We start from the raw sequence: 57,160 nt of genomic DNA, 5'->3' as shown, positions 1-57,160 counted from the left end.
CCCCTCCGCGGGGCCGCTCTTGCCTCCGACGATGGCGAATACGGCGCCATCGCGCGGACGCCGATACAACGCGATGCCCATCGGCGCCCGGGAGACATCGCCGTCGAATAGCGCGATGCCGCCCCCGTCGATGGGCGTCATGTCCGGCAGCCGGAAGATGCGCAGCGCCATCGTCCCGCGTTCGGCGGTGACGGCGATGTCGATCAGCGCGCCGTTCAACGCCACGCCAGTGATGACATCGACGTTGTTCGGGCGCTTGAGCGGACGACGGGTGCGGGCGCTGTCGATACGCCCGTCGAGGGTGAACACATAGAGGCCGCCCGTGCTGTCCCCCTTATCCGTGCCGATCACCAGCGAACGGGAGGGATTCACCGTGTCGATCCAAATGGCCGGGTCGTCCGAGTCGTTGAGCACGGCGGCGGTGACGACCACAGGCCTCAGCGTGTCGCCGACGGTCGAGACCGTGCTGGATGCGGCGGAGGGCGGGGGCGACTCGCTGCTTCGGCAGGCGCTCAGCACGCAGCCGAGCAGCAGCAACGCGACCTGCGAGAGACGCTTCACACGAATGGATCAGAGGGGCGTACGCATCGACCAAATGCCGGCTGCAAGTCCTGATGAATTTCCGGTGGTCTTGCGACTAACCGATAACGGAATTGTCACGGATGTGTATTGTCTGCTTTCGTGGCATGACTTTCCAGATGGCGTAATGCGCGTAGTTTTCGCCCATGACTCCCCCTGCTCATTCCCGCGCCGTCGCGCTGATTACCGGTGCCTCGCGTGGCATCGGACACGCGATTGCCCTCCGGCTCGCGCCGACGCATGACCTCATCCTCGTGGCGCGCGATGCGTCGCGACTGGCGGTGGTCGCCCAGGAGTGCGAGTCGCTCGGGGCGTCCGTGCAGTGCGTTGCGGTCGACGTCCAGAACGCGCTGCTGACCGCGCAGCGACTGACCGGTCTGCATGTGGACGTGCTGGTGAACAATGCCGGCGTCGCCGTCATGAAGCCGTTCCTCGAGATGACCGCCGAGGAATGGCATCGGCAGGTGGACGTGAACGTGAACGCCCTCTACCATGTGACGCGCGCGGTGTTGCCGGGAATGGTGGCGCGCGGCCGTGGGCACGTCTGCATCATCGGCAGCACGGCGGGGCGCAACACGTTCGTGGGTGGCACGTGCTACGCGGGGACCAAGCATTTCGTGATGGGCTTCGCTGAATCCCTGATGCTCGAAGTGCGTGATGCCGGGGTCGGCGTGTCGGTGATCACGCCGGGCTCGGTCGATACCGATCTCTTTCCGGCGGGCACCAATCGCACGTGGATGCTGGAGCCGAAGAACGTGGCCGACGCCGTCGGCTTCGCGGTCGAGGCGCCGGCACACATGCTCGTGCATCGGCTCGAGGTGCGTCCGCTCTCGCCGAAGCGTCCCCGGACATCGTGAGGTGAGCGACGCGCGTGAGCTGTTGGCGGTGCGCGAGATCGCGCACGCGTTCCTGCTGGCTGATCGGCCCGGCGATGTGCAGCAGTTCGCGCTGGATCGGGTGACGCCGATACTCGGGGCCGCGTTCTCGCTGGTGATGGAACTCGGGGACGACGGCGAGTTACTGCGGCCGGTGGCGCAGCACGAATGGCCCGCGAAGCATCGGCACTGGATCGGTGCGCTCCGTGTGCGGGTGGGCGATGGACCGAGTGGTTTGGCGGTCGCCGAGCGACGCCTGGTCGAGGTGCCCGATCTGTTCGCCGATGCCTCGCTGGGCGCGTGGCACGAGGTGGCCGAGGAGCTCGGGTTCCGTTCGATCATCGCGGCGCCGATGGAGACCGCGGATGGGCCGATCGGCGCGATCGCCTTCTACTTCGCCGACGCCACACCTGTCCGTGATGAGCAGCGCGCGCTGGTGCGGGTGGTGGCCGATCAGCTGGCGGCGGCGACCGACAAGTCGCGGCGCACCGATGCGTTGCGGCGCGCGAACGCGGCTCTGGCCGAGGCGAATGCGCAGCTCGAGCGGCAGGCGGCGGCGTGGAGCAGCGCCGAACGGGCGCGCGATCAGATCGTGGACGGGGTGGTGTCGGCGTTGCTCACGCTGACTGGGCCGGATCACGGCGGGGAAGCGTCGATACGGCTCGCTGCGGTCCATGCGCTGGCGGTGGCGGCGCGCGATTACGACATGGTTACGCACGACGACTTTTCCGCGGCCGCGGCGGATGTCGATCCGCGGGAGCCGCTGTTGTCGGCGGTCGCGACTTGGCGGGCGCGGGCCCCGATGGTCCCGATTCATGTGGACGAGCCGGCTGTACTCCTGCCGATGATCCGCGGTGACCTTCATTGGCTGTCCCGTCTTTTGGAACTCGTCGTGGGGTTGGCGGTCCGGTCGGCCTGTATCGAGGGCGGGACGGTGAATACGGAGGTTCGACTGGGGCGCGGCTTCATCGCGCTGCAGGTGGGGTGGCGAGACGCCTCGATGGACGCCGCGACCGCGGTCGAGGGCGACCAACCTCCCTCAGTGACTCCGCGTATACTTCAGGAGACGCCGCGCCGGCCGGCGCACGACCCGTTCGCGGGCGTGCGCGGGGCGGTGACGGCGCTCGATCAGCCGCTGGCCACCGTCCTTGCCGGGCGCCTTGGCGGCCAGATGCGCGTTGAGGAGTCAGCCAGCGGTGCAGAAGGCGCGGGTGGGTGGACGTTGATCTTCCCCGTCGAAGTCGATCGCTGACCCGCCGTCGTTGTCTCTCCTGTTCTCCCGTTCAATCCGGATCGCCCGCATGCATCAGCAGTCGAATCGCCAATTGCAGGACCGTCTCACGTCGTTGCCGGTGGCGGAGGTTCTCGCTCTGGCCGCTCGTTTTTTCACGCGGCGCAGCGGTGTGTATGCAACGTTCGTCGAGAAGCAGGGTCCCTCGCATCTCGTGCTGCGAGGGCAGGGCGGTGAGGAGCTGGTGATCGCGGCGCGTCTCACCGACGCGGGTACCGCCGTCACGGGTTCGACCTACATGTTCGACCAGCAGCTGGCGCGCTTCCTCGACTCACTACCGCCGGCGTTGCCGCTGCCGTTGGCGGACGCGGCGCGCACGGATGCTGTGGCCGCGCTGCCGGAGGCTGTGGCATGACGGCGGGGACTACGCACTTTGTGAATTCGCTCCGCGTGCGACCGGAGATCATCCGCCTCGCGAACGAGCAGGCTCCGGTGTTATGGACGGTGCGCGTTCAGGCCGCTGAGGTGTGGGATGCGGTGCGGGTCGAGGCGACACCGGAAACGCGCGTGCGCGACGTGAAGCAGGCCGCGATGGCGCTGCTGCTGCCAGACGTCGAGCAGATCGACAGCTTTGTGGTGAAGTTGCATGGCGCCGAAGTGACGAACGAATCGCAGTCGCTGCAGTCGGCGGGGGCGCGCGATGCCTCCACGCTGTTCGTGACGGCCCGCCGGCGTCGGCCGGTCCGGTGAGCGAGCGGTCGCCGGAGTCGTTGCTCGCGGCCGTCCATCGGCTGCGGGCCGAGATCGCGAAGCGCATCGTCGGGCAGGATGCGGTGGTGGACGAGATCCTGATGGCGCTGGTGGCGGGTGGACACGCGCTGCTGGTGGGTGTGCCCGGCCTCGCCAAGACGCTGATGATCAAGTCCCTGTCCGATGCGATGCAACTCGAGTTTCGTCGCATTCAGTTCACCCCCGACCTCGTGCCGAGCGACATCACGGGCACCGAGATTCTCGAAGAGAGCGGCGGCGGGTCTCGCGCGTTCCGCTTCGTGCACGGTCCGGTGTTCGCGAACATCGTACTGGCCGACGAGATCAATCGCGCGCCGCCACGTACGCAGGCGGCATTGCTGGAAGCGATGCAGGAGCATAGCGTGACCGCCGCCGGCAAGACGATGAAGCTGCCGGAGCCGTTCTTCGTGCTCGCGACGCAGAATCCGATCGAACAGGAGGGCACGTATCCGCTGCCGGAAGCGCAGTTGGATCGATTCCTGTTCGACATTCGTGTGGGCTATCCCAGCGAAGCGGACGAGATTTCGATTTTGCGCACGACTACCGGCAAGCGTGGTGCACCCATCGACGCGGTGTTCTCGGCGACCGACGCGTTGGCGTTGCAGCGACTGGTGCGCGAGTTGCCATGCAGTGAGCTGGTGCTCACCTATGCGGCGCAGCTCGTCCGGGCCACTCGGCCGCAGGAGACATCGGCGCCGAACATCGTGCGCCAATACGTGCGATGGGGTGCCGGACCGCGCGCCGGGCAAGCGTTGATTCTCGGCGCGAAAGCGGCGGCGCTGCTGGCCGGACGTGCGGCGGTGTCGCCGGCGGATATCCGGCGCGTGGCAATGCCGGTGCTCCGTCATCGTATTCTGCCCAACTTTGCGGCCGAGGCCGACGGCGTGTCGGCGGAACCGATCATCGAGGCGCTGTTGTCGCACGTGGCAGCGCCAGGCAGCGCGCTGCCGGCCTGATTGCGCGGCGTGAGCACTCGGCCGCGATGAGCACGGACTACGGGCCGATGCTCGACGCTCTGCGCGGCGTGCGCTGGCCGGCACGCCGTTCCGTGGCGGCGGCACCGGCGGGCGCGCACCGGTCGCGGCAACGCGGAACGGCGGGTGAGTTTACGGAGTATCGCCTGTACCGACAGGGTGATGATCCGCGGGCCCTCGATTGGAAGCTGCTCGCGCGCAGCGATCGTGCCTTCGTGCGGCTGAGCGACGATCGCGCCCTGCTGCCCACCTGGTTTGTGCTCGATGGCAGTGGCAGCATGGATTTCCCGAAGCAGGGGGGCACGAGCAAATGGCACATGGCGTGCGCCGTCGCGGTGGGATTGGCGGCCGTCGCACACGCGTCGGGTGATCCGGTGGGGGTGTTGGCGCTGCACGCTGGCGGCATGCTGCGCGTGCCGCCCCGCACGCGACGCGGCACGGTCCGCGAGATCGCCCGGTCGCTGGATACGCTGCGGCCCGGTGACAGCCGCGCCGTCGCGCCGGCGCTGATGCAGATCCCCGCGACGGCGCGCTGCGTGCTGGTGACCGACTGCCTCGGAGATCACGACGCGACGCTGCAGTACGCGTCGGTGCTGGCGGCGGGTGGTGCGATGCTGGAGTGCGTGCACATCGTGGCGCGCGACGAGCTCGCGCTTCCCGAGGGGGTGTTCCGCGCGCAGGATCCGGAACAGGCCGCGGTGTGGCGTGTGACCAGCATGGATGTGCGCGCTGGCTATGCGTCGCGTTTCGATGCCTTTCGCGCGCAGGTGCGGGATCGGTGGCGCGCGCTCGGCGCGGGCTACACGGAAGTGGTGACCGACGAGATGCCGGCGCGTGCGGTGCGCGCGGTCGTTGCGGGGCTGGCCCGATGATCGGCTTCGCGCTTCCCTGGGTGTTCGGCGTGGCGTTGGTGGCCGCCCTGACGATCACGGCGCTTCACTTCCTCTCCGTGCGACAGCCTCGCGTGCTGTTGCTGCCCACGGCACGCTTCGTCCCCGAGCGGGACGCGCGTGCCGTGGCACGTCAGGCGAGGCCGAGTGATCTGCCGTTGTTGCTGCTGCGCGTGATCGCCCTGCTGGCGGCGGGTGCCGCGCTGGCCGGGGCGCGATGCGGCGCGCCGGGCACGCGGAGGTCGTCGATCGTCGTGCTCGATGCCGCGCAGCGCGCGGATTCCGCAGCATTGCTCCGCGCCGCGCGCGTGGTACCCACGGGTGACGGTGAGCTGGCCGAACCGGCCACGGTGCTGTGGGTGAACGGCGTGGCGGATGATCCCGGCGTAGCGATTGCGGGCGCGATCCGCGAATCGGCGCGCCAAGCCCAGGCCAATCCTTCGTTGGCAGAGCTTTCGCTCACGGTGGCGTTGCCGGAACGGGTGCGTTCGCGGCGTGGTTGGGACGCGTGGCGCGGCGAGTGGCCCGCTGGGATTCGCGTGGTGCGCGCGGCACCACCGGTGTTGTCGGGAGCTCCTGCACCTTATCCGCCAGCATTCGGCTCGGTGCGCATCGCCGGTACGGCCGGGGCAGGGCGGCAAGATGTCGTGGCCGCGGCGTTCGCATCACGTGGTGCGTTCCCGCGCGGTGGATTGGCAGCGGACACCGCCGACGTGGTCGTTTACCGAACGACACCGGCCGGCCCGGCGCGCGCCACGGTGACGGTCGTGTGGCCAGCCAGCGGCGTGCCGGCCGGTTGGCGTGTCGCGCCGCCAATGGACTCCGTGGGTGCCGTCGCGGCTGTTGGCTTGGCCGTGGTGGGGCCGTGGGTGCGGACGGCGCTGCCGCCGACACTCTCGGATAGCGTGCGGGCGATCGCGTGGTGGAGCGACGGCGTCGCGGCCGCTGTCGAGCGCGCGCGCGGTGCGTCGTGTGTACGCGAGGCGGCCATCGTCGTGGCCGAGGGGAGCGACCTTCTGCTGTCGCCGGCGGCCGATGGATTGCTGCGGGCGTTGCGTGCCCCGTGCGGCGGAATCAGTGTTCCCGCGCCGCGCGAGCCGTCGGAGAGTGCGGGAACGGCGGTGCCGACGGCGTATGCGCCGGCCAGCAGGTTTCGCGACAGCGTGACCGAGACGAACACGACGCGTCCCGTGTGGCTGGCGACGGCGCTGCTGGCCATCGCGTTGGTGGCCTTGCTGGCCGAGTACGTTGTCCGACGGGAGTCGGCGAGTGCGGCGGCGTCATGAGCGAGACGACGCTGCTGTCGATTGTGGCGAACGTTCGCCGTGCGCTGACCCGACTGCTGTACGCACGGGCCGCAGTGCTTGCACTCGGCGTGGCGCTGTCGGCGTGGCTGCTGATCGACGGCGCGCGCGCGGCGCGAGGCGGTGCGCCGATTGCCGCGGGCCCGCGGGCGGGGATGGCCTTCGTGATCGTGCTTGCCGCCGCGATGCTGGTGAGCTGGATGCTGGCCCACCGTCGCGCCCGCGGCATCACGGACGTGCGTGCAGCGCTGTGGATCGAAGAGCGCGATGGTGACGCGCGGCCCGCGAGTTTCGCTTTGGTCACGCTTGTCGAGGCGCTGGTCGGGCGGCGTGGGTTGGCCGCCGATGGGTCGCCGGCCGAGGTATCAGCGCGCACCGTCGCTGAGAGTCCGCTGCTGCTGGCCTCGGCGAGTGCGCTGCTGGCCCGTATCGATGTGTCACACGCACTGCGGCGTGCCGCGCGGAATCAACTGCTCGGGCCGACGCTGTTCGCGGGCGGTGCACTCCTGGTGATGGTGCTCGGTGCCGTGGTGGGCTCGTCGGCCAGCGGTACCGCTGGTGCGATGCTGCGCGCGGTCACCGGTGACACGGCGATGCCGGCACCGATTCCGCCGTTGGGAGCGTGGCAGGTGCGTGTGGATGCGCCGGCGTACACGCGCCGCGCCGCGCAGCAGTGGGGTGACGTGCAGACCGTGGCGGCGATCAGCGGAAGCACGGTGCAGCTGCGTGGCACCGGACCGGTTCCGTCGCGCGTGGTCGAGCGCGTCGTGGGTGTGGCGGCGGATACCCTCGGCTCCGCGCGACGCGAGCGAGCCTTGGCGCCGACGGCGATTGGTGATGGGTGGCAGGTGCGCACGAGAGCGACCGACGGACCGGTCACGCTGCAGCTCCACCGCGGCGGTCGTTCGCGGTTGCTGGTGATCGAAGGGCGCGCGGATTCGATTCCACGCGTGTCGCTGTTGCAGCCGGCACGCGATAGCGTGTTCCGCACGCCCGAGGGCTCGCTCACGCTGGTGGCGTCGGTGCGTGATGACATCGGGCTCGGGCAGGCACGCTTCGAGCTGATCGTGAGTTCCGGCGAGGGCGAGCGGTTCACGGCGCGTACGGTCGCGATGGGTGCGCGCCGCTTCGCGGGCGAGCCGGCCGGTACGATCCGCGCCACGATGGACATCGGTGCGCTCAAGCTGGTCGCGGGTGACATCGTGCATTTGCGGGCGATGGCTCGCGATGCACATCCGTCGTCGGCCCGTGAGTACGGCAGCAGCGAGACGCGCTCGTTTCGCATAGCCCGCGCTGCCGAGTACGACTCGGTGGCGGTGGAACCTGCACCGCCGCCGGAGGTGGACAAGTCACGGCTCAGTCAGCGCATGCTGCTGCTGCTCACGGAGAAGCTCGAGAAGCAGCGGCCGAGGCTGGCCCGCACGACGCTGATGAACGAATCGATTGCGATCGGGCGCGATCAGGCGCGGTTGCGACAGGCGGTCGGTGACGTGGTCTTTCAGCGCTTGAGCGGGGACGTGAGCGGCGAGCATTCGCACTCGGCCGGCGATGGACATGATCACGGCGTCGAGCAGCAGCAGGGGAAGCTGGCGCTGTCGGGAGGCAATGCCGGCGGCGTGCTCGAGGAAGGGGACGACTCGCCGGTGATCGCCATCAACCAGCCGCTGTTGGAGGCGTACAACGCGATGTGGGACGCTGGGCGCGCGCTCGAGCAGGGTGATCCGAGGGCGGCGATTCCCCACATGCGTCTGGCGCTGGCGGCGATCGAACGGGCCCGTTCGGCGGAACGACTGTATCTGCGTGGCAAGCCGCCCACGGTGATCATCGACCTCGCCAAGGTGCGACTTGCCGGGAAGGATACCGGCGCGACGAATCTCCGTCGTGAGCGGGAGGCGCTGCCGCCACAGGCGGCGCGTCGTGCGGTGCGCCTCGTGGTCGCTGCGCAACTGGTACCGCGTGATATGTCGGCGGCGCGAGATTCACTTGTGCTCTTGCGCGTGGAGGCCCTTGGCGATTCGCCGGCGTTTGCGGCGGCGGTCGGTGCGGTACTCGATGCGCTGGCGGGGGGTGGTGATGCGACCGAAGCGTTCCTGCGGGCGCGTCGCGTGCTCGGTGGGGTGGCGCGCACGGAGGCCGGGGTGTGGTCCCGTGGAGTGCCGCTATGAGCGATGACGCGATCCACACGCGTCGCGGTGCGGACGTGACGGAGCCGTTCGTATTCGCCACGGCGCAGTACGAATCGGGCGACTGGGATTCTGCCCCGATGCTCCCGGCCAACGTGATCGATTCCATCGCGCGCTATACGTCGTTGCCGGTGCGGCCGCAGGGCATCACGGTGCCGTTGTCGTCAGAGGCCGTGTTCGCGTATCCGCTGCTGTTTCTCACCGGCCACTTGCCCGTGCGCTTCACGACGCGCGAGGCGGATGTTCTGCGCACGTATCTCCTGCGCGGCGGACTGCTGTTCGTGGACGACCACAATCACGACGTGGATGGCGCCTTTCACAAGACGGTGCGCGAAGAGATCCGTCGGGTGGCGGGCCCACTGGTGCCCCTGCCGAATACCCATGAGTTGTATCGCAGCTTCTTCGTATTCGAGAACGGACCGCCGACCACGTCGCATGAAATGAACGGCTGGGGCGACAATCTCGTGCACGAACAGCTCGATGCAGTGCTGCGGAACGGCCGCATCGCGGTGTTGTACAGCAGCAAGGACTACAGCTCGGAGTGGAGCTTCCATCCAGACAACAAGCGCTTCCTTTCAGTCGACAATACGAAGTTCGCAGTGAACCTCGTGGTCTACGCCCTCACCCGATGACGGCGACGACTCCGAATCGGGCGCGACTTATGCTCGAAGGCGTGCTTCGTGCCGTTGCACTGCTTGCGCTGGCGGTGGCGATGTACCTCTCGATCCGCCCAGCCGCGCGTCGTGACCGGTCGGGCACCGTGATGCGGTGGTCGGTGGCGGACGTCGCCGACAGCAGCGCGACGGCGCTGACCACAGCGCTCGTGCGCGCGGTGGTCGCCGCGAGCGGGGATTCGCCGTCGCGAGCGATTACCGTGGAACTGCCGGCCGTTCCCGCCGCGCGCACGCGCGGGCTGCTGGGCACGATGACGGGTGCGGACATCACGGTGCACTGGATCGATCGCACGCAGGCGTCGGGGCTCGCGTTATCGGCGACGGCGGTGGCCGGTCCGTCGGGCGCGGTGGATGTCCGCGTGGCGGGCGCGATGGCTGGCATCATGGCGGACTCCGGGGCGACACCGATGCCGCTCGTGGTGCGCGATGGCGGCGGTACCCTCGACTCCATCCCGAATGTGCAGCGCGTCGGATGGCGGTTGGCCAGTATGTCGCCGCCCCTCCGGGCCTCGGTGGGCGCATCTGTGGCCCGCGTTGCCGTGGCGACGCCGCCGTTCGCGCGGCGCGTGATGCTGATGGCGCAGCCGGGGTGGGAGTCGAAGTTCACGGCCGCGGCACTCGAGGAAGCAGGGTGGCACGTTGACGGCAGCTACCGTGTGGCGCCGCGTACGGCGGTTACGCTGGGGGCGCCGGCGCGGCTCGACACATCGCGCTACGCGGTGGTGGTGCTGCTGGACAGCATGTCCTTGGACGTGGCTGCGCTCACGCGCTTCGTGCAGCAGGGTGGCGGTCTGGTGCTTGGCGGTGACGCGTTACGCATTCCTGCCCTGGCACCGATCAGCCCCGTACGCGCGACATCGACGCGTGGGGCCGTGGCCGGCGCGCTGCTGACCGCGACGCCATCGCGTGGTCTCGAGGCGTGGGAGCTCGTGGCGAAACGGGGGGCGTTTGTGGTTCGTGCGGACGCATCGGACCATGGGCACGCGGAGCCGGTGCTGGTCGCGCATCGCGTCGAGGCCGGGCGCGTGGTGGCCAGCGCCTATCGGAACAGCTGGCGTTGGCGGATGGAAGGCACCGACGACGGCGCGGCGGAGCATCGCGCGTGGTGGGGCGGCGTGCTGGCACTGGCGGCTGGCGTGCCGCCCGCGGTGGCGGATTCCCTGGCCGACGCCTATCCGGGTGATGCGGCGCCCTATGCCGACCTCGTGGCGCGGAGTGGGAGGGCGGTGCGGGTCGATCGCGCTGGCGTGCCGGATGCGGTGCCCGCCCGCACGGCGTTCGACACCGTGCTGGATCGCCTGCGCTCGTCCTCCGGCCTACTGTTCATGGTGATCGCGCTCGCCCTGCTGGGTGAATGGGCGTCGCGACGGCTGCGCGGCCAGCGATAACACTCCTCCGTCAGGATGCACGACATGAAGCAACCGGTCGCATTCCTCTCGCACTCCGATTGCGGACGGCATGACACGGGGTGGGATCACCCCGAGCATGTCGGACGCCTGCGCGCCATCCCGCGGGCGCTGCGCAACGATCAGGCCTTGTTCGAATCGCTGCAACACTACGAGGGACGTCACGCCACGGAAGACGAGATCGCTCTGGCGCACGACCGCGCCTATATCGCGAAGGTGCGGGACATGGCGCAGTCGGGCGGTGGCCGCCTCGATCCCGACACGGTGGTGAGTGAAGGGTCGTGGGACGCGGCGACGGCGGGCACGGGCTGCGTACTCGACGGCGTGGACATGGCCTTCGACGGCCGCGCGCCACGCAGTTTTTCGGCGGTGCGTCCGCCGGGGCACCACGCCCTGCGTGACCGCGCGATGGGGTTCTGCCTGTTCGGGAATGTGGCGATCGCGGCGCACTATGCCCTCGCCACCACGACATGCGAGCGCGTGTTGATCGTGGACTGGGACGTGCATCACGGCAACGGCACGCAGGCGCTGGTGGAGCACGACCCGCGGATCCACTTCGTGTCCATGCACCAATGGCCGTGGTATCCCGGCACCGGTGCGGCCAGCGATCGTGGTCCGCACGGCACCGTGTGGAACGTGCCGATGGCCCCGTCGCTGCCGTCGTCCCAGTATGTGGCGGCGCTGCTGGGTGCCGTGGATGCCGCCGCCGAGGGATTCATCCCCGATCTGGTCCTGCTGAGCGCAGGCTTCGATTGCCTTGAGGGCGATCCGCTGGGCGCCTTCACCCTCACGCTCGACGATATCGACACCCTGACCCGGGCATTGGTGGAGCGCGCCGAGCGCTGGTGCGACGGTCGGCTGGTCAGTGCCATGGAGGGGGGATACGCGCCGGACCCGGTGGCGCAGGCGGTCCTTGTCCATCTGCGGGCGCTGGCCTGACGGCGCGTGTGTCACCATGATTCGCTGGTGATGATCACCGCCCCCGAGTCTCTCCTCGCGATCGACCAGCCGCACGATCCACCGACGCGGAGCATTTACCGGTCGCCATCGGGTGAGGCGATCCTCGACTGTCACCCCCGTGACATCGCGCAGCTACTGGCCGAGGGTGGCCCGTTGTGGGTCGATATCGACTCCTCGGTGCGCTCGCAGCATGCGTTGTTGGAGAAGATCTTTCATTTCCATCCGCTCGCGATCGAGGACACGCTCAACCCGAGTTCGCGCGTCAAGCTCGAGGAGTACGACGGATTTCTGTTCGTGATCATCCGCGGCGTGGCGCTCGCGTCCGACACCGACGATCCGTACGACCTCGAAACGAAAGAGCTGTACTGCTTTCTCGGGCCGCATTACCTGGTCACCGTGCACGCCGGTCCGATGGCATCGATCGACCGCGTGTCGGAGCAGCTGCGCCGGTCGCCGGAGCTCCTCTCGCGGGGCGTGGAACGCGCGCTGCACGCGATCCTCGATGACACGATCGACAGCTTCTTTCCGATCATGCAGCAGATCGACGAGTTCATCGACGGGCTGGAGGAGCGGGTGTTCGTGGACTTCGACGAAACGGCGTTGCGTGACCTGTTCCATGTGAAGCGGTTGGTGCTGTCGCTGCGTCGCTATCTGCAACCGTCGCGCGAAGTGATGAACGTGCTCACGAATCGTCCGAGCCTTCTGTTGACCGCCGACGTGCAGATCTATTTCCGGGACATCTACGATCACGTGCTGCGTATCAACGATGCGCTCGATACGTATCGCGATCTGCTCAGCAGTACGATGGACGCGTATCTGACGCAGGTGTCGAATCGTCTGGGAGCGACCACCAAGGCCCTGTCGGTGGTGGCCACGATGTCGCTGCCGTTCGTGGTGGTGAGCGGCATGTGGGGGATGAACTTTTCGACGATTCCGTTGTCGGGGTGGCCACACGGGTTCTGGGTGCTGCTGGTCGTGCAGCTCGGGTTGGGTGGCCTGCTACTTTTCTACTTGCGGCGTCGGAGGCTGTTGTGACGCGTCTGCCTGCCGGCGTGCATCCTTCTCTCCCTTTTTCTTCGCCCGATGTTCTGCCCTGAATGCGGGACCTGGAACCGGGCTGCGGCCGCGCGCTGTACGCGCTGTGGCGTGCCGCTGCCGGACGTGGCGGCCCCACCGATCGACATCCCTGACGAGGAGCTGCGCGAGTTGCGTGTGGCCACGGGCAATCGCTACACGGTGATGAAGCGGCTGGGCAGCGGGGGGATGGCGCACGTGTACCTGGCGAAGCACGCCGTGCTGGCGCGACCGCTGGTGCTCAAGGTGTTGCACCGCGCGCTGGCGCAGGAGCCGGAGATGCGTGAGCGCTTCCGGCGCGAGGCCGAAGCCGCGGCGCGCCTGATCCACCCGTTCATCTGTGCGATTGCCGACATGGGCACGGCAGGGGACATCGAGTATCTCGCCATGCCGTATTACGCGGGGGGCTCGCTGGCCGACCTGCTGTCGCGCCGCAAGACGGTGCCAGCGAGCACCGCGGCCTCGATCGCGGTCCAGGTGGCGTGTGCGCTCGACCACGCCCATCGGCATGGTGTGGTGCATCGCGACATCAAGCCGGACAACATCCTGTTCGACGAAGACGGGAATGTGGCGCTCACCGACTTCGGCATCGCGACGGCCCGCTTTCACGGGCGCCTGACCGCCAGCGGTCGCGCGATGGGCACGCCGCATTACATGTCGCCCGAGCAGGCGATGGGCAAGCTGGTGGACGGTCGCAGCGACCTGTACGCCGTGGGCCTGTTGCTGTACGAGATGCTGCTGGGGCGACCGCCGTTCGACGGCGAGGATTCCTACGCGGTGGGATACAAGCACGTGCATGAGATGCCGGTGGCCCCTGATCAGGTGGATACGCGCATCCCCGCCGGCTTGAGCGCGATCACGATGAAGTGCCTGTCGAAGCAGGCCGTCGAGCGCTACGATCGCGGCTTCGAGCTGGCCGACGCGCTCATCGCGTTTTTGGGGCAGGCACCGGGGGCCGAGCTGCGGGCCGCCCGCTCGTCACGGCCGTCGGGACTCACGCCGTTCTGATCTCCACCACCACGATCGTCCGCCACATGCAACTGCACGCCGAAATCCTTACGGTACACACCACGCATCCGTTCATCATCGCGCGCGGCGGTTTCAGCGAGTACCGCGTGGTGTGGGTGCGGCTACGCGACGACGACGGGGCGGAAGGGTGGGGGGAGGCGGCGCCCAGCCGTTTCTACGGGGAGACGGCGGACAGCGTGATGACGGCGTTGACGCACTTCGCGCCGGTGCTGGCGAAGGCGAACAGCTGGTCGATCGACGCCATCGAGCGGGAGCTCGAAAAGACGCTGCGCTGGAACGCGGCGGCGCGCTGTGCGATCAGCTCGGCGCTGCATGATCTGGCCGCCAAGCGGCTCGGTGTCCCACTATGGAAACTGTGGGGGCTCGATGCCGCGGCGGCCCCCCGATCCACCTTTACGATCGGCATCGCGCCTGATGCCGAGACGTTGCGGGCGCGGGTGCGCGATGCGGCGGCGTATCCGATTCTCAAGATCAAGCTGGGCTCGAGCTGGGATCGCGAGGTGTTGCGGATCGTGCGCGAGGAAGCGCCGAACGCCACGCTTCGTGTCGATGCCAATGCGGCGTGGACGCCGAAGCAGGCGTTGGCGATGCTGCAACCCCTGTGCGACGTACAGGTGGACATGCTGGAGCAACCGCTGGCGCCGCATGACATCGACGGGCTGCGCTTCGTGCGCGAGCGCTCACCGATTCCGGTGATCGCCGATGAGTCGTGCCTCGTGGCCTCGGACATCCCCAAGCTCGTTGGCGCAGTGGATGGCATCAACATCAAGCTCGCCAAGTGCGGATCACTGCGTGAGGCGCTGCGCATGATCGCCGTGGCGCGCGCGCACGGCCTGCGCGTGATGTGCGGCTGCATGATCGAGACGACGCTCGGGATTGCCGCGGCCGCGCATTTCTCGCCGCTGCTCGACGATGCCGACCTCGACGGCGCCGCGTTACTCGCCGACGATCCGTTCAGTGGCCCGTCGATCCCCAGCGGTCAGGTCACCCTCAGCGATGCGCCGGGACTCGGCGTGCAGCGCCGCTGACCGCGCCGCTGACCACGCCGGCCGGCGAGTCCCGCTGCATCGAGGTGGCGCTGGCGGCGCCCCTGTTCCGCACGTTCACGTATCGCGTCCCTGAGGGGATCGCCGTGCCGATCGCCCCCGGTACCCGCGTGCTGGTGCCGTTCCGGAACCGTCCGGAAATCGGGATCTGCCTCGGTGCCACCGAGCCGCCCGACGGTGTCACGCTCAAACCGATTCAGGGGGTCGTGGATGACGCGCCGTCGCTGCCGGCGGCCTTGCTGCAGACGGCCCGGTGGATTGCCGACTGGTACGCGGCGCCGCTGGGGCTGACCCTGCGATCGATGCTGCCGACGGCGCTGAGTTCGGCCAAGACACCGGCGCCGAAGTCGCGGACGCAGCGCATGGTACGCCTCGTGATGGATCTGCCGTCGTTGCTGCAGCGGGAGCAGACGTTTGCCCGCGCCAAACAACAGCGCGTCGTGTACGACCTGCTCGAGGCACAGGGGGGCGCGGCGCCGTTGGACGCGCTACGCATCCAGGCTAACTGCAGCGCCGGGGTGCTCACCGCCATGGCGAAGCGCGGCCTCGTGGAGATCCGGGATGACGTACAGCAGCGCGATCCGTTCGCCGATCGCGTCGGGACATTACCGCCGCCGAATCCGAGCGCGGCGCAGCAGGAGGCCGTGCGCGCCATTCTGGCCGGTGATCCGGGGCAGGTCTTTCTGCTGCACGGAGTGACGGGCAGCGGCAAGACGCTGGTGTACATCGAGGTACTCCGCGCGATGCTGCAGCAGCGCGACAAGACGGCGATCGTGCTCGTGCCCGAGATCGCACTGACGTCGCAGACGGTGGATCGGTTCCGCGGGGCGTTCGGCGACGATGTGGCGGTACTGCATTCCGGCTTGAGCGACGGCGAGCGCCTCGATGCATGGCAAGCGTTGCGTCGCGGCGAACGGCGCATCGCCGTCGGCGCCCGGTCGGCGCTGTTCGCGCCGCTCGAGCGTGTGGGCGTCGTGATCGTGGACGAAGAGCACGAGAGCAGCTACAAACAGTCGGAGACCCCGCGCTACCACGCGCGTGAGGCCGCCATCGTGCGCGCCCGCATCGAAGGGGCCGTGGTGGTGCTGGGCAGCGCGACGCCGAGTCTGGAGACGTGGGAGCGGGCCGACCGTGGGCAGGCCATCCGACTCACCTTACCCGATCGCGCCGCCGGGGCGCAGCTCCCGCCGGTGAGCGTGGTGGACATGCGCGTCGAGTTGAAGCAGGCAGTGCAGGCGCGGAATCCCAACGCGCCGTTCGACGAAACGCTGGGCGTGTTCAGTACGTCGCTGCTGGTGGCACTCGAGCAGCGACTGGTGCGCGGTGAGCAGAGCCTGCTGCTGCTGAACCGTCGCGGCTATTCGTCGTTCATGCAGTGCAATGCCTGCGGTGATGTGCCGGTGTGCCCGCATTGCAGCATCTCGCTCACGTACCATCGTGTGCCCGAGGTCCTCGTGTGCCATTACTGCCAGCATCAGCAGCCGGTGCCGGCGGCGTGCCCGCAATGCTCGGCCGACACCATGCGCCGACGCGGCCTCGGGACGCAGCAGGTGGAGCGCGTGCTCTCCGAGCGCTTTCCGGATGCGCGCATTGCGCGAATGGACGTCGATACCACCAGCGGCAAGTGGGCGCACACGCAGATTCTCGATCGCGTGGGGCGTGGCGAGGTGGACATCCTGCTGGGCACGCAGATGATCGCGAAGGGACTCGATTTCCCGAACGTGACGCTGGTAGGCGTGGTCGATGCGGACACGGGGCTCAACCTCCCCGACTTCCGGGCCGCCGAGCGGACGTTTCAGCTGGTGAGTCAGGTGGCCGGGCGCGCCGGACGCGGACCGAAGGGCGGTGATGTGATCATCCAGACGCGTATGCCGAACAGCCATGCCATCCGTCACGCCATCACGCACGACGTGACCGGCTTCGTGCGTGAGGAACTCGGCGCGCGCCGGATGCCGGCGTATCCGCCGTTCGTGAGTATCGCCAACGTGATGGTGAGCGGTCTCGATCAGGGGGCGACGGCGGCGACGGCGGAGGCGGCGGCTAATTGGGTGCAGCGGCTGGTCGAGCGGCAGGGGCTGCGCGACCTCGTGCTCGTGGGGCCCGCGCCGTGCCCCATCGATCGCATCAAGGACCGATGGCGCTGGCATTTTCTGCTGAAGTCCTCGCAGCCGAAGCTGATGACGCGCGTGGCGCGCTACATCGCCGAGCGGTGTCCGGTGCCGAAACTGCATGAGTTGCGGCTTACGGTGGACCGCGACCCCGTGTCGCTGCTGTAGGTGGCTCCGCCATCCCATTACTTTCCGGTATGTCGCTCAACAGCCTCGCGGCGATTCCGCCGTATGTGTTCTACGAACTCGATGCACGCCGGCAGCGGCATCGCGCCGCCGGCAAGTCGCTGATCGATGTCGGCATCGGCAGCCCCGACGGGCCGATCCCCGATGTGGTGATCGAGGCGATGCAGCGGGTCGCGGCCGATCGCGCGTTGAGCGGCTACCCGCAGTTTCGCGCGCATCCCGCGTACATGGCCGCGGTGTCGGGTTACCTCGACACGCGCTTCGGTGTGACCATCGATCCGGCGACCGAGCTGCACGCGCTGGCCGGTTCGAAGGAGGGGATCGCGGAACTCATCCTGTCGCACACGAATCCGGGCGACGTGGTGCTGGTGCCCGAGGTGTATTACCCGGTGTATGCGCGCGCCACGCTGTTGGCGGGCGCGGTGCCCGTGTTCGTGCCCTTCCTACCGGATGGACGTCTCGACCTCGAGGCCGTGGCGCCCGCCGACCTGGCGAAGGCTCGTGTGCTGATCGTGAACTACCCGGGCAACCCCACCACGTCGACGATCACGCTGGACGAGTTCGCACGTCTCGTGTCGTTTGCCGAACAGCAGGCGCTGCTGCTGATCAGCGATCTGGCGTACAGCGAGCTGTCGTTCGACGGCTATCGTGTACCGAGCGTGCTGCAGGTGCCGGGAGCATCACGGGTCGCGGTTGAGATGCACACGTGCAGCAAGAGCTTCAACATGGCCGGGGTGCGCATTGCGTTCGTGGCGGGCAAGCGCGCGGCGATTGCGCAGCTCGATGCGTACCGCTCGAACATCGGCTACGGTGTGAGCACGATTGCGCAGCTGGCCGGCGCGGCGGCGTTTACGCACCACGAGGCGATCGTGCCGCCGATCGTGGCGGAGTACCGCGCGCGTCGCGACGCGATGGTGCAGGCGTTCCAGGCGGGGGGATGGGATGTGCACGCGCCCGCGGCCACGATGTATCTCTGGCTCCCCGTGCCCGCGGGTTGCGACGACTGGGGCTGGGTGGACGCGCTGATGGAGGGGCCGGGAGTGGTCGTGACGCCGGGGATCGCGTTTGGCGAGGCGGGACGCGGGCGTTTTCGCGTGTCGCTGGTGCAGCCGGCTGATGTGTTGACGACCGCGGCGGCGGCGATCACGTCGATCGCCGCCGCCCTGTCGGCCTCCTGAGTCGAGGCCGCCCGTGTGGTGGACGCGGCCGATTTGACGCCGGCGTGGGGCACTGCGCGACGTCGACACGATCGGGGCTGCGTGTGACCGCTGGGTCTCCGGCGCCAGCGAGTACGACTGGGTGGTGCCCATATAGTACAGTGCTGAGATATCGTGCTGTCGTCAGAACGCAATGGGTGCGAAACTGGTTTTCGCCTTGTTCGGCAGTGCCGAGCACGGTGATCTTTCCTCGGTAGCCAGCGTCGACCCGCCCAACGTCGCATCGCCGCCGCGCTCGTCGGCGCCGGCTGCGGGATGCGGGATGCCGGCTACGTGCCGTGCACCGAGGGCGACGCCGGATCCGCCACGGCCACTACTCGAGCCGGTGCGGGCGCGCCGCGATCTGACGGTGCATGTCGCCTTCTCCGTTTCTTCCGATCACCTGATGCCCCTGATGCCCCTTCCCAACGAAACGACAGTCTCAGACGACGCGCCGACGGCGGCTTCTCACGACACGGGGGATGCGGCGTTGGCCGACGCGGACACCGCGGCGGTCGTGGTCGACGATGTCGTCGCGCCCGAGGACGTCGTTGCGGCGGCGGTGGTCGCCCCTGACCGCGCTGACGCGCCGGTGTCCGAGATCACGGAGCGATTCCTCAAGGTGGTCCTCGCCCATGTGCCGCTCGCGCGCATCGAGGAACTGCATCTGTTCTCACCGTTGCGGCAGGGGGGCGTGGAAACGGGCATCGCCGTGATCGCGGCGCGTGTGCCGGTCATGGCGTTCGAGTTGTCGCCCGCCCCCGAACTGCCGTTCGACGACGAGGCGGTTGCGACGGATGAGGCCGTGGGCGACGTCGCCGCTGCTCTCGCCGTCGACGCTGATATCGAGGCTGATGTCGAAGCTGATGTCGATGTCGTCGTTGACGCTGACTTCGATGTCGTCGTTGACGCTGTCGTCGATGCTGTCGTCGATGTCGCCATTGATGCGGACGTCGATGTCGGGGTTGATGCGGACGTCGATGTCCTCGTCGATGCCGACGTCGACGTTGTCATTGATGCGGACGTCGCGGCCGACGTGGCAGATGAGGGGCTCATCGAGACCGCGCCGTTGCCGCGCATCCGCCACACGGTGTACACGGCACGGTATCGGCTCGTGCAGAAGGGGCCCGAGCGTGGCAAGTGGGAAGCCGATGTCGTGGCGGAAGCCGACGCGCCGCTGGTCACGGTCGATCTCGTGGTGCGCGGTGTCCAGCGGCGCGCCGGCGAGGAATCGGAGATCGTGCGCTACTCGGCGCCTCAGCTGGCGCGAGCACTCCGCGTCCCGTACCCCGCGGTCTGATCCGGACGGCGAGCGATTCGGCATGAGCGATTCGGCATGAGCGAGGCGCACGACGCCACGACGAGTGCGGCGGCCATGACAGCCGATCGGGAGGCGTTTCGCGCGTTCCTGCGCGATCACAACCTCCCGGCTACGGCACAGCGTTTGGCGATCGCCGACGTGGTGTTGGGCACCGACCGGCACCTGTCGGCCGAGGATGTGGCGCGCGAGCTGCGCGCCCACGGAGCGACGGCGGGTACGGCGACGGTGTATCGCACCCTCGACGTGCTCGTGCGCAGCGGTCTGGTGGTCGAGCGTGATTTCGGCGAAGGATTCAAGCGCTATGAGGCATCGCGGGGTGTTCCGCACCACGAGCACCTGCTGTGCACGGTGTGTGGCCGGGTCACCGAGTTTCGCGACGAACGATTGGAACGCATGACCACGCTGTTGGCGGAAGCGTATGATTTTTCGCGTCAGCGTCACCGGCTCGTCATTTACGGTCTGTGCGGCAGCTGCCGCCGCGGCCATCCCTCCAGTTCGTCGAGTATACGTCGTGGCTCCTGATTCCCTGACTGTGTTGGTGGCGTTCACCGCGGGGTTGCTGAGCTTTCTCAGCCCGTGTGTGCTTCCCCTGGTGCCGAGTTACATCACGTTCATCACGGGCATGGGGCTCGACGACGTGTCACGCTCCCGACGGGCGGCGTTGACCCACGCGGTGCTGTTCGTGATCGGCTTCTCGTTCATCTTCGTGGCGCTTGGCGCGGGCGCCACGGCGTTCGGGCAGTTGATGCTCGCCTATCGTGTGTGGATCGCCCGCGTGGGCGGGGCCTTGATGGTGCTGATGGGGCTCTGGATGATCGGCCTCCTGAACATCGGCGCGTTGCAGCAGGAACGCCGCGTGCATCTCAGCGACAAGCCTATCGGCTATCTGGGCACGGTCCTGGTGGGCATCGCCTTCGGCGCCGGCTGGACACCGTGTCTTGGTCCGACGCTCGGCGCGATCTTGCTGCTGGCGGCCAACGAGTCACAGCTGGCCAAGGGGATCACGCTCCTCTCGTTCTACTCGCTGGGGCTGGCGGTGCCATTTCTGCTGAGCGCGCTCGCGCTCGAGCACTTCCTCGGGTTCTTCCAGAAGTTCAAGAAGAATCTGGGGCTCGTGAATCGGCTTGCTGGCGTGCTGCTGATCCTGGTGGGTGTGCTGATGTTCACCGGGTGGTTCGAGCGGCTGGCCGCCATTCTGCAACCGCTCACGCCGGCGTTCCTCGTCGAGCGGCTCTAGCCGCTCGTCACGCCGCTTCGATGGCCTCGAGCAGCTGCTGACGCTGCAGCAGCTGCGTGTAGCGTTTCCCGAGACGGACGAGTTCCTCGTGCGTGCCCTGCTCGACGATGCAGCCGTCGTCGAGCACGAGAATATGATCGGCCTCACGCACGGTGCTTACGCGATGCGACGCAATCAGTGCCGTGCGCCCCTGCAACGCGGTCCGCAGCTCGTGGAGGATGGCGGCCTCGGTCTGCGTGTCCACCGCGGAGAGCGCATCGTCGAGCAGCACGACGCGCGGTGACCGGGCCAGGGCACGGGCCAGCGCGGTTCGTTGCTTCTGGCCGCCCGATAGGTTGATGCCACGTTCGCCGAGCCGCGTGTCGAGGCCGTCGGGCAGCGCGGCGATCGTGTCACGTAGCTGCGCGATCGCCGCGGCCTGTTCGAGGCGTTCGCGATCGGGCGCGTCGAGCCCGTAGCCGATGTTCTCGCCCACCGTCTCGCTGAAGAGCAGCGCTTCCTGTGGGACGTAGCCCAGTTCGGCACGGAGTGTGCCGATCGGGAGCTCGCGGATGTCGACGCCGTCGAGCAGCACCTGTCCTTCCTGCGGATCGAAGAAACGCGGGATGAGATCCATAAGGGCGCTCTTGCCGGAGCCGGTGGCGCCGACGATCGCCAGCGTACCACCCGCAGGAATGCGGAAGGACACATCGTGCAGAATCCAGCGCGCGTCGGCCGGGGGAGCGCCGTTGGGCGTCTGCTCATAGTTCGCATCGCGTGCGGCGCCGTCTTCGCTCACGATGACCGGGCGCGGATAGCGGAACGACACGTGCTTGAACTCCACCGTGCGCCCGCCGTGCGGCGCACCAGTGCCGCCGACCGGGAGGGTCGCGGTGCCCGTGTCGCGCACCGCGAGGGGTACCGCGTCGAGCAGTTCGAGTACCCGGGTCATGGATGCGGCGGCGCGCTGAAAGAGGTTGGTGGTCCAACCGAGCGCGATGAGCGGCCAGGTGAGTTGGGCGAGATAGATGCCGAACGCGACGTAGCCGCCGACGGTGACGTCGCCGCGAATGAGCAGCCCTCCACCAACGCCGATCGTGACCGCACCACCCAGGCCGGCCAGCAGGCCGAATCCGGGGTTCATGACCCCGTTCAGCTTGGCGAGGGCCATGTTGGCGGTGAGGTACTCGTCGCCGAGGTGCACGAAACGCGCGGTTTCGGCCTGCTCCTGCCGATAGGCGCGGACCACGCGCACGCCCGAGAGGTTCTCCTGCGCGCGTGTGGTGAGCTGGCTGAATTGCGACTGGACCGCTTCAAAGCGGTCATGCACGCGGCGTCCGAGACGAAGCATGAGTACGGGGAGCCCGATCATGGGCAGCAGCGCGACAGCCGTGAGCAGCGGGCTGATGCGGACCATCATGATCATCGCGAAGAGGGCACCGAAGATGGTGTTCACGAGGTACATCACGGCCGGACCGGCGGCCATGCGAACGGCGCCGAGGTCGTTGGAGAGTCGCGCCATGAGATCCCCGGTGCGCCAGCGGGCGTACCAACTGGCGTCGAGGGTGCTGAGGCGGGCGAAGATGTCGTGGCGGAGGTCGGTTTCGATGCGGCGACTGATCCCATTCAGGAGGAGCCGCATGGTGAAGCGCAGCAGGCCGCTCGCCATGGCCGTGAGCAGCATGAGCCCGCCCAGTCGCACGGTGGCGCCGACTTCGGCACCCGAACGGATCTGGTCCACTCCACGTTGCAGCAGGGACGGAATGACGCTGGCCAGCAAGGCCCCCGCGACCACCGACGAGAGCCCGCACGCAACTTGCCACCGGTACGGGTGGTAGTACGGGAGCAGTCGTCGCAACGCGCGTCCTGTTGGTGTCGGCGAGACTTGGCGTTTATTAGCGTTCATCGTGTGCCGAAAGGCGAACCGCGACGTGTTCGACTGATCTTCCCCTCGCGGGCATGTCCCGCTTCCCTTTGCTCAGGAGTTTCCGTATGCGTGAATCTATTCGTGCGTCACGAGCCACGATGATGCTGGCAGCCCTCTCGCTCGCGGCGCTTGCCGCGTGCGGCGAGAAGGCGCCCGATACGGCCTCCCTGAACGTCGACAGCACACTTGGCCGTGATCTGGCGATGGCCACGGACTCGGCGCAGCCCAAGCTCGCCGACGTGCCGGTGACCCCGCCGCCCGCGCCAGTCGTCGAAGCGCCGGTTCCGGCGCCGGTGCCGGCCCCTGCGCCCAAGCCGGCCGCGCCGCGGCCGCGCCCGCGCCCGACCCCCGTGGCTCCAAAGCCGTCGGCGCCCGAGCCGACGCCCACGCCCGCGCCGACGCCCGCGCCGGCTCCCGTTCCCGTGACGGGCGTGGTGGCATCGGGCACGTCGTTTCGATTTGCCGCGAGCAACAAGGTCTGCAGCAACACGGTGACCGCCGGTGAGAAGTTCACGGCGTCGCTGGAACAGTCGGTGGCGGCGTCGAACGGCGTGGTGATCCCCGACGGCGCGACGGGCACGTTTGAAGTGGTCGACGCGAAGACCGCGAAGAACCCGAACGACCAGACGTCGTTGACGGTGCGGCTGGTGTCGGTGACGTACGGCGGTCGCACGTACCCGCTGGATGCGACGGTGCAGTCGTCGTCGGCGGAGCGGGTGCGCAGCACCACGCGGGGTACGGATGCGCGGAAGGCCGCGGGGGGCGCCATCCTTGGCGCGATCGCCGGCCAGATGATCGGCAAGGATACGAAGGGGACCCTGATCGGTGCCGCCGCCGGTGCAGCGGCCGGCACGGCGGCGGCGGCGGCCACCGCGAACTACGACATGTGCATCAACGCGGGAGCGGCGATCACCGCAACGTTGAACACCGCGGTGACGGTACGACCGGGAGCTACGCCGTAAGGATGACAGCTAGGGGCGCTAAGAGTTTACGGCGCTAAGAGTTTACGGCGCTAAGAGTGAACGGCGCTAAAAGTGAACGGCGCTAAAAGTGAACGGCGCTAAAAGTGAACGGCGCGAAGGTAAGGCGCGCGAGGAGTAAACCGCGCTGCGCACGCCGTTAACTCCTAGCGCTGTTCACTCTTAGCGCCGTTCACTCTTAGCGCCGTTCACTCATAGCGCCGTTCACTTTTAGCGCCGTTCACTCAATGGCGCCGTTCATCCGTCATCCCATCAGTATCCTACCGCGCCCCCGCTTCGTCTCGGCTCCGGCACACCTTCCCATCCCGCCTTCACGCGCATGATCGCGTTGATGTTCACGAGCGCGCGCAGCTTGCGCATGGCGTAGCCCATCTTCGTGAGCGAGTCGAGTACAGCTGGACGAATGCCGCCGTCCTCGTACGTGAGCGAGTCGGGCAGGGCCTGATGGTGCACGCGCGGGGCGCGCATGGCGTCGGCGAGTGTCATGTGATGATCGATCACGTTCAGGATCACTTGCGCGGTACCGGTGATGATCGTGGGGCCACCGGCGGCGCCGACCATCAGGAACACGCGCCCCGTCTTGTCGAGCACGATCGTGGGCGACATCGCGCTGAGCATGCGCTTGCCGGGCTGAATGGCATTCGCTTCGCCCTGCACGAGGCCGTACATGTTGGCCGTCCCGGGTTGCACGGCGAAGTCGTCCATCTCGTCGTTCAGCATGAAACCGGCGCCGCGCACCCACACGCCCGATCCCCACGAGTTGTTCAGCGTGGTCGTTGTGGATACGGCGTTGCCTTTCGCATCGACCACCGCGTAATGCGTCGTGTGTTCCGGTTCGCGCACGGGCTGTCCCATGCGGGGCTCGAGCGACTTCGTAGTGGTGGCGCGCGTGTCATCGATCGTGGCGGCCAGCGTCTTGGCGTAGGCTTTGCTCGTGAGCTGCTCCATGGGCACCTTCACGAACGCCGGGTCACCGAGCTTGCTGTTCCGATCGATGAAGGCCCGCTGGAAGGCACTGCCGACCAGGTGGAACCAGCGCGTGCTGCCGTACGCGGGCACGCTGCTGTACTGCTCGAGCACGTTGAGGGCTTCCGTCATCGTGACACCGCCCGACGACGAGGGCGGCATCGCGAGCAAGCGATAGCCGCGGTACGTACTCGCGATCGGCTTCCGCGACACCGGCGTGTAGGCCTTGAGGTCGGCGCGCGTGATGACGCCGCCACCGCGCGCCTGCTCGGCCACCAGTGAATCGGCGATCCACCCTTCGTAGAACGCGTTCGCGCCGTTGTCGGCGATGGCCTGCAGGGTGCGCGCGAGGTCCGGCTGCACCAGCCGCGCGCCGGCGGGGAGCGCCTTGCCATTCGGGAAGTACGGTGTGACCGGGCTGTTGCGCGAGACCACGGTGGCGGCACGCGACATCGAACCGGCCAACGCGGTGTCGATCACAAACCCGTCGCGCGCGAGCGCAATGGCGGGCTGCATCACGCGCGACAACGGCATCGTGCCATACTGCTTGAGCAGCAGCGTCAGCCCGGCGACGGCGCCGGGCACACCACTCGCCAAGTGGCCTTCGATGCTGCGGTCGGTGACCTTGCCATTGGCATCGACGTACATGTTGCGGGTCGCCGCCAGCGGAGCGACTTCGCGATAGTCGATGGCGGCCGAGCGTCCGTCGGCCATGTGCACGATGGAGTAGCCACCGCCGCCGATGTTGCCCGCCTCCGGCCAGGCGACCGCGAGGGCGAAGCCGAGCGCGACGGCCGCGTCGACGGCGTTGCCGCCGGCCTTCATGATCTCGGCCGCGGCGGCGCTCGCCTCGGGACTATTGCTGACGGCCATCGCCTGCGCAGCGAACGTCGAGGACGCGCCGGTGGGGAGGCGCCAGCCGGCGGGAAACTGCGCGGGTTCACGCGCCGGTTCGGCGCTGCCATCGGTCGGCGGCGTCGTGGTCCGGGCGCAGGCACCCAACAGGCAACAGGAGAGCGTCAGGACGATCGACTTGAACACAGGCATGCGTGATTCGTAGTGAGCGTTGAGGACGAACGGGGTCAGCGATCCGATCCGAAGCCGAGGCGAATGGACGCCCGCGTGGTCCGCACCCGCCACGTGCGGCCGACGCCGTCGGGGAGGTCGGCCTTGGCGTGCCAGCCCATGCCGAACTCCTGCACTAGCGCGATGTGCAGATTGGAGGAGAGGCCATAGCCGAACCCGGCGCCCAGCGTCCCGGAGAGGTCGAACTGCCCCTTCGCGGGCCCGATGGCGATACCGGCTACGCCGGCGCTGTCGGCGCGAAGGCGCATGTCACGGAAGCCGGTGACGCCGCCGGCAGCCTCGAACAGCGTGTGAAAGCCGCCGCCGCCGCTGCTGCGGAACTGGCCCATGAGCGTCCACAGCTGCGTCTGCGCGTCGCAGCCAGTGGCGCACTGGCTCGGCAACGCGGGCGACGTGGGCGGCTTGGCTGCGGTGTAAGTCATCGGGGTCAGCGCGAGGTTGACCACACCGTACCCGGCGGAAACGCCGAGGGTGGTGGCTTCGTCCAGCGCTCGCTCGATCGTGCCGCGCATCTGCCAGAGCGGATCGCTGCCGAACGTCCATTTGGAGCGCGTCGCCCCGTCGCTGATGTCGTTCAGGATCACGGCGGCGGCACCGCCGGAGATCCACCAGCCGGCGTCGGGCTGTCGGGTGGCTGGCCGTCCGCGGATCTGCGCGGTCAGCGTCGTGGCACCCAGGCACATGGCGACCATGGCGGCACCAAGCGCACGCAGGATACCGTGCCGACCATCGGGTTGCGATTCGCGCATGGCGACTCCTAAGTTTGACGAGAGCGACGCAGGCGAGAACTCGCCGTCGCCCGTGCTGCCCGACCCCTCGGCGGCATCCACTGGAACATACCCCGCGCCGCGAGCACAAGACAGCCGATCGCGTGGTGTCCCCCGAACCTGCTCCCGTGCCCGCACCGACACACGATTCACGTGTCACGGAACGTCGCAATCCGCGCACCGTCGATATCGACCTCGCGTCGCCGCTCGCGATTGTGGATCTCCTCAACGCGGAAGACCACGGGGTGGCCGAGGCCGTGGCGACGCAACGCGAGCCGATCGCCGAATCCATCGCGCTGATCGAGGCGGCCTTTCGCCGTGGCGGTCGTCTGTTGTACGTGGGCGCCGGTACGTCGGGGCGGCTCGGGGTGCTCGATGCCAGTGAGTGCCCGCCCACGTTCGGGACCGATCCGGCTATGGTCGTCGGCATCATCGCGGGCGGCGATCGCGCGCTGCGCACGCCGATCGAGGGCGCGGAAGACGATCCGGTGGCTGGCGCGGCCGTCATGGATGCACACGCGGTGCAGTCCGGCGATGTGGTGTGTGGGATCGCGGCCTCGGGGACCACGCCGTTCGTGCGCGGGGCGCTCACGCGCGCGCGGGAACGTGGCGCGCGCACGGTGTTGATCGCGTGTACGGAGCCGCCGGCGGCCATGCGTGCGGTGACGGATATCTGCATCCTGCCGGTGGTCGGACCCGAAGCGCTCACCGGCTCCACGCGACTCAAGGCCGGCACCGCCACCAAGCTCGTGTGCAACCTGCTCACCACCGGTGCGATGATCCGCATCGGTAAGAGCTACGGCAACCTGATGGTCGATCTGCGCGCGACGAATGTGAAATTGCAGGATCGGGCCGAACGCATCGTCATGGAGGTCACCGCATTGTCGCGCGACGAGGCGCGGGCGCTGCTGGTCGAGGCCGACGGTCAGGTCAAGCTGGCGTTGGTGATGCATGCCCTGCATGTCGATGCCGAGACCGCGCGTGTGCAGCTCGAGGCGGGGGAGGGTGTGGTCCGTCGCGTCGTGCCGAACGCACCGCCGCCGGTCGTCTGACGGTGAGCGGCGCCCTCGACGCCCACGGACGTATTCTCGTCGGGCTCATGTCGGGCACGTCGCTTGACGGGATCAGCGCAGCGGTGGCGCAGTTTCGCGACCTGCCGAACGGTCGCGTGCACGGTGAACTGCTGGGGTTCACGCACCGCGCGTATGACCGCGAGGAGCGCGCACGGCTCGAGCAGGCGATGCAGGAGGGCACGGCGCGCGCGTATTGTCGCATGCAGGCCGATGTCGGGGATTGGATGGCCGATGCAGCGCTCGCGGCGATGACCGCTGCCGGTGTGACCGCGCGCGAGGTCGCGGCGGTGGCGTCGCATGGACAGACGCTGTGGCATGAACCCGGGCACAGCACGTGGCAGGTGGGTGACGCGGCCCGCATCGCGGAGCGCACCGGGTGCGACGTGGTGTCGGACTTCCGTGCGCGTGACGTGGCGGCCGGCGGGCAGGGGGCGCCGCTGGTCACGATGGCCGACTGTCTGTTGTTCGCGCATGACACGCAGTGGCGCGCGCTGCAAAACATCGGCGGCATCGGCAACGTGACCGTCGTACCGCCCGCGCCCATGCACGATCGCGGCGGCATGGCATCGGTCCGCGCGTTCGACACCGGCCCCGGTGTGGTGATCATCGACGGGGTGGTCCGGTCGTTGTACGACGGGCTGCCGTACGATCGCGACGGCCTGCTGGCCGCCAATGGCGACGTGCTGGAGTCGGTCGTGGCGGACGCGCTCCGCCATCCGTACTTCGCCGATGCGCCCCCCAAGAGTACGGGGCGCGAGCTGTTTTCCCGGGGCTACATCGCCCGCTTCATCGACGACTGCCGGGCGGCCGGGGCGTCCGCCGCTGACATCGTGGCGACTGCCACCGCGCTGACGGCGCGCTCGGTGGCCGATCAGTATCGCCGGTTCATCCCGGAGCCGGTGCAGGAGGTCGTGCTGTCCGGGGGTGGGGCGCACAATCCGACACTCGTTCGCATGATCGAGGCGGCCGTGGCCCGCGAGAATGGGCCGCGGGTGTGTATCTTTGATGCATTGTATTTCGATGGAGAGGCGAAAGAGGCGGTGGCGTTTGCACTGCTGGGCTTTCTCCACCTGTCGGGCCGCGCCGGCAATGTGCCCAGCGCAACGGGAGCGCGAGGTCCGCGTATCCTTGGTTCGCTCACTCCAGCCGTCCGCTAGTCGCTCATGAGCGAACAGTCCCGTCGTGAACTCGCGCAGCTGCTCATCCCCGTACTCCGTTGGTCGCCGTCGGGCGGCTTTGCCGACATGCGTCCGCTCATCGAGCAGTCGCTCGCCCTCGGCGTCGGTGGCTTTCAGCTCATTGGCGGCGAACAGGATGGCGTGCGGGCGCTCGCCAAGGAACTCCAGATCAAGTCCCGTCATCCGCTGCTGATCACGGCGGATCTGGAACGTGGGGCGGGACAGCAGTTCGCCGGCGCCACCGGGTTGCCGCCGCTCGCGGCCATCACGTCGCTCGATGATATCGAGGCGCTGCGCCGCGCGGCGCGTCTGACGGCCCGGGAGGCGCGCACCATCGGCGTGAATTGGAACCTCGCGCCGGTGTGCGATCTCGATCTGCTCCTCGACAACCCGATCATCGGCACGCGCGCCATGGGCGCCGATGCGCGGAAGGTGGCACAACTCGTGGCCGCGTGGATCGAAGCCTGTCAGGCGGAAGGCGTGCTCGCCTGCGCGAAGCACTTCCCGGGCATGGGGCGCGTAACGCGCGATCCGAATCTCGATGTGCCGGTGGTCGAGACGCCTGCCGATCAGCTCAAGGAGCAGGATATGCAGCCGTTCCGGGCGGCCATCGCCGCCGGTGTGGCGAGCGTGATGACCGCGCACGTCGTGTATCCGGCACTCGACTCGAGTCGGGCGCCGGCGACGCTGTCGCGCGAGATCCTGCAGTGGTTGCTCCGGCAGCAGCTCAAGTTCGACAATCTCATCGTGGCGGACACGATGACGATGGCCGCCGTACTCGAGGGACGCACGGCGGCGGAAACGGCCGTGCTCGCGGTGCGCGCCGGATGTGATGTGCTCATCGGCCCGGGCGATCTGGAAGACGCGCTCATGGCGCTCGAGCGCGCGTACGATGATGGCACGCTGGAGCCCGAGCGCGTGAAGCACTCGGTGCGCCGTCGTCTCAAGTGGGCCCAGTGGGCGTCACCGCCGAACGACTGGCGTCGCCCGAGCGGCGCCGATACCGCGTGGGGTGCGCTGCTGGCCGACAAGGTGCTTCGTGTGGAGTATGGCCCGCTCCCCGTGGTCGGCACGGTCACGGAAATGGCGATCGTCGATGACGATCACGATGCCGATGGCCCGGCGGTGGAGCGCACCGGCATCGCGGAAGCGATGCGTCTTGGCGGCAACGACGCGCGGATCGTCGACGCCCCGACACCGGCGAGCGGCGGCCCCTTCGTGATCGCGCTGTTCGCCGACTACGTGGCCGGCAAGGGACGGACCACGCTGCTCCCGGAGACCGTGGCACGGGTATACACCCTGGTGGCGCAGGCCGACGCGCTGCAGCGCTCGGTGATTCTCATTGGTCTCGGCCATCCGCGCTGGGTCGCACAGCTGGGCATGACCCAGCCCACCGTGCTGGCATGGGGTGGCGATCGCGTGATGCAGCAGGCGGCTGGACGCGGACTGCTGCGCCACCACAAGAAGTAGCGGTCGGCGTTCAGTTCACGAGGTCGAACACGAACCAGGCGACGGCAAGCAGGGCGATGAGGCCCAGCAGCATGAACACCGGTTGCACGGCCCGTCGACGTTCTTCGATCACCGGTTCGGGAGCGCCGAGCCGGGCGCGATCGTCGGGTGCCGGCGCGCGTCCGACCGCCTCCTGCAGCATCGCGCGCGAGGGGACGGGCGTTCCGAACGCCGGCGTCGGGTCACTGCGGAGCGTGGGTCGCGACGCCGGCACCGATTCGCGAACGTCGTCGTTCAGCGTGCCGGCGAGGGGGAACGTGGTGTAGCCGAAGCGGTCGCCATCGCGCGAGGCCCGCAGCGCCTCGCCGTCGAAACGTACGGCGATGACGGTGATGTTGTCGTGGCCACCGCGCTCGTTTGCGCGCTCGACGAGGCGCGTACAGATGGCGCGCATTGTCTGCTCTTCGTTCGATGCGCGCGCGATCTCGTCGGCTCGCACCAAACCCGATAGCCCGTCGCTGCAGAGAATGAGCGTATCGCCGCGACACACCTGCTGATGCGTCAGGTCGATCGTGATCTGCGCGTCTGGGCCGAGCGCCTGCAGAATGATGTTCCGGCGCTCGCTGACCTCCGCTTCTTCCGCGGTGAGTTCGCCCGCTTCCACGAGTCGCTGCATGAGCGACTGATCCTTGGTGAGTTGCTCGATGTGGCCGTCGCGCACGAGGTACGCGCGGCTATCACCGACTTGCACCACGAACAGTCGGTCGTCCAACAGCCCGGCGATCGTAGCGGTGGTGCCCATGCCGCGGTGCTCGGGGTTCTCCCGGGCGTACTGATGAATGCGCGCATTGGCCAACGCGGTGGCGTCGCGCAGCGTTTCGGCAAACGCCAGGGGCGACGGGTCCATGGCCGTCCACGTACCCTGCAGCGCGTCCAGCACGACGCTCCCGGCCATGCTGCTGGCGAGCTCACCGGAGGCGGCGCCGCCCATCCCGTCGGCCACGAGAAACAGCACCCCATGCGGATCGATCGGGATGTCGTGGGAGCCGTCGGCGAAATCGAACGGGGTTCCCGATTCGAGGTCCGCCACGAGGAACGTGTCCTCGTTATGCTCCCGCGTGCGTCCGACGTCCGTGAGCGCGAAGACCCGCGCGACCACACGGTGGTCGCCCGGCGTACGTTGGGTGGGTGAGGCGGGAGCGGTCACAGCATCATGGAGCGGGCCGGTTCGCACAGGGGGGACAGCTGTCCGTACGGACGCGGGCGCCGGGAGTTGCACTCCTCCGCGCCCGGAGTCCGGGTCGGCCCCGACTCCGTCTCCGGCGGCCGATCCGTGAACACGTGATAATGGGGCACGTTGGAGCGCTGGGTCAAATCACCGGCGGAGATTTGGCCGATTTGACCCGCAGCAAGCGCGTCCGGTCCCAGTAACTTTTCAGCGGCCCGGAAACACCGACGGATCTGCGGCTGGACGCCTGTCCCGCCGACCATCAGCTTCGGTTGAATGATGAACAGCTCCGTACCCATGCCAAGGCCTCGTTCGCTGCTGCTACTCGGCGCGGCGCTCGTGTCAGGCGCCTGTGCCCCCCCGACCACGGCAGGAGCGCCGCCGACGCCGATGGTGGTGCCACCGGTGATCGTGGCGGGCTTGCCGCCCGTACCTGCGGTCCGCGGCGCACCGATCGACGTGCGTGTCCGCTACCCGGTCGATAATCAGCTGCTCACCAGCCGGGATTCCAACTTCGTGCTGGGGAGTGTCGGCACGGGCGATGCGTCGCTGGCGATCAATGGACAGACGGTCCCGGTCGCGCCGAACGGTGCATTTCTGGCGTGGCTCCCCAATCCGCCCGCGGGCGCACTGCGCTATGACGTGGTGGTCGCACGCGCTGCCGACACGGTGCGTCGCACGGTCCGCGTGCGCGTGCCGGTGCGGACGCCGTTGCCCGGTGCGGGAACGCTGCGGGTGGACAGCGGCTCGGTGCTGCCGGGGCGTGGTCTCTGGGCCAAGCGCGACGATTACGTGCGGGTCAGTGTGCGGGCGCCGGCGAACGCAGTGGTACTGGTGGAGGGCAGCGACCGCGTGCGGCGGCCACTGATACGCGGGACTGGCCTCGTGGCCGCCCCGAGTGTGGCCCCCTCCACTGCTGTTGTCGATGCGAACGACGATGACCTGTCGGCCGTGTTCGCGACCGATCTTGCCGCGCGCCTGCTGGCCGACAGCGCTCGCCCAGCGCGGTTGTTCGCGATACGCGGCAACGACACGGTGCGGCTGAATGTGCCGCTCGTGCGCGCGTTGCCGGCGGACACCCGCGTGCTGGCGATGCTGCGCAGCCCGTCCACGATAGGCAGCGACACGGACCGTGTGGTGAACGCCCGTACCATCGTGGATGGGACTTACAAGTGGATGTTGTTGAACGGCACGATCGTGGAGGTCACCGGCCGGAGTCAGGGATTCACGCGCATCCGTCTTGACGGGACGCTGGATGTGTGGGTGGACAGCGATGATCTCGTGCTGCTCCCCGACGGGGCCGCGATGCCGCGACGGGTGACCGGCGGGTTCCGCGTCACGCCTAGCGCCGAGTGGGTCGATGTCGCGATCTCGACGGGTGATCGCCCCGCGCATCTGGTGGAGCCGGATGGACGCACGCTGGTGCTCACGTTGTACGGGGTGCAGGCCAACCCCGAGATCTCGCCGATCTTCGGCAACGACACCCTCGTGCGTCGCATGAGCTGGGATCAGGTCACGAGCGATCGGGTGCGCATCACGCTCACGCTCTCGCAGCCGGTGTTCGGCTGGCAGTCGATCTGGGACGAGAGTCGCCGGCAGTTCGTGCTGCGGGTGCGCCGCCCACCGCTGATCGATGCGGCGAATCCGCTGCGCGGTCTCACGATTGCCGTCGATCCGGGACATCCGCCCGCCGGCGCGACGGGACCGACCGGCCTGTACGAAGGGGATGCGGTCTTTCCGGTGGGTGAGCAGGTCGCCCAGCTCTTGCGCGCGCGCGGGGCGAATGTCGTGATGACACGCACCTCGCTCGCGCCGGTCGGTCTCACCGAGCGCGGCGTCACGGCGCGTCGCGCCAGTGCGCACGCGTTCATCTCCGTGCATCTGAACGCACTGCCCGACGGCGTGAATCCGTTCACGGCCAACGGCACGAGCACGCTGTTCTATCACCAAAACAGCGAGCCGCTCGCCCGCCCGGTGCAGGAGGAACTCATGAAGCGCTTCGGCTTGCGCGACCTCGGCGTGCACTACCAGAACCTCGCCGTCGCGCGGCCCACGTGGTATCCGTCGGTGCTGGCCGAGGGGTTGTTCCTCATGCTGCCCGAGCAGGAAGCGGCCATGCGCGACGCGGGCTTCCAGCGGAAATACGCCGAAGGGCTCGTGGTGGGACTCGAGCGGTACTTCCGAATTTTTACGCCCGTGCTGCAGCCGTGATGTGTGTGAGGCGCGTGACCCGCGCGTGGCAACGTACCGGCACGCGGCTCGCGGTCGTGCTCGCCGCCGCGTTCGGCGTGCTGCTGTCGTTCGCCCCGCCGGCCATGGCGCAGGTCGATCCGCGGGGGGCGATGCGTACCATCGCCATGCCGCATTTTCGCGTGCACTTCCGCCCCGACCACGAAGCGTTGGCGCGACGCGCGGCGTTGCTGGCGGAGGTGGCGTATGCGCAGCTGTCGCGCGAGCTCGCACCGCCGTCGGGTCCGGTGGATCTGCTCATTGCCGACAACGTGGACGCCAGCAACGGGTACGCGCAGGTGTTTCCCACGAATCGCGTGGTGATCTATGCCGTTCCACCGGTCGCGCAGCGCGAGTTGCGCTTTCACGACGACTGGCTGCGCATGGTGATCACGCATGAGATGGCGCACATCTTCCAGATCGATCGCGCGCGTGGGGCGTGGATGGTGGGTCGCGCGGTGTTTGGCCGGAATCCCTTGTTCTTTCCCAATGCGCTCACGCCGAGTTGGGTGAAAGAGGGATTGGCGGTGCACTACGAGTCGAAGCTCACGGGCAGTGGCCGCAACGTGAGCACCGACTTTCCGATGGTGGCACGCACGGCCGTTCGCGATGCGTTCGTCCCCGGTCCTCAGCGATGGAGCCTGTCCACGTCTCAGTTTCCCGGCGGACAGACGGCCTATGCGTGGGGATCGCTGGTGATGCAGCGCGCGGCCATGCAGCGCGACGGCGGGATGCAGCGCTTCGTGGACATCACCGCCGCGAACGTGGTGCCGTTTCTGCTGAGCCGGAACAGTCGCCAGGCGTTTGGCCGGTCGTTCGATGGGCTGTTTGCACAGCTGACCGATTCGCTGCGGCGTGTGTCGTGGGCACTGCCCGGCGACAGTGCGTGGCACGCGGTGAGTGCCGACGGGTGGTATGCGACGGCACCGCGATGGGTGGGCACCGACTCGATCGTGTGGAGCGCCAGCACCGGCCGCGAGGTGACGGGGATGTACATCGCGCCGGCTGACCGCGGTGGGGCGAGCGCGCCGCATCGATTGGCGTGGCGCAACACGCTGGACGTGAACGTGCCCGTCCCCGGTGACGGGAGCGGGACGCTGGTGTTCGCCCAGTCGGAGCGCCTGGATCCGTACGTGGTGCGCTCGGATCTGTATCGCTCGCGCCGAGCCTATGGCGGGGCGGATCGCGGTGGTGAAACGCGGCTCACCCAAGGCGCCCGACTCACACAGCCCGATGTACGCGCCGATGGCAGTATCGTGGCCGTGCAGCTGGACGCGGCGCGAACGCGTCTGGTGCGGGTGAGTGCATCGGGCGAGAGTATCGTGCCGATCACGGCGGATGCCACGTGGGAGCGATGGGCCGAGCCACGCTGGTCGCCCGACGGGCAGCGCATTGCGGCGGTGCAGCTGCTCCCCACTGGTGAGCAGCGCGTGGTGGTGTTGGACGTGAATGGCGATCTACAGATCGCCGTGGCCGGGGCCCGCGGCGTGTTTGCGAGCCCGAGCTTCACCCCCGATGGCCGGCGTCTGGTGTGGGTGAGCGATCGCAGCGGACGCTCGCAGCTGGAGACCGCGCCGATCGCCGCACGCGGCGCGCCGATCGACACGATGCGCTGGCGCGAGGAGCGCGACGACGTGCGCGTGGCCTCGTCGGTGAGCGGCGGCATCTTCGAGCCCACGGTGTCGCCCGATGGCACCAGGGTGGCCGCGCTGTTCTATCGGGTCGACGGGTATCACGTATCGTGGGCACCACTCGATACCACCGGCCCGATCGCGCGCTCGGCGTGGTATCCACCCACGAACGTGACCGACGTGTCGGTGCCAACCGCGACCGAGCTGGGCGCCCGCGCAGATTCGGCCGTGGCCACGCGCTACGCGCCGCTGCGCCAGCTGATGCCGCGCTACTGGATGCCGCTGGTTGGTGAAGGACGCGATGGCGGTGCGACGTACGGTGCCTCCAGCAGTGGCGTGGATATTCTCGGACGGCATTCCTGGGCGGCCGGTGCGCTGGTGCAGCCGCAGCTTCGCGAGACGGATGCGTTCGCGTCGTACCGTTACGCCGGTCTCGGCATTCAGCTGCTGGACGTGTCGGCGCAGCAGGAGTGGGACGGTACGTTCCGTGCGACGAGCGACTCGGGGGTCACGCTGGGCTTCATCGCCCGGCGGCGTCGCTTCCTGACGGGCTCCAGCACGTGGCGCGTGCCGCGCGTGCGCCGCTCAATCAGCGGGACGATCGGTGCGCAGTACGAATTGCGTGACTTCACGAGCGACGTAGACTCGGCACTCGGCGCACCGAACTCGCTGTTGCGCACCGGTACGCGGTACGGCTCGTTCTTCGCCAGCGGCAGCGTGAGCACAGCACGTCTCGGCCTACGCGGTATCTCGGTGGAAGAAGGCTTCACGCTGACCGGCAGCACGGCGTACCGCTGGCGCGAGAACGATCCCACCGCGTCGGGTGCGTGGCGCTCGATCGTGGGTGCGCGACAGTACCTGCCGCTGAACCTGCCGGGCTTCTCGCGTCATGTGATCGCGACACGCGCCACGATCGGCGTGGCGCAGCAATCGTCGACCAGCGAGTTCAGCGTGGGGGGCACGAGCGGGCAGTCGGCGGAGCTGCTACCGGGGGTGGCGCTCGGTGATCCGTCGCGCACGTTCTCGTTGCGTGGCGTGGCGCCGGGTACGCAGCGCGGGATTCGCGCGCTGGCGGGTGGGGTGGAGTATCGGGCGCCGCTGGTGATGTTCAAGCGGTTGCCGAGTCCGTTCACGCTGTTCGTGGATCGGCTGTCAATGACGCTGTTCAGCGACGCGGCGCGGGCGTGGTGTCCGGGGGCGTTGGCGCGGTCGGCGAACGTCGTGTGCGAGCGACCGGGTCGGCGCGACGGGTGGCTGGCCTCGGCGGGGGCCGAGGTGGTGGTGGACCTGGCGGTGCAGTACGACGTGCCGTATCGCTTGCGGATCGGTGCCGCGGCCCCGTATGTGGCGCCACGCGATGTGTCGCGTGGTGGTGCGTTCTACGTGACGTTGGGTGGGTACTTCTGAGTACCCCGTACTCCATACCCTCACTGTCTTTATGTCAGCATTCTGGATCCATGAGTCGGCGGTCGTCGTCGGTGATGTGTCACTCGCCGATGACGTGAGCGTGTGGCCCACCGCGGTGATTCGCGGCGATGTGGAACGCATCGTGATCGGGGCGCGCAGCAACGTGCAGGATGGCGCGGTGATTCACGCCGATCCGGGGACGCCGACGATCGTGGGGGAGGATTGCGTGATCGGGCATCGGGCGGTGGTGCATGGCACGATCCTGGAAGACGGCGTGCTGGTGGGGATGGGGGCGATCCTGCTCAACCGCGTGCGGGTGGGGCGGGGGAGCATCATCGCGGCCGGCGCGGTGGTGACGGAGGGCACGCAGGTGCCGCCGGGGTCGCTGGTGGTGGGAGTGCCGGGGAAGGTGGTGCGGCAGTTGAGTGCGGCGCAGCAGGCGGGGACGTTGGACAATGCGGCGCGGTATGTCGCGCTCAAGGAGCTGCACCGGCAGGGGTCACTGTTGCGGCACCACTCGTGACAGCGAGCAACGGCGTGCTTGCGGTGTGACTGCAAGCAAGCGTGCTCTGGCGGACCGTGTGCGAACGTGATGCGGGCGCCGCGGCGCGTGTCGGCGTGCTGTACCGATGCTGCGGTGATCGGTTGGTGGTGCACGTCCACAACCGATTGACGTGTATGCGGTTGTGCGATGCTGTCGGCACTGTCGAGACAGCGTGGCCCTGACAGAACGGTTGTGTCCGCTCCCGATTGACACGGCGCCTGCTCACAAAAGCCGACGTCGGTGGACAACTTCTGGGGTGTCGCAGTTCCGTGATCTGTCTTGCACAACGCGTTCGCCGAGAACGACTTACGGCCCTACTTGTGCGGCTTCACGAACGGAGGCACCATACCCGCCCGCTAAGCCCTCCGCCACGTTCTCGAGGACGTTCTCGAGCGCGTCGTATTTCGGTCATTTTGCACGGCCCCCCGCCAACTGCAGGAGCTTCAACAATGCCCTTCGCTGCTACGCCGCCTGATGGTCTGGTCACGCTGTCCGCGAATGCCCGGACGGTGCTCGACAAGCGCTACTTGGTCAAGGACAAGTCCGGGGCGTCGGTGGAGCGGCCGGAGGACATGTTCTGGCGAGTGGCCACGGTGGTGGCCGAGGCGGATCGCCGGTACGGCGCCAGCGACGGGGCGGTGCAGGCGGTGGCGGAGGAGTTCTACTTCCTGATGACGCAGCGTCGGTTCGAGCCGAACTCGCCGACGCTCATGAACGCCGGCCGTCCGTTGGGCCAGCTCTCCGCCTGCTTCGTACTGCCGGTGGATGACGCACTCAGCAATGGCCAGAGCGGCATCTACGACACGCTGCGCAGCATGGCGCTGATTCATCAGTCGGGGGGCGGCACCGGCTTCTCCTTCTCGCGCCTGCGGAGCAAGGGCGCGATGGTGCGGAGCACGACCGGCGTGGCGTCGGGGCCGGTGTCGTTCATGGAGCTGTACGACGCGAGCACGGACGCGGTGAAGCAGGGCGGGACCCGTCGTGGCGCGAACATGGGCATCCTGCGCGTCGATCATCCCGACGTGCTCGACTTCATCACGAGCAAGGAAGACCTGACCAAGATCACGAACTTCAACATCTCGGTGGGCATCACCACCAAGTTCATGGACGCGGTGAAGGTCGATGGTAGCTACGACCTGTATGATCCGAGCAACGGGACCGTGGTGGGGCAGGCGCGTGCGCGCGACGTGTGGGACAAGATGATCCTCGGCGCGTGGCGCACCGGCGAGCCGGGGGTGTTCTTCATCGACGAGGCGAACCGCTACAACCCGGTGCCGCATCTCGGCGCGTACGAAGCGACGAACCCGTGTGTCACCGGCGATACGCTGGTTGCGACCAGCAACGGCCTGGTGCCGATCGCGTCGCTGGCCGAACGCGATACGGCGATGCCGGTCACGCTCGATGCGCGCTTCAGCGCCGGCCGTGTAGGCCCTGCGGGCGTGCCGTTTGCCAGCGGCGTGAAGCCGGTGTTCCGCGTGGTCACGCGTGAAGGCTACGAGATTCGCGTAACGGCCGATCATCGGTTCATGACCGCGCGTGGTTGGGTCGAGGCGCAGTCGCTAACGGAAGGCGATGCCCTGCACATTCAGAATGTGAAGGGCGGGTTCGGTACCACGGGCACGTCGGAAGAGGGGCGCGTGCTTGGCTGGCTCATTGCGGATGGCCACGTCACCGGCGATTCCGGGCACGGCGCCGTGTTGGGGTTTTGGGGCGATGATCGTGAGGTCGCCACGTCGTTCTCGAACGATGTGAATGACATGCTGGGCCTGAGCGGACGCGCACCGGTTGGCGTGGTTGACATCCCGTCACGCGAGCTGGCGACCGTGAGCAGCACGCGCCTGCGCGCGCTGGTGGCCGAGCGTTTTGGCGTCACCGCCGAGTCGAAGCTCGATTGCGTGCCGGCAGCGGTGTTGGCGGGTACGGAAACGATGCAGCAGGGGTTTCTGCAGGCCTTGTTCACCGCCGATGGACACGTGAGCGGCACGCCGGAGAAGGGCGTGTCCGTGCGGTTGACGTCGATCTCGATCGCCTTGCTGCAGGATGTACAGCGCATGCTGCTCAACTTCGGCATCGCGTCGCGCATCTATCGCACTCGTCATCCTGCGCGCACGGTCACCATCCAGGGAGCTGAGGTGTCGTGCCAGGCCGACCACGATCTCGTAATTTCGCGCGACAACGTGTTGCGCTTCTCCGAGGAGATCGGCTTCCTGACGCGCACCAAGAACAACGCATTGATCGCGCGCGTATCGAGCTACGGCGCGCGCGGACCGTATCGCGAGTCGTTCACGGCGCGTTTTGAGCGCATCGAACCAGCGGGCGAGGAAATGGTTTACGACCTGACCGAGCCGCTCACCCATTCGTTCATCGGCAACGGTTTCGTGGTACACAACTGTGGCGAGCAGCCGCTGCTGGCGTACGACGTGTGCAACCTGGGCTCGGTGAACGTCGGCTATTACGTGGTGAACGGCCAGGTCGACTGGGAGGCGATGCGTCGCGATATCGCGCTCAGCACGCACTTCCTCGACAACATCATCGACGTCAACAAGTATCCGCTGCCGGAGATCGACGCGCTCTCCAAGCGCATCCGCCGCATCGGGCTGGGCGTGATGGGCTTCGCCGACATGCTGGTGCGCCTGGGCATTCCGTACGACAGTGCGGAAGGCGTGGAGATGGGGCGCCGGGTCATGGAGTTCCTCGACGTGGAAGGGAAGAAGGAGAGCGAGCGGCTGGCCAAGGAGCGCGGTGCCTTCCCCGAGTGGGCACGCTCCATCTGGGGCCCCGACGACACGTGCGCGCGCGACGAGCAGGGCCAGCGGATCCGCCCCATGCAGCTGCTGCGTAACTGCAACGTGACCACGGTGGCGCCCACCGGCACGATCTCCATCATCGCCGGCTGCTCCAGCGGACTCGAGCCGCTGTTCGCCGTGGCGTTCATGCGCAATCAGGCCGGCGTGATGATGCCCGACGTGAACGAAGACTTCGTGGCGATCGCGAAGGCCGAGGGGTGGTACAGCGACGAACTCATGGAGCGCATCGCGAAGACGGGCACCGTGAAGCACGCCGACGTGCCGCTCAAGTGGCAGGCGGTGTTCAACACGGCCAACAACATCGCGCCCGTGTACCACATCAAAATGCAGGCGGCGTTCCAGCAGCATTGCGACTCGGCGATCTCGAAGACCACCAACTTCGGCTACGCCGCCACGCAGGACGACGTGCGCGCGATCTACGAGATGGCGTACGACATGAAGTGCAAGGGCGTCACCGTGTACCGCGACGGTTCGCGTGACAACCAGGTGCTCAGCACCGGTGCCACGCAGGACGCGGCCGCCAAGCGCGACGATGCCAAGGCGGCCGGCACCCCGGAAGCGCCGAAGGCTGACAAGGCCACCACCGACGCCGCGGCGGCGCTCAAGCGCGAACTGGGCGAGCTGCAGGGGACGATGGCCGAGTTGCAGAACGAACTCGAGCGCACCAAGAAGGCGCTGTTCAGCGCGGAAGCCGAGAATGCGAGCCGTCGCGGCAAGCGCTCGCGCCCGGACGTCATGCGCGGCACCACTATCCGCAAGGAAACGCCGCTCGGCGTGATGTTCGTGAACATCACCGAAGACGAGAAGGGCCAGCCGTTCGAAGTGTTCCTCAACCTCGGCAAGGCCGGCGGCTCGGCGATGGCCGACGCCGAAGCGATCGGTCGGTTGGTGTCGCTCGCGTTGCGCAGCGGCATCTCGCTGCAGGAAATCCATCGTCAGCTGCGCGGCATCTCCAGCGACCGCGCGGTGGGCCTCGGGCCGAACAAGGTGCTCTCGCTGCCCGACGCGGTGGGGATCGCGCTGGAACAGTGGTGGCGTGACAAGCAGGGCGTGCAGACGGACCTGTTGGCCGGCGGTGCGCCGGTCAGTGCACCGAGCCCGGTAACCCCGATGGCGCCGCCCATGCTGACGCCGGCCGCTGGGGTGCCGCTCACGCGCCCGCCGATGACGAACGGTGCCGAGCAGATGCAGCCGATCGAGTTCGGATCAGCGCACGGTGAAGTGTTCATGGGTACGTGCCCGGACTGCGGCTCGCAGTTGGAGTTCGCGGAAGGGTGCGTGAAGTGCCACGTGTGCGGGTTCAGCGAGTGCGGGTGAACGCGCGGTGACATGAACAAGAGAGCGGCCGACTCCACGCCATGGAGTCGGCCGCTCTCTTTATCATCTCAATGCGCGCTACCGCGCAAACGGATCCGCGAACTTGGCCGCGGTGAGGAAGGCCGGGTCTGTCAGTGTGCGCGGTCGTGCTCCCCGCAATGCCTCGGCGTCCCGCGCGCCGGCTACTCCGCCGGGGGGCGCTCGTCGGCTGCCGGGGGCTTGGGGGTCTTTCGCGGGTGCGCCGCCGAATGCAGATACAGCGACTCGACCTTGGCCCGCGCCCACGGCGTTTTGCGCAGGAACTTGAGCGACGAGTTCACGCTCGGATCGTGCGTGAAGCAGCGGATCTCGATGCGATCGCCCAGCCCATCCCATCCGTACCGCTCGACGAGGTGCTCGACCATCGCCTTGAGGGTGACGCCGTGCAGGGGATCGACAGGACGCGGCTCGGTCATGGGTGCAGGCGGCGTGTGGAGGTGGACAGTCGCATGACGGGGAATCTAGTGGGGCCGGCTGGTCGCGCACCCGACGCGCGGCGCCCTCGAAACGATCCGTCCCATCACTCCGTACGGTCCCCGTATCCCTGACGGACGCGGCCACCGGCGATAGATTCGCTCGACCGCCGTGCCGCTTGCTGTTCCCTCCCGCTTCCCGCGAGTCCCCATGTCCACTCTTCCCCTGCGCGCCGCGCTGGCCGTGGCCGCCGCGACGGCCTTCGCTGCCTGTGCTCCGCGAAAGCCCGTCACCGCGCCCTCTCCCGCCGGTGACCCCCGCAACAACCTGAAGGCCGGTCTGTTCGACGCGGCCGAGTACGCGTCGAACCTCAAGGTCGTGGCCAAGGCGGTCTCGCCCAAGGGGTTCCTCGGAGAGACCAACTCGGACCTTGCCTTCACCGGCAACTACGTCATTCAGGGCAACTACAACGGCCCGGTGGTGTGGGACATCAGCACTCCGTCGGCGCCAAAGCTGGTGGTGGCCTACGAGTGCCCCGCCTCGCAGAACGACGTGAGCGTGTACAAGAATCTCATGTTCATGTCGGCCGAGGCGATGAACGGCCGCGTGGATTGCAAGCCGGGTGGCGTGAGGGATGTGGTCAGCAAGGATCGCGTGCGTGGCGTGCGCATCTTCGACATCACGAACATCCGTGAGCCGAAGCTGGTGGCCAATGTGCAGACGTGCCGCGGTTCGCACACGCACACGGTGCTGGAAGATCCGAAGGACAAGGAGAACGTGTACATCTACGTGTCGGGTTCGTCGGGCATCCGTCCGGCGGGCGAACTGGCCGAGTGCGTGGGCAATCTCGCGAGCAGCGAGGCCAAGTCGTCGCGCCTGCGCATCGAGATCATCAAGGTGCCGTTGGCCGATCCGAGCAAGGCGGCGATCGTGAACCGGGCCAACATCTTTGCCGGCCTTGCCGCCCCCAAGGCGCACGGCCCGTCGGAAGCGGACAAGAAGGAGGTCGAGGCCGCCAAGGCGCGCGGGGCTTTCATGGTGTTCGTGCCGGCGATCAATCAGGAAATGGAACTGCCCCCGCAGTTCACGCAGCCGGTCATCGAAGGCCTGATGAAGGCGCGCGGCGGCACCACACCGAACGCCGCCGATTCGGCCGCGGCACGACCGGTGGTGGAAGCCCGCGTGAAGGCCATGTTCGAGGCGGAGGGCATGACCGCCAACACCAGCACCGTGATCAGCGAAGGCTCGCAGTGCCACGACATCACCGTGTACCCGGCGCTCGGACTGGCCGGTGGCGCCTGCGAAGGGCATGGCCTGCTGCTCGACATCAGCAACCCGATCGCGCCGGTGCGCCTTGACGCCGTGGCCGACTCGAACTTCGCCTACTGGCATTCGGCCACGTTCAATAACGATGGCACGAAGCTGCTGTTCAGCGATGAATGGGGTGGTGGTGGTTCGCCCAAGTGCCGCCCACTCGACAAGCCGGAGTGGGGTGCCAATGCCATCTTCGAGATCGTGAACAAGAAGCTGGTCTTCAAGAGCTACTACAAGATCCCCACGTACCAGACGGCGAACGAGAACTGCGTGGCCCACAACGGCTCGCTGATTCCGATTCCGGGGCGTGACGTGATGGTGCAGGCGTGGTATCAGGGCGGCATCTCGGTGTTCGACTGGACGGATGCGGCCAACCCCAAGGAGATCGCCAGCTTCGACCGCGGCCCGGTGGACGGCACGCGCATGGAGATGGGCGGCTCGTGGTCGGTGTACTGGTACAACGGCAACATCGTGAGCTCGGAGATTGCGCGCGGCATGGACGTGGCGCAGTTGGTGCCGAGCCAGTACATCTCGCAGAACGAGATCGATGCGGCCAACACCGTGAAGTGGGACTACCTGAACGCCCAGGGGCAGCCGAAGATTTCGTGGCCGCCCAGCTTCGCGCTGGCCAAGGCGTTCACGGATCAGCTGGAGCGGAAGGGGTGCGTGGCGCCGGCCAAGATCGGCGACATCCGCGCGCAGATCGCGACCGCGGAGAAGGCGAATGGCGCGGCGCGGAACGCCGCGTTGAGCAAGCTGGTCGCGGACGTCGAGGGCAGCCGCAGCTGCGATCCGGCCAAGGTCGACTTGCTGAAGAAGGCGCTGCAGGATCTGCAGGCGCTGGCGATGTAACGCGCCCGTTATCGGGCGCGCTCCTTCGCGAACACCGTGGCCGTCACCTGCTCGACAAGTGACGGCCACGGTCGCATGATTGGGCCATGCATTCACTCCCACTCGCTCCACGTCTCATGGCCGCCGTTGCGATCGCGGCGATGGGTATTGCGGCGGCCTGCTCCCCGAAGGCTGATGCCGCGTCTGACACACTCCTGACGGCCGCCGCCGACACCTTCCCGTCGCAGGAGGGGATGATCGACGTGCCCGGGGGCAAGGTGTGGTATCGGAAGATCGGCAACGGGCCGGGAGTGCCGTTGCTGGCGATGCACGGTGGCCCAGGGGGCACGTCGTGTCGCTTCGAGGTGCTGGCGCCACTCGCCAACGAACGGCCCGTGATCTTCTACGATCAGCTGGGGTCGGGACGTTCCGAGCACCCCACCGATACCGCGCTGTGGAATTTCCCGCGCTTCGTGCAGGAAGTGGACGCGGTGCGACGTGCGCTCAAGCTCGACACGGTGCACCTGCTGGGTCACTCGTGGGGCGGGGCGCTGGCGGCGGAGTACATGATCGCCACCAAGCCCACAGGTGTGAAGTCGGTGATCTTCAGCAGCCCGCTCATCTCCACGCCGCGGTGGATTGCAGATGCCGACAGTTTGCGCGAGCAGTTGCCGGCGTCAATTCAGCAGGTGCTCGACGACAATGAGAAGGCTGGTACGATCGATTCGCCCGCCTACAAGGCGGCCACTGATTCGTTCTACGCGCGTCACGTGCGGCGCCTTCCCACGCCCCCGATCGCGCGCTGCGACGGGGTGGCGTCGAACGATACGATTTATCGGCAGATGTGGGGCCCCACGGAGTTTCTGTCCACGGGCTCGCTGAAAGCGTGGTCGCGTGCGGCGGAGATGCGCGAGATCACTGCGCCGTCGCTGTTCATCGCCGGCGAATTCGACGAAGCGCGTCCGACCACGCTGGAGGAGTTCCGCGCCACGATGCGCGATGCGCGCTTGGTGGTGATCCCCGGCGGTGCGCACGCGGCGATGCGCGAGAAGCCGGCGGAGTATATCGCGGCCGTGCGCGCGTTCCTGATCGACGTCGATCGGCGGCGGCCCTGAGATGATCGCGCGAGGGGTGGGAGTCGCGTGCGCATGACGCATGAGCCGGCGCTGCTGCTGCAGGAGATTCTGCGAGGCTACGCGTTGCCATGGGACGGCCATCATGGCGTCGTGCATTGGGCCCGTGTGTTGGAGAACGGATTGCAGGTGGCCGCGCGACATGGCGGTGACACCGAGGTGGTGATGTTGTTCGCCCTGTTCCACGACGCGTGCCGGGTGAACGAGCACATTGATGCGGGGCACGGCACGCGCGGTGGCGAGCTGGCGCGATCGCTGCGCGGGACCCTCGTGCATCTCGACGACGCCCGCTTCGACCTGCTGTACGCCGCGTGCGCGCTGCACACCGATGGACACACCACCGGCGATCCGACGATGCTGGCGTGCTGGGACGCCGACCGCCTCGACCTCGGTCGTGTCGGGATCCAGCCGAAGCCGGAATTGCTGTGCACGGACACGGCGCGCGAACTGCTGCCGTGGGCGCATGAGCGGGCGACGTCCGATCATGTGCCAACGGATGTGCTGGCGTCGTGGGGGATGACGCGGGGGCTGCTGCCGCGTTGGTGAAGCGCGGGTACCGCGCGGGGAACGCACGCGTGTCAGGGTTTTGCTCTGGCGACGTCCGCCCTGCGGTGACACCGTGCTCGCACGCCCGCGCCGTACGGTCGTCCGCCCGGTTCGCCGTTCCGTCCTCCGTCCCGTCGGTGTCCATGACGCTCTACTTCGTGAATGTCATGTGGGCGATCGTCCTGTTCGGGATTCTGCTCTGGACGACCGCCTGCGTGGCGCTCAATGCGGCGCTGCGCGGTGGGATGCGCCTGCTGGGGATGGTGCTCAGTTATGGCGTGCTGTTGTGGATGATCGTGGCCCTGCCGTGGCGCGAGGCGGCGGCCACGTGGGGGCTGTTCGCCGCGGCCGGCGGTGCGCTGAGCGTCGTGTACGAATTGTGGGCCCGCGGTCGGTACGCGGGCGCGGGACGGCGCCCGCGCCGGCTCGTTCGCCTGGAGGGGGTGGTGATGTGGCCGGCGATGATTCCTGACGCCGTGGGATTGATGGTGAACGACGCGGGCATTCTGCCGGCCGACGCGCGCCGCGAGCAGCATGAGGACGACCGCGCGGGGGCGAGTTGATCAGCTGACCGAGCGGGCCTCGCCAGCACCTCGCACGGGCCATCCTGTTACTCGCTGAATGCCGCACCGTCTTTTATATTGTCGGTGTCACGTTCGTAACTCACGATTGCCCGTTCCCCAATGACCGACCACACCCTGCAGAGTCGGCGACAGTGGCTGCGCGGCAGCGCCACGGCGATCGGCGCGGCCGCTCTGGCGCCCACCGCACTGGTCTCGGACGCCGGCGCCCAACCGCCCAACCGGAAGGCCCTCATCGGAGGGCTGATCAATCAGCTGGGGCAACAGGCCACCTGGCGATCGTCCGAGCTGCGTCTCGCACGGCGTATCACCCTGGGGCTGAACGAGGTCGAGGTGGCCCGCGTGCAGGCCCTCGGCTACGACGCCTACCTCGAGGAGCAGCTCAATCCCTCGCGGATCGACGACAGCGCGATGGACGCGCGGGTGCAGGCCGTCTACGGCCGCCTGCTCGGCTTCACTCCTCGCCAGTTGCTCGACTTCGACGAACTCGGCACGCACTACTTCGACGCGCAGCTGCCCATGCGCATGTTGGTGTCGGAGCGTGCCCTGTACTCGCGGCGTCAGCTGCAGGAACGGCTCTTCGAGTTCTGGTCCGACCACGTGCACGTGCCGATCTGGAATTTCCGCGGACTGACGCCCATTCACCTGGAACAGCACGTCCGCCCGCACGTGCTGTCCACCGTGGGCGCGCTGATTCGGGCCAGCATGCGCAGCACCTCCATGCTGCTCTATCTCGACCAGGTGTGGAGCACACGCTTCGGCCTCAACGAGAACTACGCCCGTGAGCTGATGGAGCTGCACACCGTCGGGTGGGACGGCGGCTACACGCAGGCCGACGTGGTCGGGCTGGCCCGTGTGCTGACCGGCTGGAGCATGGATGTGAACGGCAACTTCGAGTACAAGGCCGGCAATCACGACTTCGGGGCCAAGGAGACGTTCGGCATGTCGTTCCCGGCGCGCCCTCAGGCGTTCACCGGCACCAGCGGCATGGAGGAGGGGATCGCCTTTTGCGAGATGCTCATCTCGCACCCGCAGACCAAGCGGTTCATCGCGACCAAGCTGCTGCGCTGGTTCGTGACCCCCACGCCTTCCCCGGCGCAGATCCAGGCGGTCATCAACGCGTACGGCACGGACGGTGACATCAAGGCCATGCTGCGCGTGGTGCTGTCGCGCGCGAACCTGGCCAAGGCGCCGGCCAAACTCAAGCGCCCATTTCACTACGGCATTTCGGCGCTGCGCGCGACGGGCGCGACGGTCAACCCGGTGACTGACGTGCGGCGCGATTACATCTCGCTCGTGTACCCCATCAACGACATGGGGCACGCCTTCGGCAACTGGCCGACGCCGGATGCGTACCCGGACCGGGCCGAGTTCTGGGCGGGGCTGATCGTGGACCGTTGGAATGCGGTCAACAATCACCTCGTGCAAGTCGACAACACGAGGCCCGGGCGCGCGGTGCTCAATCTCGCCACGTTCGCCGCCGACGGCACGAGTGATGGCGTGATCGCCGTGATCAATCGCCGCCTCTTCGGAGGTGAGATGAGCCCCGAACTTGCCGCCGAGCTGCGCTATGCGTTGCGCAGCGGCGTCACGAATGCTCGGGTCCTCACCGCCGTGCGTCTGGCGGTGTGCGCGCCCGAATTCCAGTTTTATTGAGCCGCCATCATGCATCATCCCCATCATCATCACGAGGCGGGCGGCTGCGACGAGTACCGCACGCTCGACCGGCGTCGCTTTCTCGAAGCTGGTTCCCTGAGTGCGATGGCGGCCGCGTTGCCGTCATGGCTCCCCGAGGTGCAGCTGGCACCATCGCAGAACTCGACCCGCGATATCGTGGTGTCGGTGTTCCTGCGCGGGGGCGCCGACGGACTCACGCTGGTGGCGCCCTTCGCCGATCCGTTCTACTACAGCGGGCGGCCGACCATCGCCGTGCCGCGTCCCGATGCGACCTCGCCCAATCGCGGCACGGCGCTCGACAACTTTTTCATGCTGCCGCCCGGCATGTCGGCGCTCTTGCCGGCGTATCTCGCGGGGCACCTGCTCCCGATTCACGCGGCCGGCCAGCGATACACCAACTCGCGTTCGCACTTCGAGGCCGAGCGGTACCTCGAGCAAGGCAAGCCCGATGATTATTCGCTGGAAAGCGGGTGGCTGGCGCGGCACCTCGCAACCTCGGAGCCGATGGATCCTTCGGCGCCGCTGCGTGGCGTCTCGGTCACCTCTGGCATGCCCCGCACGCTGCAGGGCGCGCCCAAGTCGCTGCCCATTCCAGGGCCGCCGGGGTACAGCCTCAATACCCCGAATGAGCTCGCGCTGCAGCGCCTGTATGGGGGCGCTTGGGCCCCCATGCGCGACGCGGCGCTCGACGGACTCGGCACGGTCAACATTCTCCGCGCCCTGGACTTCACCAACTATCGCCCGGCCAACGGTGCGACGTACGACAGCAACAACTTCGGCAACGCCTTGCGCGCGATCGCCGTGATGATCCGCGGTGAGATCGGCCTCGAAGCGGCGCACGTCGATTACGGCGGGTGGGACACGCATGCGAATCAGGGGAGCGTCGGAGCGAACGGCGTCATGGCCACGCTGATGACCGAATTCTCGCGCGGCCTGGCCGCCTTCTGGCAGGACATCATGCAGGGACCGCAGTCGCTGCGCGTGACCCTGCTGGTGGCCACCGAGTTCGGACGCAATGTGCGTGAGAATGGCAGCCAGGGCACCGACCATGGCCGCGCCGGCGTGATGTTCGTGATGGGCCCCGCCGTGGCTGGCGGCCGGGTGATCGCCGAGTGGCCGGGGCTGGCGCGCGAGGTGCTCGAGGATGGGCAGGACCTCCGTGTCACCACCGACACTCGCGACGTGCTCGCTGAGCTCGTGCAGAAGCGACTCGGGAATCCCAATCAGTCGGTCATCTTCCCCAACTACGTTCCCCGTTTCCGCGGAGTCTTCCGGTGATCGCTGCGCGTCTCGTCGTTGTCCCGGTCGCTCGGCGCCTCGCCGCGGGAAGCTCGCTCCTGATGCTGGCGTTGCTCGCGGCGTGCGCGGGGGCCGAGGGTCCCGCTGGTCCGCAGGGGCCCGCTGGTCCGCAGGGTCCCACCGGCCCCGCCGGGCCAACCGGACCTGCCGGCACCCCGGGCGCGACTGGTGCACAGGGCCCGGCCGGTCCCGCCGGTCCGCAGGGGCCGCCGGGTGTGGTGAATCGGGTGGAGGCCACCGGTGTCTTCGGTGCCGCGGGCACATTCTCGCTGCCCCTGCCGGCGACGGCCGTGGCGAACAACAGGCTGCCGTTCGTGGCCTGCTGGGTCTCCACCGACGGACGTACGTGGCTGTCGGTGAGCCAGGTGCCCGCCACCAACGACGACATCTACTGCGGCGTGTCGGGCGTGGGCACGACGCCCACGATCACCATCGTGAACGGTGTGAGCGGCTGGCGGTACTACCTGCTGGCGATGTGGTAATGCCGCATCCGCGCACGCCCGGACCGTCGGTGAGGCCAAGCGGGCCTCGTGTGGGACGTCTGCTTCAGCAGGCCGTGGCGCTGGGGGCCTGTGGGGTACTGGCCGCCTGCCAGGAAACGGCCGCACCGACTCGCTCCAACGACCTCACCGTCAACGTGACCGTCCCGACGCTGTCGACCACAGGGGCCGACGGTATCGCGGCCACGAGCGGCGAAGTGGTTGTGGGACAGACGCGGAGCGGCGGCAGCTGGGTGTCGTTCGGCCGGGCCACGGTGCCAGCGAGCGGCTTCGGCCAGAAGGTCCCCGTGGCGACGACACTCGCGTGCGGCAGTCCGATCTCCTGCACGGTGTCGGTACGTCTGCGCCTCATCAACACGGGCGGCGCCGCCTTCGACTCGTCGGAAGTGGGGCCGTATACCATGGCCGGGGGACAGACGTCCGAGGTGTCGGGGTTCGCGTTCCGACGCGCGGCGCGCCTGCGGGTGCTCGATTCCGTGCTCACGCCCGCCGTGGGTGAAATCCAGACGATGCGCGTGCAGCTGCTCGACCCGGCCGGCAGTATACTGGCGGGCCGCGCCGTGGCCTTTGCGTCCAGCGATGCCAGTGTGGCCGTCGTGGATACGGGCGGGCGGGTGACCGGGGTGCGCCCCGGACGGGCGGTGGTCACCGCGTCGCGCGACGGGCAGACCGGGACCGCCGTCGTGTCGGTGAACGCCGTGGCGTCGTTCACGCTCACGGCGAGTGCCACGCGCGTGATCGCCACGGTACCGGTGCGGCTCACGGCCACGCTGGGCGTGCCTCCGGGCACCAATCGCCGCGTGCTGTACCGCAGCAGCGATACTGCCGTGGCCACGGTCGACACCGCCGGTGTGGTCAGCACGCGCCGCGAGGGACTCGTGGTTGTGACGGCCATGGCGGATGTGGACACCACGCAGCGTCGCACTGTGAGCATCACGGTGGACCCGTATCGCGCGGCCACGGCATGGCGTTATCAGGTTGCGGCCGACCGGGGGACGTTCAGCGACCATATCCGCGGCGTGTGGGGGCAGCGCTCCGATTCCGTCTTTGCGGTGACCTGTTCGGGGCTGGTGATGCGATGGGATGGGGCGGCCTGGCGCACGGTGACCGCGGTGCCGTTCTGCGCGCAGCACATTGCCGGCACGTCGTCCCGCAACATCGTCGTGGTCGGCAGCGGGCAGATCTGGCGCTTTGACGGCACCGCGTGGGCCCGCGAGGCCGTGACCGTGCCCGCTGATCTGCAGTGGGCGGCCGCCGCCGAACAGACGATCTATGCGGTGGGTGTCGGCGGGCTCATCATGCGACGCGATGCGACGGGGTGGACCACCATGCCGTCGGGGACGACCAGCAGTATTCGCACGGTGTCGGCGTGGAGCGCGTCCGACGTGTGGGCCGCCGGCGATGGCCGAACGGTGCTGCGCTTGGTGAACGGCGCGTGGCAGCGGGCGCCCGAGCTGCCGGGGGCAGCGACGGATTGTGCCGGCATCTTCCTGCGCGGCCCGCGCGATGTGCTCGTGAGCTGTTTCGAGGGCGGCTACGGCTGGGCCATCTATCGCGGGGATGGCACGAGCTGGACACGCATGGACACCGAGTATCGGCAGCGGCAGTGGTCGTTCTTCCTCGTCGAGAACACGCAGTTCGCGGTGGGTGAGGAGGGCATGGTCATGCGGCTTGACGGGGCGACCTGGCGAATCGATTCGCCGTCGGTGGGCGAAAGCCGCATGACCGGAGGCTTTGGTGATCGCAACGGGGCCGTCGTGGTTGGCTGGCACGGCGTGTCCTATGCCCGGCGCAACGGACGCTGGGAGTTGGTGTCGAGCACGCCGTCGTATCGCGGCCTCTGGGGCGATGCCTCGGGGCTGCTGGTGGGTGTCGGCATTCAGGGGGCGATCGACCGGTTCGATGGCACGCGCTGGAGCACGATGCGACCCGCCGGTGGACAGGGGTTGCTGTCGGTGTGGGGCGCATCGCGTGACGCGATCTTCGCCTCCGGGTACGGGGGGACGCTGCTGCGTTCCAACGGCGTGTCCTGGCAGACGCTCCCTTCGCCGACCACGTCGGGAATTCCCAGCGTGTGGGGTGTGCGAGCGGACTCGGTGTGGGCGGTCACCTACAACGGCGAAATCCTGTTCTACAACGGGACGACGTGGCAACTGCAGTTTCGCACGGCGCGCGCCCTACAGGCCATTCACGGCCTGAATTCGCGGAACGTGTGGGCCGTGGGCGACGAGGGGCGCATCTGGAAGTTCGATGGGCGCCTCTGGTCACGAGAGGAAAGCTCGAGCGAGGCGCCGTTGCGGGCGGTGCTGGCGGTCGGTGACCGGGTCTTCGCGGCAGGCGGCACGGAACTGCTGGAGCGGCGCGATGGCGAATGGCGGAGCTCGGCGTCGTTTGCGGGACAGAACTTCTCGGGGCTCGCCGGGACCAATCCGCGTGATGTGTACGTGTCGGGCTGTGGAGCAACCGTTCGCCGCTTCGACGGCACCACGTGGAATGCCGAAGTGCCGACCAATATCTCCACCTGCGTCGCCACGGCGTTCGCGCCCCCGGGCGGTGGCGTGGTCCTGGGTGGATTCTTTCGAGACCTCGTCATTGGAACCGGCCCGGCCGGTACGACACCGGGATTGCCACGGTAGGCTGATTCGCGAGGGCGGCGGCGGCGGTAGCTTCCCTGCATCCATGGTTTCTCGCTGACCTTCCGGGTATCCCCGTGATCCGACTACCACGACTCGTTCTTCCCGCCTTCGCGGCGTTCGCTGCGCTCTCCCTCCTCGTGGGGCCAGCCGGCGTCGCCGCCCAGGCCACCTTTCCCAGCGGGGCGATCCAGGGTCCACGCTGGCGGCACATCGGGCCGTTCCGCGCCGGCCGCACCAAGAGCGCGGTGGGCGTGCCCTCGCAGCCGAACGTGTTCTACATCGGTGCCACCAACGGCGGTGTCTGGAAAACGAACGACGCCGGCCGCACGTGGAATCCCATCTTCGATGCCCAGAACACCGGTTCGGTTGGTGCGGTGGAAGTGGCGCCGTCGAATCCCAACATCCTGTACGTGGGCAGCGGCGAAGGACTCCAGCGCCCCGATCTGAGCACCGGCAATGGCATGTATCGCTCGAACGACGCCGGTCGCTCCTGGACGCATCTGGGGCTCCGTGACGGGCAGCAGATTCCGCGCATCGCGATCGATCCCACGAACCCCGAGCGGTTGTTCGTGGCGGTGCTGGGGCATCCGTACGGACCGAACGCCGAGCGCGGCATCTATCGTTCGGTGAACGGCGGGCAGTCGTTCGAGCGCGTGCTGTTCAAGGACGACAACACCGGTGGCGCGGATGTGGTGCTGTCCCCCAACGATCCGAACACGGTGTATGCGGTGCTCTGGGAGGCGCGGCAGGGGCCGTGGGAGAACGCGGCGTGGAGCGGGCCAAACTCGGGGCTGTTCAAGAGCACCGACGGTGGCGCCACGTGGAGCCAGCTCGCCGGTGGACTCCCCACCACAGCCGATGGACTCGGTCGCCTCGGCATCGGCATCAGCCCCAGCAACCCGCGGCGCATATACGTCACCGCCACCGCCGGCGCCAAGAGCGGCCTCTATCGCAGCGACGACGCCGGCGCGACGTGGACGCGCACCACAGCCGACAACCGCATCTTCGGACGCGGCGACGACTTTGCCGCGGTCACGGTGGATCCGCGCGAACCGAACACGGTGTACTCGATGAACGTGGTGGCATGGAAGAGCACCGACGCCGGGGTGACCTGGACGGCGTTCCGCGGCGCGCCTGGGGGCGACGACTATCAGCGCCTGTGGATCAATCCGCTGCTGCCGTCCACCATGCTGCTGGTGTCGGATCAGGGGGCCGTCGTCACGGTGAACGACGGCGAGACGTGGAGCTCGTGGTACAATCAGGGGACTGCGCAGTTCTACCATGTGACCACCGACAACGCGTGGCCGTACCGTGTGTGCGGTGGACAGCAGGAATCCGGCTCGGCCTGTGTGAGCAGTCGTGGTAACGACGGCAGCATCACCTATCGCGATTGGCGTCCGGTGGGGGCGAGCGAATACAGCTACGTGGCGCCAGATCCGCTGAATCCGGATATCGTGTACGGTGGTACCGTGTCCCGCTTCGATCGCCGCACGGGGCAGACGCAGAACGTGAGTCCGACCCTCGGGCGCACGCGCGGCGCGGCGCGCAGCGGCCCGGATTACTTCCGCGGCATTCGCACCATGCCCATTCTTTTTTCGCCGATCAACCCGCGCAAGCTGTACTACGGCACGAACGTGGTGTGGAGCACGGTGAACGGCGGCACCACGTGGAAGCGGCTCAGCGACGATCTATCGCGCGAAACCTGGGACGTCCCGACCAGCGTGGGCACGTACGCCAGCACGCCGGGCGCCAAGCCCACGCGACGTGGCGTGGTCTACACGATTGCGCCGAGCTACGTGGATTCGAACACGGTATGGGCGGGTACCGACGACGGGCTCATTCACATTACACGCAACGGTGGCACGACGTGGCGCAATGTGACGCCGCCGCAGATCGGGGCGTGGTGGAAGGTGTCGCTCATGGATGCGTCGCACTTCAGTGCGACGACGGCGTATGCGGCCGTGAACACGCTGCGTCTCGACGACCTGCGGCCGCACATCTATCGCACGCGCGATGGTGGCGCCACGTGGACGGAGATCGTGAGCGGCATTGCGACCGACGCGCCGATCAACGTGGTGCGCGAGGATCCGAAGCGGCGCGGGCTGCTGTATGCGGGGAGCGAGACGCAGGTGTGGTTCTCGCTCGATGATGGCGATCACTGGCATTCGCTGCGCGGCAACATGCCGGCGATTTCCATTCGCGATCTGGTCATCAAGGACGATGACATCGCCGTGGCCACGCACGGGCGTGGCTTCTGGATTCTGGACAACACCACGGCGCTGCGGCAGTGGAGCGAGGCGAGCGCCTCGGCCCCGGCCACGTTGTTCAAGCCGGCGGTCGCCACGCGTGTGCGCTACTCGATGTATACCGACACGCCGGTGCCACCCGATGAGCCGCGGGCGGAGAATCCGCCTGATGGGGCGATGATCGACTACTACCTGTCGCGTGATGCGCGGTCGGTGACGCTCGAGATCGTGAACGCCGCCGGTCGCGTGGTGCGCACCTTTGCGAGCACCGATCCCACACCGGCGCCGGCGGACGCGGGTAACTGGCCGCGCTACTGGTTCCGTCCGGCTGCGGCGCCGAGCACGAAGGCCGGGCTGCAGCGCTTCACGTGGGACTTGCACTACGCGCGGCCGAGTGCCGAGTGCACCCTGCCGATCTCGGCGACGCCGTTCAACACCAAGTGCGAGCCCGAAGGGCCGTGGGTGATGCCCGGTGTATACACGGCGCGGCTCACCGTGGATGGTGCCGTACAGTCGCAGACGTTCACCGTGCGCATGGATCCTCGGGTGAAGACCCCGGCGACCGCGCTGACGCAGCAGCACGATCTGTCGGTGGCGTTGTACGACGCGATGCTGGAGGCCCAGCGGCTGGCCGTCGATGCCCGCTCGGGCGGGCGCACGGCGTTTGCCGGACAGGACGCGTTCGGCGGCGTGGCCGCGTCGCATCAGGCCGTGATCGATGCGCTGCAGGACAGCGATGCGCCGGCTACCGATGTGATGGTGCAGACGGCACGTGCGCGCCTGGCGGCTTATGCGGCGCTCAAGGCGCGCTGGATGGCGAAGTAGGCGGGACGTTTCAGCCACCGCCCCGTGATCAACGACGAGGCGGTGGCGCGACGAACCGACGGGATCGCTGCTCGTAGGCGTGTGCCATTGCCAGCAGCTTCGCATCGCTGCCGGGAAGTCCCACGAACGAGAGGTTGCCGGCGGGCATGCCGTTCGCGTCGTACCCGGCCGGCACGGAGACCTCGGGGAGTCCGAGCCAATTTCCATAGCCGAGGGTGGTGCGCACATCCGGCCACGGATCGGTGGCGTCGGGCGCCCCGAAGGGCATCGTGGGATAGACCATGGCATCGATCCCTTTCGCGCGGAACGACGCGGCCAGCTCGACCACGATCGTTTCGCGCGAACGAGCGAACGACTGACTGGCGGCGTCTGTCTCGTACGGCTGAGTGATCAGCGCGTTCATGGCGTCCCACTCGGCGGGAAGCACATCGTAGAAGGCGCGAAAGGCGGCCAAGCCACGCTGCACGTTTGCCGCGGGATTCTCGCGGTCTTGCCCGGTGAAGTAGCGCAGCAGCGCGTTGGCCGTTGGCGCCGGTGCATTGTGGTTTGGCGCCACGTCACCGCGTGCCTTGGCGGCGGCGGCGAACTGTTCGCGCACGTCCGCGCGGTTCACCGACGGGACGAACGATTCGATGATCGCCCCGGCGCTCGCGCAGTCGGCCAGGGCGCGGTCGAAGACGGCGAGCGCGTCGGCGGTCATCTGCGCGCGTGGCACGTGAAACTCCACGAGTCCGAGCCGCGCGCCCACCAGTGCGTCGTCGCGCAGCGCACCGAGCCGCCCGCGCGCATAAGGCGCGCGATCAGCGAGGCCGTCGGACGCATCGGGGCCGGCGATGGCATCGAGCATGAGTGCGGCGTCCTGCACCGATCGCGCCAGCGGGCCGTGCGTGTCGAGATACGGCCAGGTGGGAATGACGCCCGTGCGCGGCACCAGCCCGAACGAGGGCTTCATGCCGACGACGCCGGTGAACTGCGCCGGTATGCGATTGGAGCCACCGTCATCGGTGCCGAGGGCAGCGAACGCCATGCCGCAGGCCACGACGACGGCGGATCCGGCGCTCGAGCCGCCGGGCGTGCGCAGTCCAGCGGGGTCGTGTGGATTGCGCACCTGACCGGTGAGTGAGCTGGTGCCGTTGCCACGATACGCGAAGTCGTCAGCGGCCGTTTTGCCGAGCAGCACGGCACCGGCCGCGCGGAGTCGCTGCACTTCGAGGGCGTCACGCGTGACCGGCATCGGGAAGAGGCGCGCCCACTCGGCGCTCGATGCCGTCGTGGGCAGCCCCTGCATGTCGTAGATCGACTTCGCGAACAGTGGCACCCCGTCGAGTGGCCCGATGAGGGCACCGCGCTTCGCGCGCGCATCGGAGGCCCGGGCTTCCTCGAGGGCGTTGTTGGCGAGTTGATCGATCGCGCGCAGGGCGTCGTTGCTGGCGCGGCAGCGCTTGAGCGCTTCGGTGGTGACCTCGACGGCGGAGAAGTCGCCGCGAAG

At 68.1% G+C, this 57,160-nt stretch carries 43 protein-coding genes; 36 read left to right on the top strand and 7 right to left on the bottom strand.

The features are described 5' to 3' along the window. The coding region (locus tag ACIRA7_RS03745; protein WP_396219471.1) for a phytase at nt 1–561 on the bottom strand (561 nt) is incomplete at its 3' end. Between the two features lie 164 nt (nt 562–725). Between ACIRA7_RS03745 and ACIRA7_RS03740 the strand changes: the two genes are divergently transcribed. The 19 genes from ACIRA7_RS03740 to ACIRA7_RS03650 all read left to right on the top strand — a co-directional run bounded on the left by ACIRA7_RS03740 (nt 726) and on the right by ACIRA7_RS03650 (nt 21,062). Further along, nucleotides 726–1,436, top strand: coding sequence for an SDR family oxidoreductase (locus ACIRA7_RS03740; RefSeq protein ID WP_396219470.1), 711 nt, complete (start codon nt 726–728; stop codon nt 1,434–1,436). 1 nt (nt 1,437) lies between these two features. Further along, nucleotides 1,438–2,706 carry a GAF domain-containing protein gene (locus ACIRA7_RS03735; protein ID WP_396219469.1) on the top strand — a complete coding sequence of 423 codons (1,269 nt, stop codon included), beginning with the start codon at nt 1,438–1,440 and terminating at the stop codon, nt 2,704–2,706. Nucleotides 2,707–2,755: 49 nt separating this feature from the next. Next, nucleotides 2,756–3,100, top strand: a complete 345-nt coding sequence (locus ACIRA7_RS03730) for a hypothetical protein (RefSeq protein WP_396219468.1) — start codon at nt 2,756–2,758, stop codon at nt 3,098–3,100. After that, the gene (locus ACIRA7_RS03725) at nt 3,097–3,435 is read left to right on the top strand and encodes a hypothetical protein (RefSeq protein WP_396219467.1); all 339 of its coding nucleotides are present in this window, start codon (nt 3,097–3,099) and stop codon (nt 3,433–3,435) included. The genes ACIRA7_RS03730 and ACIRA7_RS03725 overlap by 4 nt, the downstream gene beginning before the upstream one ends. After that, on the top strand, nt 3,432–4,430 hold the full coding sequence (locus ACIRA7_RS03720; RefSeq protein WP_396219466.1) for an AAA family ATPase: 999 nt from the start codon (nt 3,432–3,434) through the stop codon (nt 4,428–4,430). The genes ACIRA7_RS03725 and ACIRA7_RS03720 overlap by 4 nt, the downstream gene beginning before the upstream one ends. A 26-nt stretch (nt 4,431–4,456) precedes the next feature. Beyond that, nucleotides 4,457–5,320, top strand: coding sequence for a DUF58 domain-containing protein (locus tag ACIRA7_RS03715; RefSeq protein ID WP_396219465.1), 864 nt, complete (start codon nt 4,457–4,459; stop codon nt 5,318–5,320). Continuing rightward, a complete protein-coding gene (locus ACIRA7_RS03710; protein WP_396219464.1) occupies nt 5,317–6,624 on the top strand; it encodes a hypothetical protein in 1,308 nt (435 codons plus the stop codon). The genes ACIRA7_RS03715 and ACIRA7_RS03710 overlap by 4 nt, the downstream gene beginning before the upstream one ends. Further along, nucleotides 6,621–8,807 (top strand): hypothetical protein, encoded by a 2,187-nt coding sequence (locus ACIRA7_RS03705; RefSeq protein ID WP_396219463.1) that lies wholly within the window; start codon nt 6,621–6,623, stop codon nt 8,805–8,807. The genes ACIRA7_RS03710 and ACIRA7_RS03705 overlap by 4 nt, the downstream gene beginning before the upstream one ends. Beyond that, nucleotides 8,804–9,457: a DUF4159 domain-containing protein gene (locus ACIRA7_RS03700; RefSeq protein ID WP_396219462.1), complete on the top strand. Its 654-nt coding sequence runs from the start codon at nt 8,804–8,806 to the stop codon at nt 9,455–9,457. The genes ACIRA7_RS03705 and ACIRA7_RS03700 overlap by 4 nt, the downstream gene beginning before the upstream one ends. Next, nucleotides 9,454–10,887: a hypothetical protein gene (locus ACIRA7_RS03695; protein ID WP_396219461.1), complete on the top strand. Its 1,434-nt coding sequence runs from the start codon at nt 9,454–9,456 to the stop codon at nt 10,885–10,887. The genes ACIRA7_RS03700 and ACIRA7_RS03695 overlap by 4 nt, the downstream gene beginning before the upstream one ends. A gap of 24 nt (nt 10,888–10,911) precedes the next feature. Further along, complete coding sequence (locus tag ACIRA7_RS03690) at nt 10,912–11,844, top strand: histone deacetylase (protein WP_396219460.1); 933 nt, start codon at nt 10,912–10,914, stop codon at nt 11,842–11,844. Nucleotides 11,845–11,874: 30 nt separating this feature from the next. Then, nucleotides 11,875–12,900 (top strand): magnesium/cobalt transporter CorA, encoded by a 1,026-nt coding sequence (gene corA / locus ACIRA7_RS03685; RefSeq protein WP_396219472.1) that lies wholly within the window; start codon nt 11,875–11,877, stop codon nt 12,898–12,900. Nucleotides 12,901–12,948: 48 nt separating this feature from the next. After that, entirely contained in the window at nt 12,949–13,947 is a 999-nt protein-coding gene (locus ACIRA7_RS03680) for a serine/threonine-protein kinase (RefSeq protein WP_396219459.1), read from the top strand. 26 nt (nt 13,948–13,973) lie between these two features. Continuing rightward, nucleotides 13,974–14,996 carry a dipeptide epimerase gene (locus tag ACIRA7_RS03675; protein ID WP_396219458.1) on the top strand — a complete coding sequence of 341 codons (1,023 nt, stop codon included), beginning with the start codon at nt 13,974–13,976 and terminating at the stop codon, nt 14,994–14,996. A gap of 44 nt (nt 14,997–15,040) precedes the next feature. Beyond that, nucleotides 15,041–17,290, top strand: a complete 2,250-nt coding sequence (priA, locus tag ACIRA7_RS03670) for a primosomal protein N' (RefSeq protein WP_396219457.1) — start codon at nt 15,041–15,043, stop codon at nt 17,288–17,290. Nucleotides 17,291–17,319: 29 nt separating this feature from the next. Next, nucleotides 17,320–18,486 (top strand): aminotransferase class I/II-fold pyridoxal phosphate-dependent enzyme, encoded by a 1,167-nt coding sequence (locus tag ACIRA7_RS03665; protein ID WP_396219456.1) that lies wholly within the window; start codon nt 17,320–17,322, stop codon nt 18,484–18,486. A gap of 424 nt (nt 18,487–18,910) precedes the next feature. After that, nucleotides 18,911–19,804, top strand: a complete 894-nt coding sequence (locus ACIRA7_RS03660; RefSeq protein ID WP_396219455.1) for a hypothetical protein — start codon at nt 18,911–18,913, stop codon at nt 19,802–19,804. 36 nt (nt 19,805–19,840) lie between these two features. Beyond that, nucleotides 19,841–20,347 (top strand): Fur family transcriptional regulator, encoded by a 507-nt coding sequence (locus tag ACIRA7_RS03655; protein ID WP_396219454.1) that lies wholly within the window; start codon nt 19,841–19,843, stop codon nt 20,345–20,347. Continuing rightward, the gene (locus tag ACIRA7_RS03650) at nt 20,337–21,062 is read left to right on the top strand and encodes a cytochrome c biogenesis CcdA family protein (protein ID WP_396219453.1); all 726 of its coding nucleotides are present in this window, start codon (nt 20,337–20,339) and stop codon (nt 21,060–21,062) included. The genes ACIRA7_RS03655 and ACIRA7_RS03650 overlap by 11 nt, the downstream gene beginning before the upstream one ends. 7 nt (nt 21,063–21,069) lie before the next feature. Here ACIRA7_RS03650 and ACIRA7_RS03645 read toward each other — a convergent pair whose 3' ends face one another. Next, nucleotides 21,070–22,899 (bottom strand): ABC transporter ATP-binding protein, encoded by a 1,830-nt coding sequence (locus tag ACIRA7_RS03645; protein WP_396219452.1) that lies wholly within the window; start codon nt 22,897–22,899, stop codon nt 21,070–21,072. Between the two features lie 134 nt (nt 22,900–23,033). Between ACIRA7_RS03645 and ACIRA7_RS03640 the strand changes: the two genes are divergently transcribed. Beyond that, complete coding sequence (locus tag ACIRA7_RS03640) at nt 23,034–23,930, top strand: glycine zipper 2TM domain-containing protein (protein ID WP_396219451.1); 897 nt, start codon at nt 23,034–23,036, stop codon at nt 23,928–23,930. A 270-nt stretch (nt 23,931–24,200) separates the two neighbouring features. Here ACIRA7_RS03640 and ggt read toward each other — a convergent pair whose 3' ends face one another. After that, nucleotides 24,201–25,961, bottom strand: a complete 1,761-nt coding sequence (ggt, locus tag ACIRA7_RS03635; RefSeq protein ID WP_396219450.1) for a gamma-glutamyltransferase — start codon at nt 25,959–25,961, stop codon at nt 24,201–24,203. 35 nt (nt 25,962–25,996) lie between these two features. Continuing rightward, entirely contained in the window at nt 25,997–26,749 is a 753-nt protein-coding gene (locus tag ACIRA7_RS03630; protein WP_396219449.1) for a hypothetical protein, read from the bottom strand. A 146-nt stretch (nt 26,750–26,895) separates the two neighbouring features. Between ACIRA7_RS03630 and murQ the strand changes: the two genes are divergently transcribed. The 3 genes from murQ to ACIRA7_RS03615 are packed head-to-tail and all read left to right on the top strand — an operon-like array spanning nt 26,896 to nt 30,488. Further along, nucleotides 26,896–27,819: an N-acetylmuramic acid 6-phosphate etherase gene (gene murQ, locus ACIRA7_RS03625; protein ID WP_396219448.1), complete on the top strand. Its 924-nt coding sequence runs from the start codon at nt 26,896–26,898 to the stop codon at nt 27,817–27,819. Between the two features lie 2 nt (nt 27,820–27,821). Continuing rightward, on the top strand, nt 27,822–28,997 hold the full coding sequence (locus tag ACIRA7_RS03620) for an anhydro-N-acetylmuramic acid kinase (RefSeq protein WP_396219447.1): 1,176 nt from the start codon (nt 27,822–27,824) through the stop codon (nt 28,995–28,997). Nucleotides 28,998–29,003: 6 nt separating this feature from the next. After that, nucleotides 29,004–30,488: a glycoside hydrolase family 3 protein gene (locus ACIRA7_RS03615; RefSeq protein WP_396219446.1), complete on the top strand. Its 1,485-nt coding sequence runs from the start codon at nt 29,004–29,006 to the stop codon at nt 30,486–30,488. A 10-nt stretch (nt 30,489–30,498) separates the two neighbouring features. On the opposite strand, the gene ACIRA7_RS03610 is transcribed toward ACIRA7_RS03615, so the two are convergent. Continuing rightward, a complete protein-coding gene (locus tag ACIRA7_RS03610) occupies nt 30,499–31,674 on the bottom strand; it encodes a PP2C family protein-serine/threonine phosphatase (protein WP_396219445.1) in 1,176 nt (391 codons plus the stop codon). A gap of 318 nt (nt 31,675–31,992) precedes the next feature. Between ACIRA7_RS03610 and ACIRA7_RS03605 the strand changes: the two genes are divergently transcribed. From ACIRA7_RS03605 to ACIRA7_RS03590, 4 genes are all read left to right on the top strand, one after another. Further along, nucleotides 31,993–33,906, top strand: coding sequence for an N-acetylmuramoyl-L-alanine amidase (locus tag ACIRA7_RS03605; protein ID WP_396219444.1), 1,914 nt, complete (start codon nt 31,993–31,995; stop codon nt 33,904–33,906). Nucleotides 33,907–33,920: 14 nt separating this feature from the next. Then, complete coding sequence (locus ACIRA7_RS03600) at nt 33,921–36,962, top strand: hypothetical protein (protein ID WP_396219443.1); 3,042 nt, start codon at nt 33,921–33,923, stop codon at nt 36,960–36,962. Nucleotides 36,963–36,993: 31 nt separating this feature from the next. After that, nucleotides 36,994–37,485: a gamma carbonic anhydrase family protein gene (locus ACIRA7_RS03595; protein WP_396219442.1), complete on the top strand. Its 492-nt coding sequence runs from the start codon at nt 36,994–36,996 to the stop codon at nt 37,483–37,485. A gap of 470 nt (nt 37,486–37,955) precedes the next feature. After that, nucleotides 37,956–41,630, top strand: coding sequence for an LAGLIDADG family homing endonuclease (locus ACIRA7_RS03590; RefSeq protein ID WP_396219441.1), 3,675 nt, complete (start codon nt 37,956–37,958; stop codon nt 41,628–41,630). A 182-nt stretch (nt 41,631–41,812) separates the two neighbouring features. On the opposite strand, the gene ACIRA7_RS03585 is transcribed toward ACIRA7_RS03590, so the two are convergent. Further along, nucleotides 41,813–42,085: a VF530 family DNA-binding protein gene (locus ACIRA7_RS03585; RefSeq protein WP_396219440.1), complete on the bottom strand. Its 273-nt coding sequence runs from the start codon at nt 42,083–42,085 to the stop codon at nt 41,813–41,815. Nucleotides 42,086–42,293: 208 nt separating this feature from the next. On the opposite strand from ACIRA7_RS03585, the gene ACIRA7_RS03580 reads away from it, so the two are divergent. The 9 genes from ACIRA7_RS03580 to ACIRA7_RS03540 all read left to right on the top strand — a co-directional run bounded on the left by ACIRA7_RS03580 (nt 42,294) and on the right by ACIRA7_RS03540 (nt 55,671). Beyond that, complete coding sequence (locus ACIRA7_RS03580) at nt 42,294–44,249, top strand: LVIVD repeat-containing protein (RefSeq protein WP_396219439.1); 1,956 nt, start codon at nt 42,294–42,296, stop codon at nt 44,247–44,249. 86 nt (nt 44,250–44,335) lie between these two features. Next, nucleotides 44,336–45,343 carry a proline iminopeptidase-family hydrolase gene (locus ACIRA7_RS03575; RefSeq protein WP_396219438.1) on the top strand — a complete coding sequence of 336 codons (1,008 nt, stop codon included), beginning with the start codon at nt 44,336–44,338 and terminating at the stop codon, nt 45,341–45,343. A 33-nt stretch (nt 45,344–45,376) separates the two neighbouring features. Further along, nucleotides 45,377–45,907, top strand: a complete 531-nt coding sequence (locus ACIRA7_RS03570) for a hypothetical protein (RefSeq protein ID WP_396219437.1) — start codon at nt 45,377–45,379, stop codon at nt 45,905–45,907. A gap of 137 nt (nt 45,908–46,044) precedes the next feature. Next, nucleotides 46,045–46,470 carry a hypothetical protein gene (locus ACIRA7_RS03565; RefSeq protein WP_396219436.1) on the top strand — a complete coding sequence of 142 codons (426 nt, stop codon included), beginning with the start codon at nt 46,045–46,047 and terminating at the stop codon, nt 46,468–46,470. 120 nt (nt 46,471–46,590) lie between these two features. Next, entirely contained in the window at nt 46,591–48,144 is a 1,554-nt protein-coding gene (locus ACIRA7_RS03560) for a DUF1800 domain-containing protein (RefSeq protein WP_396219435.1), read from the top strand. Between the two features lie 9 nt (nt 48,145–48,153). Beyond that, nucleotides 48,154–49,443: a DUF1501 domain-containing protein gene (locus ACIRA7_RS03555; protein ID WP_396219434.1), complete on the top strand. Its 1,290-nt coding sequence runs from the start codon at nt 48,154–48,156 to the stop codon at nt 49,441–49,443. Then, nucleotides 49,440–49,946 (top strand): hypothetical protein, encoded by a 507-nt coding sequence (locus ACIRA7_RS03550; protein WP_396219433.1) that lies wholly within the window; start codon nt 49,440–49,442, stop codon nt 49,944–49,946. The genes ACIRA7_RS03555 and ACIRA7_RS03550 overlap by 4 nt, the downstream gene beginning before the upstream one ends. Before the next feature lie 50 nt (nt 49,947–49,996). Next, entirely contained in the window at nt 49,997–52,600 is a 2,604-nt protein-coding gene (locus tag ACIRA7_RS03545) for an Ig-like domain-containing protein (RefSeq protein ID WP_396219432.1), read from the top strand. Between the two features lie 74 nt (nt 52,601–52,674). Then, nucleotides 52,675–55,671 carry a WD40/YVTN/BNR-like repeat-containing protein gene (locus ACIRA7_RS03540; protein ID WP_396219431.1) on the top strand — a complete coding sequence of 999 codons (2,997 nt, stop codon included), beginning with the start codon at nt 52,675–52,677 and terminating at the stop codon, nt 55,669–55,671. 28 nt (nt 55,672–55,699) lie between these two features. Here ACIRA7_RS03540 and ACIRA7_RS03535 read toward each other — a convergent pair. Next, nucleotides 55,700–57,160: amidase (locus ACIRA7_RS03535; RefSeq protein WP_396219430.1), on the bottom strand; the 1,461-nt coding region annotated here is incomplete at its 5' end.

Source organism: Gemmatimonas sp. (assembly GCF_044376735.1).
In the GTDB taxonomy this organism is placed as follows: Bacteria; Gemmatimonadota; Gemmatimonadetes; order Gemmatimonadales; family Gemmatimonadaceae; genus Gemmatimonas.
The sequence above is the reverse complement of the archived record's forward strand: the minus strand, read 5'-3'. Positions and strand labels throughout refer to the sequence as shown.

Bases quoted from the DNA above. Each gene is read 5' to 3' on its own strand.
- ACIRA7_RS03740 (WP_396219470.1), top strand. From the start codon at position 726: ATGACTCCCCCTGCTCATTCCCGCGCCGTCGCGCTGATTACCGGTGCC.
- ACIRA7_RS03630 (WP_396219449.1), bottom strand. From the start codon at position 26,749: ATGCGCGAATCGCAACCCGATGGTCGGCACGGTATCCTGCGTGCGCTT.
- ACIRA7_RS03640 (WP_396219451.1), top strand. From the start codon at position 23,034: ATGCGTGAATCTATTCGTGCGTCACGAGCCACGATGATGCTGGCAGCC.
- ACIRA7_RS03570 (WP_396219437.1), top strand. From the start codon at position 45,377: ATGACGCATGAGCCGGCGCTGCTGCTGCAGGAGATTCTGCGAGGCTAC.
- ACIRA7_RS03655 (WP_396219454.1), top strand. From the start codon at position 19,841: ATGAGCGAGGCGCACGACGCCACGACGAGTGCGGCGGCCATGACAGCC.
- ACIRA7_RS03715 (WP_396219465.1), top strand. From the start codon at position 4,457: ATGAGCACGGACTACGGGCCGATGCTCGACGCTCTGCGCGGCGTGCGC.
- corA (WP_396219472.1), top strand. From the start codon at position 11,875: ATGATCACCGCCCCCGAGTCTCTCCTCGCGATCGACCAGCCGCACGAT.
- ACIRA7_RS03585 (WP_396219440.1), bottom strand. From the start codon at position 42,085: ATGACCGAGCCGCGTCCTGTCGATCCCCTGCACGGCGTCACCCTCAAG.
- ACIRA7_RS03595 (WP_396219442.1), top strand. From the start codon at position 36,994: ATGTCAGCATTCTGGATCCATGAGTCGGCGGTCGTCGTCGGTGATGTG.
- ACIRA7_RS03680 (WP_396219459.1), top strand. From the start codon at position 12,949: ATGTTCTGCCCTGAATGCGGGACCTGGAACCGGGCTGCGGCCGCGCGC.
- ggt (WP_396219450.1), bottom strand. From the start codon at position 25,961: ATGCCTGTGTTCAAGTCGATCGTCCTGACGCTCTCCTGTTGCCTGTTG.
- ACIRA7_RS03730 (WP_396219468.1), top strand. From the start codon at position 2,756: ATGCATCAGCAGTCGAATCGCCAATTGCAGGACCGTCTCACGTCGTTG.
- ACIRA7_RS03725 (WP_396219467.1), top strand. From the start codon at position 3,097: ATGACGGCGGGGACTACGCACTTTGTGAATTCGCTCCGCGTGCGACCG.
- ACIRA7_RS03665 (WP_396219456.1), top strand. From the start codon at position 17,320: ATGTCGCTCAACAGCCTCGCGGCGATTCCGCCGTATGTGTTCTACGAA.
- ACIRA7_RS03695 (WP_396219461.1), top strand. From the start codon at position 9,454: ATGACGGCGACGACTCCGAATCGGGCGCGACTTATGCTCGAAGGCGTG.
- ACIRA7_RS03575 (WP_396219438.1), top strand. From the start codon at position 44,336: ATGCATTCACTCCCACTCGCTCCACGTCTCATGGCCGCCGTTGCGATC.
- ACIRA7_RS03560 (WP_396219435.1), top strand. From the start codon at position 46,591: ATGACCGACCACACCCTGCAGAGTCGGCGACAGTGGCTGCGCGGCAGC.
- ACIRA7_RS03615 (WP_396219446.1), top strand. From the start codon at position 29,004: ATGAGCGAACAGTCCCGTCGTGAACTCGCGCAGCTGCTCATCCCCGTA.
- ACIRA7_RS03675 (WP_396219458.1), top strand. From the start codon at position 13,974: ATGCAACTGCACGCCGAAATCCTTACGGTACACACCACGCATCCGTTC.
- ACIRA7_RS03710 (WP_396219464.1), top strand. From the start codon at position 5,317: ATGATCGGCTTCGCGCTTCCCTGGGTGTTCGGCGTGGCGTTGGTGGCC.
- ACIRA7_RS03700 (WP_396219462.1), top strand. From the start codon at position 8,804: ATGAGCGATGACGCGATCCACACGCGTCGCGGTGCGGACGTGACGGAG.
- ACIRA7_RS03660 (WP_396219455.1), top strand. From the start codon at position 18,911: ATGCCCCTGATGCCCCTTCCCAACGAAACGACAGTCTCAGACGACGCG.
- ACIRA7_RS03605 (WP_396219444.1), top strand. From the start codon at position 31,993: ATGCCAAGGCCTCGTTCGCTGCTGCTACTCGGCGCGGCGCTCGTGTCA.
- ACIRA7_RS03690 (WP_396219460.1), top strand. From the start codon at position 10,912: ATGAAGCAACCGGTCGCATTCCTCTCGCACTCCGATTGCGGACGGCAT.
- ACIRA7_RS03555 (WP_396219434.1), top strand. From the start codon at position 48,154: ATGCATCATCCCCATCATCATCACGAGGCGGGCGGCTGCGACGAGTAC.
- ACIRA7_RS03590 (WP_396219441.1), top strand. From the start codon at position 37,956: ATGCCCTTCGCTGCTACGCCGCCTGATGGTCTGGTCACGCTGTCCGCG.
- ACIRA7_RS03580 (WP_396219439.1), top strand. From the start codon at position 42,294: ATGTCCACTCTTCCCCTGCGCGCCGCGCTGGCCGTGGCCGCCGCGACG.
- ACIRA7_RS03705 (WP_396219463.1), top strand. From the start codon at position 6,621: ATGAGCGAGACGACGCTGCTGTCGATTGTGGCGAACGTTCGCCGTGCG.